Raw genomic sequence first — 57,671 nt, forward strand, 5'->3', positions numbered from 1 at the left:
CAATCAGCAAGTGCAGCAGAAAGCCGTGGAAACCCTTGGCACCCAGTATTCGCTGAACACCCGACTGGGCGAACTGGCGATGCGTCACCCGGTGACCTGCAGCCCCGACACGCCATTGCGTGAAGCGGTGAAGCTGATGCATGAGCAACAGGTCGGCAGCATCGTGGCGGTAGATGAACACAAAGCCCCGCTGGGGATTTTCACCCTGCGCGATCTACGCCATGTAGTAGCCGCCGGTGTCGGTGATTTCAACGAAGCGATCGAGCGCCACATGACACCCGCGCCCTTCTACTTGTCGCCGGATCACAGTGCGTTCGATGCGGCAATTGCCATGACCGAACGGCATATCGCCCACGTCTGTCTGGTCAAGGATCAGCGTTTGTGTGGCGTGGTCTCCGAGCGCGATCTGTTTTCCCTGCAACGGGTCGACCTGGTACACCTGGCCCGGACGATTCGCAGCGCCCAGCGCGTCGAACAACTGGTCGGCCTGCGCGGTGAGATCGGCCAACTGGTCGAGCGCATGCTCGCTCATGGCGCGTCGTCGACGCAGATCACCCACATCATCACCTTGCTCAACGATCACACTGTGTGCCGGGTGATCGAGCTGACCCTCGCGGAAAAAGGCGATCCCGGCGTGCCGTTCAGTTGGCTGTGCTTCGGCAGCGAAGGCCGCCGCGAGCAAACGCTGCACACCGATCAGGACAACGGCATTCTGTTTGACGCCCGCGATGCTGCGCATGCAGCGGAGATTCGCGGCAAGCTGCTGCCGATTGCGCAGCAAATCAACCAGAGTCTGGCGCTGTGCGGCTTCACTCTGTGCAAGGGCAACATCATGGCCGGCAATCCCGAGCTGTGTCTGTCGCGGGCAGAATGGGCACGGCGCTTTGCAGCTTTTATTCGTGAGGCGACGCCGGAGAATCTGCTCGGGTCGAGCATTTATTTCGACCTGCGCGTGGTCTGGGGTGATGAACAAGGCTGTGAACAACTGCGCCGGGGCATTCTCGATCAGGTCGGCGACAACCGTTTGTTCCAGCGCATGATGGCCGAGAACGCCCTGCGCAATCGTCCACCGGTGGGGCGTTTCCGTGAGTTTGTGCTGGCACGCAAGAATGGCGAGAAAGCCACGCTGGACCTGAAGGTGCAGGGGCTGACGCCGTTCGTGGATGGCGCACGATTGCTCGCGCTGGCTAACGGTATCGACGCCAACAATACCCTCGAGCGCTTCCGTCAGTTGGTCGAGAAAGAAGTCATCGAGCGACTGGATGGCGCGGCGTATGAAGAGGCCTATCACTTCATACAGCAGACGCGCATGCAGCAGCATCAATTGCAGACGCGGGAGAACCTGCCCTATTCCAACCGCGTCGACCCGGACAGCCTCAATCATCTCGACCGGCGCATCCTGCGTGAATCCCTGCGCCAGGCCCAGCGCCTGCAGAGCAGCCTGACCTTGCGGTATCAGCTATGAGCCTGTTCTCGTGGCTGCGCCCGGCGAGTGCGGTGGTGCCGGTGGATTTTCAGCAGCGTCTGGCGCAGCTGCCGACGATTACCGAGCTGAGCGAATGCACACTGCGCGAACAACGTTGGGTAGTGCTGGATCTGGAAACCACCGGGCTGAATCTGAACAAGGACCGTGTGTTGTCGATTGGCGCGGTGGTGATCGAGGACGGCGCGATCGATTTCAGTCAGCAGTTCGAACGCACGCTGCAATGTCGCGAGCTGAAGCTCAGCCCCAGCGTGTTGATTCACGGATTGGGGCCGAGTGCGATTGCGGCGGGCAGTGAACCGGCCGAGGCGCTGCTGGAGTTCATGGAGTTTGTCGGTGACAGCCCGGTACTGGCGTTTCATGCGCCGTTTGATCAGCACATGCTCGGGCGTGCGCTGAAGGAGCATCTGGGGCACAAGTTGCAGCAGGTCTTTCTTGATGTCGCCGACATTGCACCGCTGGTGTGTCCGCAAGCGAATATTCGTGAGGCCGGGCTGGATGAGTGGATCGACTGGTTCAAGCTTGAGGTGTTCGAGCGGCATAACGCCAGTGCCGATGCGCTGGCCACTGCGGAGTTGGCGTTGATTCTGTTCAGCCGGGCGCGGGGGCAGCAGATTCATAGTCCGTTGAATTTGCAGCAGCGGCTGAGTCAGTGGAAGCGTAGGCAGCAGGCGCCTTCGTTCTGAAGTTGAGTCGAGTCCAAGATCCATCGCCCTCACCCCAGCCCTCTCCCAAAGGGAGAGGGAGCCTACCGAGGTGTCTCGGGCTCTTCATCGACCTGAGAAATCGGGTCGATTATGGATTCCCTGAAGTTCGCTCAGGTCGGTGTACCTCCAGAATATCCCCCGATCGATCCCCTCTCCCTCTGGGAGAGGGCTAGGGTGAGGGTCTGCCTTTAAACGCTTACCTGACCAGTGGCCAATTGCTAACCATTCCCACCTCTGCCACAATCGCGAACAATTCGCGTTAGTTAATATTTCCCAATCGGTGATGTCCGGTGTCGTCAGTCCCAAGCCCTAACAGTGAGCTCGTCGGTGCGATGTATCGTGACCATCGCGGTTGGCTGCTGGCGTGGCTGCGGCGCAATGTGGCCTGCCCGCAGCGCGCCGAAGACCTGAGCCAGGACACCTTCGTCCGCCTGCTCGGTCGCGACGACATGCTGACACCCCGTGAGCCCCGCGCCTTTCTGGTGGCGATCGCCAAAGGCTTGCTGTTCGACTACTTCCGCCGTGCGGCGCTGGAACAGGCCTACCTCACCGAACTGATGCTGATCCCCGAAGGCGAACAACCGTCGGTGGAAGAACAGCAAATGATTCTCGAAGACCTCAAAGCCATCGACCGCTTGCTCGGCAAACTGTCGACCAAGGCCCGCGCCGCTTTCCTTTATAACCGCCTCGATGGCCTCAGCCATGCCGAGATCGCCGACAAGCTTGGCGTCTCGGTGCCGCGCGTTCGGCAATATCTGGCGCAAGGCATTCGGCAGTGCTACATCGCCCTGTACGGGGAACCGACATGAGCCCGGCCAGTTCCAGACCGGTGCCGGCGCATGTGCTGGACGCGGCGATTGCCTGGCAACTGACCCTCGATTCGAGCAGCCCGCTGGAGCGCGAGGAATTCGCCAAATGGCATGCGGCCCATGAAGAACATGCCCGCGCGTGGCGACAACTGGGCATGCTCGATCAGCGGTTCAGCGTGGCCAAAGGTCCGGCCCGCACTGCCTTGCTGCAGTCACGCGAAGGCATTCGCCGCCGGGTGCGCAGACTGGGCAGTGGGCTGGCCAGCGTTGTGGTGCTGGTCGGTGTGGGGCTGTTCGCCAGCGAACGCTTTCTGCCGCTGGATTACTGGCTCGCCGATCAACGCACCGCGACCGGTGAGCAGCGCACCGTGCGTCTGGCGGACGGCACTGTGTTGAATCTGAACACCCACAGTGCGGTGGATGTGCGGTTCGATGAGAAGCGCCGGTTGATCGTGTTGCAGGAAGGCGAAATTCTTGTCGAAACCGGGCATGGCGATGCGCGCCCTTTTATCGTCGAAACCCGCGAAGGCAGCATGCGCGCGCTGGGTACGCGGTTCCTGGTCAAGCGTGAAGAAGAAGGCACGCGCCTGAGTGTGTTGCAGTCGGCGGTCGCGGCGTACCCGCAATCCAACCCTGCAGAGCAAATCCTCCATGAAGGCCAGCAAGTGCTGCTGCGCAGTGATGGATTGGGTTCGATCGTCGCGCTCAACCCCGGCGCCGATGCCTGGACGCGCGGCATGTTGGTGGTCGATAACGCGCGGTTGGGCGATCTGGTGCACGAGCTCGGGCGTTATCGTCGCGGGCATCTGGGCGTGGCACCGGACGTGGCTGACCTGCGGATTACCGGTAGCTTCCCGCTGCATGACACCGATAAAGCCCTGAGCGCCCTGCTGCCGACCCTGCCGGTGCAGATCGAGCGGCATACGCCATATTGGGTCACAGTCGCTAAGGCCGAGCCCTCCTCCCCTTGACCTGATCGTTCCCACGCTCTGCGTGGGAATGCAGCTCGGGACGCTCTGCGTCCCTGCCGAAGCGGACGCAGAGCGTCCATTGAGGCATTCCCACGCGGAGCGTGGGAACGATCAAGCCCGCAGAAATGTGGCTGTTTCCAGTTAATCGAAATTATTTTCATCCTGCCCTATCACTTTCTGCTTTTCATCCGGCACACAGGCAATTGAGAAATATTTCCATTCAGGAGCCGCCGTATGTCCCGTTCGCTAGACACCTTGTTGCGCCCCGGTCTGCTGGCCGTCGCCATCGCGCTCAGCGCGCCGCTGATCAGCAGTCCGTTGCTCGCCGCTGAACAAGCGTCCAGCGTGCGCGCCTACAACCTGCCGGCGGCGCCTCTGTCGACCACCCTGAACCAGATCGCCAGCCAAGGCAGCATTGCGCTGTCGCTGAGTCCGTCGCTGGCGGCAGGCAAAACCTCGGCACCGGTCAACGGCCAGTACGACGCGGCCGGTGCCTTGCGCGCGGCCCTGCGTGGCACCGGTCTGCAACTGGAACAAAGCAGCACCGGCACCTACACCCTTGTGGCGGTGCCTGAAGGGACGTTGGCCCTGCCGGAAACTTCCGTCATCGGTGTGGAAAACTTCGAAAGCGCCTGGGGACCGGTCGACGGCTACACCGCCACCCGCACCGCCGCTGGCAGCAAGACCGACACCGCACTGGTCGAAGCGCCGCGTTCGATCTCCGTCGCGACTCGCCAGCAAATGGACGACCGCAGCGTGCACAGCCTCGATGACGCCGTACGCTACATGCCGGGTATCACCGCCAGCAGCTACGGCAGCGACACCCGTGCCGACTGGTTGCGTGTGCGCGGTTTCGAACCGACCCAGTTCCTCGACGGCCTGCCGCTGCCAAAAGGCGTGTACGCCAACCCGAAACAGGAAACCTGGAACCTCGACCGCCTCGCCCTGCTGCGCGGCCCGGCCTCCTCGGTTTACGGCCAGACGCCACCGGGCGGCCTGCTGGATATGGTCAGCCGTCGCCCAAGTGCTGAAGCCAGCAGCGAAATCCAGTTGCAATACGGCAGTGACAACCACCGTCAGATCAACTTCGCCAGCACCGGCAAAATTGACGACGCTGGCCAGTTTCTCTATGGCCTCAGCGGTGTGGTGCGCGACAGCGGCACGCAGGTCGATCACGTCGACAACAAGCGCTACAACATCGCGCCGAGTCTGACCTGGAACATCGACGACGACACCAAGCTCACCCTGCTGAGCCAGTTCACCCGCGACGATACCGGCATCACCAGCCAGTTCCTGCCGGTGCAGGGCACCAAGATCAAATCGCCGTTCGGTGATATTTCCCACCACAAGAATCTGGGTGATCCGGACTGGGAATATTACGATCGCACCTACTACGCGCTGGGCTATGCCTTCGAACATCGTCTGAACGATGTCTGGCAGTTCAAGCAGAACCTGCGCTACACCAAGTCGGACCTGTCGTTCCAGTCGCTGACGCCGGGTTCCTACCCGTTCACCGAAGTGGATGATCAAGGCAACGTCGGGCGCACCAGCACCAGCGTCGAAGAAGACATCAGCCAGTTCGCCGTGGACAACAACTTCCAGGCCGACTTCGCCACTGGCGATATCCGCCACACTCTGTTGTTGGGTCTGGACCATCAGCGCAGCAACACCAACTACACCTCGATCTTCGGTGACGGCCTGACCACCAACGTGATCACGCCGATCTATGGTCAGCCGATCGTGCGTCCAGCGCGCTCCACCGCGTTTTACGATTACGACCAGAAGACCTACCAGACCGGCCTGTACATTCAGGATCAAATGGCCCTCGACCAGTGGCGCCTGACCCTCGGTGGCCGTGAAGACTGGGTGCACACCAGCACCCAGTTCATCAACAAGGGCGATGCCACCAACACCCAGCGTGACAAGGCGTTCAGCGGCAACGCTGCGCTCAGCTACGTCTTCGACAACGGTTTCGTGCCGTACCTGTCGTACGCCGAATCCTTCCAGCCGACCACGGGCGCCGACGCCACCTCGACCGGTTCGCTCAAGCCGACCGAAGGCAAGCAGTGGGAACTGGGCATCAAGTACCAGCCACCGGGCAGCAAAACCCTGCTGACCGCCGCCGTGTACGACCTCACCCAGAAGAACGTTTCGGTCAACACCTTCGTCAACAACGTGTCGATCACCAGCCAGACCGGCGAAGTGAAAGTCAAAGGCCTGGAGCTGGAAGCGGTTTCCGACGTCACCGACAACCTCAAAGTCATCGCTGCCTACACCCTGGCCAAATCGGAAGTACAAAATGGCGTCGACAAGGGCAATCGCCTGCAACTGATGCCGAACCAGCAAGCGTCGCTGTGGACTGACTACACCTGGCACGCCGGCGTGCTCGACGGCTTCGGCATTGGCGGTGGCGTGCGTTACACCGGCAACACCTACGGCGACAAGGCCAATACCTGGCTGGGCAAGGCGGACGCCTACACCGTGTTCGACGCTTCGGTGCATTACGACCTCGGCCGCCTGGACAACAGCCTCAAAGGCGCGTCGCTGGCACTCAACGCGACCAACCTGTTCGACAAGGAATACATTTCCACCTGCGACAGCTTCTACTGCTACTACGGCGACACGCGCAGTGTCGTCGCCAGCGCCACTTACAAGTGGTAAGCGCTTGAGCTGAAACAGGCCCTGTGACCAGGCCGTCCCTCGGGGACGGCTTTGGTGTTTTTGAAGGTCATGAAATGAAAAGTAAAACAATTCGTCGCTGGTCGTTCATCCACACCTGGACCAGCCTGGTCTGTACCGTGTTTTTGCTGATGCTGGCCTTGACCGGTCTGCCGCTGATTTTCCATCACGAGATCGAACATCTGCTCGGCGATGCACCCGAAGTACGCGAGTTGCCAGCCGATACGCCTCGATTGAATCTGGCGCAACTGGTCGTGGCCGCCGAAAAGCATCGCCCCGATGACGTCGTGCAGTACTTCGGCTTCGATGACGATGAGCCGAACGCCGTGCTGACGATCATGGCGAAAACCGCTGGCACCGAACCGAATTCCTCGCACACGTTCATGCTCGATGCGCGAACCGGGGAAGCGCTGGAAACGCCTTCGGCCAATGGCGGCTTGATGCTGTTCATCCTGCGCCTGCATGTCGACATGTTCGCCGGGCTGCCGGGCAAATTGCTGCTGGCGTTCATGGGGCTGCTGTTTGTCGTGGCCATCGTATCCGGGACAGTGTTGTACCTGCCGTTCATGCGCCGCTTGAAGTTCGGCACCGTGCGTCAGGACAAATCCACCCGCCTGCGCTGGCTCGACCTGCACAACCTGATCGGTGTCGTCACCCTGACCTGGGCGCTGGTGGTGGGCGTGACCGGCGTGATCAGCGCGTGCGCCGACTTGTTGATCGCGGCCTGGCGCAACGATGCACTGAACACCTTGATCGCACCTTATCGCGATGCCCCGCCACTGACACATCTGGCACCGGCCACGCGTTTGCTCGATATCGCTGGCGAAGTCGCGCCGGACATGCAGCCGGACTTCATTGCCTTTCCCGGCACACGCTTTTCCAGCGAACACCATTACTCGGTGTTCATGAAGGGCGGTACGCACCTGACCTCGCATCTGCTGACGCCGGTGCTGATCGATGCGACCACGCTGCAGGTCACCGCCGTGGCCGAACGGCCGTGGTACATGGACGCCATGGGCATGTCGCAGCCGCTGCACTTTGGTGACTATGGCGGCATGCCGATGAAAATCCTCTGGGCCACTCTGGATGTGCTGACGATCATTGTGCTCGGCAGTGGCGTGTATTTGTGGGTGGTTCGGCGCAGAGCGGCCAGGCCTGTGCTGGAAACGGCGGAGGCCTCCGCATGAAGCCGCGTCAGTCGAGTTTCTGGAAGGTGTTCAGCACGCCGATCGTGATTGCGTTGCTCAGTGCGGCGGGGTTGTTTGCGGCGCTGCTTGGGGATGGGATTTGGGATGCGTTGAGCTGGGTCGGGCTGGGTGTGCCGGCGTTTCTGGCGATACGAGGTTTTCTGCCGCGAAGCTGAAAAACCTTTGTAGGAGTGAGCCTGCTCGCGATGGCTGCGGGTCAGTCAACATAGTTATTGAATGTTATTACGCTATCGCGAGCAGGCTCACTCCTACATTTGGTTCGGCGCAAGGCTTGAGCTCGTGCACTGACAGGCTATGCTGCTCCCTCATCGTTCTGATCGAGACCCTGCCAATGTCCGCCCCCAGCATGACCCTGTACCACAACACGCTCTCCCCGTTCGTGCGCAAAGTGATGGTGTTGCTGCACGAAACCGGCCAGCAGGATCGCGTCTCTTTGCAAGATTGCGTGCTCAGCCCGGTCAGCCCGAGCGCTGAGCTCAATGTCGACAACCCGCTGGGCAAGATCCCCGCCCTGCGCCTGGCCGATGGCAACGTCATCCATGACAGCCGTGTGATCCTCGAATACCTCGATCAACAACACGTCGGCAATCCGCTGATCCCGCGCGAAGGCGCGGCCCGCTGGCGGCGTCTGACCCTGGCCTCGATGGCCGACGGGATCATGGATGCGTCGGTGATGGTGCGTTATGAAATGGTCCTGCGCGCGCCGGAAAAGCATTGGGACGAATGGCTCGAGGCTCAGCGTGACAAGATCCGCCGCGCCCTCGCTGTGTTGGAGCGCGACGCGATTGCCGAGCTGACCAGCCATTTCGATGTGGCAGCGATCAGCGTGGCGTGTGCGCTGGGTTACCTCGACCTGCGCTTCCCGGACCTGGGCTGGCGTGATGCCAACCCGCAATTGGCCAACTGGTTCTTTGAAGTGAGTCAGCGACCTTCCATGATCGCCACGATGCCCAAGCCTTAAATCGGCGGCGCTTGTTCCGGCCTCTTCGCGAGAAGGCTCGCTCCCACAGTTGTATTGTGTTGTTCATGCCATGGATGCAACGACATAAATCCAATGTGGGAGCGAGCTTGCTCGCGAATGAACCACCTCGGTTCCGATGGTAGCGCTGCAAAAATCAGCGTCACCAAAACCTCCGCCTCTCGCTGATCTTCACGTAATCCCACCCGGCTCATTGCATCGCCCCCACATCAAACTCCAACGGCTTGCCCGGCTTCTGCCCAATCCCGTACCAATCCAGTTTGCGCGTTAGCACCATGAACACACCGAGCAGACCGAACAGCAACAACGAGCCCATCAACAACGCGTAATCCTCGGCACTCAGCAAGCCATAAAGCAGGCCATACAACGCCGCCAACCCCGCCGAAAAACTCAAACCGTGACGCACACTGCGCAGCACGTGGCAGACATAAAACCCGATCAACAACACACAACCGCTGGCCGACAACAGATAGGCCAAAGCAAAACCAATGTGCTCCGACAACGACAGCAACAACAGATAAAAGAACGCCAGCGCCACACCGACCAACGCGTATTGCACCGGGTGCACGGCCAGACTCTTGAGCACTTCGAACAGGAAGAAACCAGCGAACGTCAGGACAATGAACAGCAGCGCATATTTGATCGCCCGGTCACTCTTCAGATATTGATCCACCGGATCGATAAAGCTCACACCGAAGCTGCGACCGTTGAACGCCTCGCAATCATTGCTGCTCACGCAACGGCTCATGGCGTCTTGCAGGTTGGTGGAGAAAAACGTGGTCTGCCAATCGGCGCTGAAACCTTGATCATTGATTTCACGTTTGCCCGGCAGGAAGTTGCCGACAAAGCTTGGATGCGGCCAGTTGGCGGTGAGGCTGACGCTGCTGCTCTTGCCCACCGGCAGCACCTGCAATGAACCGGTGCCTTGCAGACGCAGGTCGAAGCCGAAGCTCAGTTCCGTGGTTTTACTGGTGTCGAGCAACGGCAGCGTGACCCGCACACCTTCACCGAGCCAACCGACTTGCGTACCTGGAACGAAATTGAGGCGCTGTCCATCGAGCTCGAGTTTCAGCGCATTTTCGATACCGCGAATATCGCTGATACCGACCGCGAGAAACGGTACATCGAACTGGTAGTCGCTGAAGTCTTCCTTGATGCCCAATTGCGCCGGCAATGAGAAATGGCCGTTGATACGATTATCGGCGTGGAACAACCGCGCTTCATAAATGCCTCGTGCACGCAGTTCGGTTTGCACCTGGCCGTCGAGTTCGAAACGTTCCGGCAGGAAGTACAAACGGCCGCGCTCTTCGCTTGGCTCGTCGTAACGCTGGTTGGTTTTATCGTTGGTTTTCCAGTTGTGAATCACTTTGCGATACGGCACCACCATCACCGGGCCGCTCAGTTGCTGGCTGTAGCTGGAGCTGCGGGCAATGTCTTCGAGCACACCGTCACGCAGCTGTTGGCGCTCGTCGATGACGCCGTCGATCATCAGCAGCGGGATCAGCAACAGCAGGATCAGCAGGGCGATGGCGCCGAGCTTGATGGTCAGATTCTTGTTCATGGGACTCTCCCTGTTTGGATGGGGAGAGTCTGCTGAGTGGGTGTGGGGGTTTTGTGGGGGGAATGTGGAGATTGTGTGGAGACTTCACTGGCCCCTTCGCGAGCAGGCTCGCTCCCACATTGGTTCTGTGTCGTTCACAAATCCCCTGTGGGAGCGAGCCTGCTCGCGAAGGCAACGACTCGGTATCAAGGCAAGCGCAATGTCACCTCAACACCGCTCTCGACATTGCGAATCTGCATCGCCCCACCATGCAACTTGATCACTTCTTCAACGAAGTTAAGCCCCAACCCGGTGCTTTTGCGCCCACTGTCCGGGCGCGGCAATGAGTAAAAACGCTCGGTCAACCGCGGCAAAGCGTAATCGGGAATCGGCGCCGTCTCATTGAACAATCGACATTCGATTTGCTCGCCAACCCGCTCGGCACTGAACCGCAGCAGCCCCTCAAGCGGAGTGAAATCCAGCGCATTCTCCAGCAAGTTACCCAACGCCTGACGCAGCAAAAACGGCTCGCCAATCAACAGCAGATCCGCGGCAATCGTCTGTTCGATGCGCAATTGTTTGCCTTCTATTCGCGCTGCCTGCCCCTGCAACAACTGATCAACCAGCGCCGCCAACGGCACAGCGACCCGCTCTTCAAGGCCCTGACGTTGTTCCACTTGTGCCAGATTCAACAACCGCTCGATCAACTGCTGCATCCGCGCACTTTCACTGTCGATGTTGCCGACAAAGCGCAATCGCTGAACCGGCGGCATGTCCCCTTGCAACAACTCCGCAGCGCCACGAATCGCCGCCAGCGGACTTTTCAGTTCATGGGTCAGCGTGTGCACATAACGCTCGACGTAGGCCTTGCCTTCCAGTTGCGTGCGCATCTGTTCCACGGCGGTAGCCAGTTGTTCCAGTTCACCACCACGGTAATGCGGCACTTCCACCCGCCGGCCTTCGCTCACCGCCTGGGCATAACCGGTCAGACGGTGCAGCGCACGGCTCAGCCACCACGACAACAAAGCACCAAACAGCAGACCGAGGCCGATCAACCCGGCGCCGTAAAACAGCAAGCGCCGCTCGGTGCGATCGACATAGGGCTGCAATGAGCTGTTGGGCTTGGCCACGGTGACTACGCCGATGATCTTGCCGTTATCGCGAATTGGCGCGCCGACGTGCATCACCGACGAGCTGGCGTCATCCGGATCACTGCGGCTCGAACGTGCGCCGTACTCACCGCGCAGGGTCAGGTAGACATCGTTCCAGCGCGAGTAATTCTGACCGACCGCGACACCACTGGAATCGAGCACGACGATGCCTTTCGCGTCGGTGACGTAGATACGGTGGTTGACCTGATTTTTCGGCAAGCCCCAGATGGTCGCTTGCGGCTGGCGCTCGCCATAGGCGCGCAGCAACTCGGGCCAGCGGTTCTCGCTAAGGGTGCCGGCCTTGAAATCATCACGGAGGATTTCCGCCATCAGGTTGGCGGTATCGACCAGGGTTTCTTCGGTGGACTGGCGCACGCCGGGGCGGATTTCTTCCATCACCGTGTTGAGCACAAAGTACCCGGTGAGGCCGACAAACAGCACATACACCAGAAAGATCCGCAGCCCCAGCGACATCAGCTGTGCCCCGGGCTGTAGCTGTAACCGAGGCCGCGATGGGTCTGGATCGGCTCGGCGTCGGCCCGCACCAGACGCAGTTTGGCGCGCACGCTTTTGATATGACTGTCGATGCTGCGCTCGTAGCCGGCGTCGGCAGCGACGCCCAGCGCATCAAGCAATTGCTCACGGCTGAACACCCGCTCGGGTTGTTCGAGCAGGCATTGCAGCAGGCGGAATTCGTGGCGGGTCAGGCTTAACGTCTGGCCGCGATAAATGATCTGAATCCGTTCCAGATCGATACGAAACAGTGTCGACGAGGCTTCAATGACTGCACGCGGCGCCATGCGTTTAAGGATGGCCTTCACTCGCGCCGCGACTTCACGCGGGCTGAACGGCTTGACCACGTAGTCGTCGGCGCCGATCTCCAGCCCGACCACGCGATCAATCTCGGCATCGCGGGCGCTGAGGAACAGCACCGGCACGTCGCTGAAGCGCCGCAACTGCTTGCAGGTCTCGAAACCGCTGATGTCCGGCAGGCCGATGTCGAGGATGATCAGATCGGCAGGCGTCTGCCGCTGATGCTCCAGCGCCGCCGCGCCGAGGCTCAGCCACGTGGTGGTGAAGCCCTCGCCCTGCAAGGCAAAAATCAGCGTGTCGGCAATCGCCGCTTCGTCTTCGACAATCAGGATATGAGGCATGGCGTCCGAGCCCGTGGGTTAGGTGCGCGAACGGTGCCCCAAGCCTGACGTTACGTCAATGAGACCACTTGGTTCAGCAGTCCGGCTTGTCGGCGGTGAAGCGCCGCGCCGGGTTCACCGCCGCGCCGAACTCGCGCAAGGCCTTGGCACCGATCAGCAGCGGATAATTGAAGTTGCTGCGATCGGTCAGGTTGACCTCGACGGTACGCTTGACGTTGCCCAGGCACAGTTCCAGATCGACCACCGGGCGTTTGGCGACTTCGGTGCTATCGCCCTCGTCTTCTTCATCCGAACGGCTTTTGATCTTGCTGATGCGCGCGACCTTGTGTTCGTAAACCTTGTTACTGGCGTCCTTGGTGGCGAGGCGGAAGCGCACCCATTCATCGCCATCGCGGGTAAAGGTTTCGATGTCCTTGGCCGACAGCGAAGCGGTCAGCGCGCCAGTGTCCATCTTGGCCTTGAGCACTTCACCGCCGATTTCCGGCAGCGCGATGTATTCATAGCGCCCGTACAGGGTCGGCTCGGCGGCCATGACCGGCAGGGCGACGAGGGCAAACAGTGCAAGGAGGGATTTCACGTAAGGGGCTTCCTTGAGAGGTTGGGCAACGGGATTTTAGACCGTTGCGCGCTTGATCGTTCCCACGCTCTGCGTGGGCATGCATCCAGTGACGCTCTGCGTCACAGGGACGCGGAGCGTCCCGGGCGGCGTGACCACGCAGAGCGTGGGAACGATCAGGTTAACGCGACTAAAGTGAAACATTCGTCACCACCGATTTGGCCTGTCGCGCGAAGCTGCTTATCATGGCGCGCCCATCCGTTTGCAAAGAGTTGCTTATGCGCCGCCTGCTCACCGGCTGTTTCGTCACCCTGCTGCTGTTGCTCAACACCCTGATCCTGATCGGGCCGTTGCTGGTATTTGCTCTGCTCAAACTGGTCGCCCCCGGCCGCTGGCGCGATTATGCCTCGTGGGCGGTGATGTGGATCGCCGAGACCTGGGCCGAGATCGACAAGCTGATTTTCCGCCTGTGCATCCCCACTCAGTGGGACATTCGCGGTGGCGAAGACTTGCGCAGTGACACTTCGTATCTGGTGGTCAGTAACCACCAGTCGTGGGTCGACATTCCGGCGCTGATCCAAACCCTCAACCGGCGCACGCCGTTCTTCAAATTCTTCCTTAAGAAAGAACTGATCTGGGTGCCGTTTCTGGGGCTGGCGTGGTGGGCGCTGGATTACCCGTTCATGAAGCGCTACACCAAGGCGTTTCTGGCGAAGCACCCGGAGCTGGCCGGCAAGGATCTGGAAATCACCAAACAGGCCTGCGAGCTGTTCAAGCGTCAGCCAGTGACCGTGGTGAATTATCTGGAAGGCACCCGCTACACCGCGGCAAAAAGCGCCCAGCAGCAATCACCGTTCAAGCACTTGCTCAAGCCCAAGGCGGGCGGCGTGGCATTTGTGTTGGCGGCGATGGGTGAACAACTGGATGCGATTCTCGACGTCACCGTGGTTTATCCACAGGCGAACATCCCGGGCTTCTGGGATTTGATCAGCGGCAACGTGCCGCGCGTGATCGTCGATATCAAGACCCGCGAACTCGACCCGGCGCTGTGGCAGGGTGATTACGAGAATGATCCGGCGTTTCGTCAAACGGTCCAGAGCTGGGTCAACCAGCTCTGGAACGAGAAGGATCAGCGCATCGCCGAACTGCGCGGCGAACGCGGCTGAATCAGCTACCGGTGCCGGCGCCCCAGATGCTGCCGAGGCTTTGCAGCAGCGGGCCGCCGACGCCCTGATCACCCAAGTACTTGAGCAGCACCGGGGCAAACTGGCCAACCATGCCACTGTCCATGCCCAGCGCGCCGAAGGCATTGTTCAGGTCATTGGTGTCCTTGACGTTGCCCAGCGCGTTTTCGAGTCCGGCTGACTTGCCCGACGAGCCCAACAAGCCGCTCAGCGCCGCCAGGTTGCCGCCACCGCCCGACAGTTTGTCGATGCCCGGTACTTCTTTGGCCAACTGTGAATAATCGGTGCTGCTCAACTGGTTCTTGGCCAGGCCAAGCATGGCGCTGGTGCCGCCGACGGCTTGCTGCGGGGTAACCCCCAGACCAGTGACGGCTTGCAGCAGACCGGCGGTTTCCGAGGTCGGCGCCGCGGCGGTGGCAGCGTTGCCGCCCTGCATGCTCGAAGCCGCCTTGGTCACGTCGTCCAGACTGAAACCGGCGAACACCGGGCTGGCCGCAAGGGTCATCAGTGAAGCTAAGGCAATACCGCGTGAAATCTTCATTCAGACATCCTCTTGCGCTGTGAAAACCACCCGTTGCACGGGCAGTGAAACTGCCGGTTTGACCGGGTATCCGCCGGCATGTTCCGGCGCGGCGCATCCATTTTCGTCCGGCCTGCGTATATAAAACGTGAAATCCCGGACACCTTCGCGATGAATGGCACAACCGCTATCACTGAACTAGCCTGTGAACAGTCCGAGCCCAGCCCTCGTCGCTCTACCTTTGCCTGGAGAGTCGTCATTTCCATCGCCGACACCGATCAGTTGCGCCAGCTGTTGGCCCAGTGTGCACTGGGCGATCGTCGCGCCTTCGAAACGCTGTACCGCAGCGTCGGCCCGCGTCTGCATGGTGTCGCCCTGCGGTTTATGCGCCGCACCGATCTGGCCGAGGAAGTGCTGCAGGAAAGCTTCGTGCGCATCTGGAACAACGCCTCGCGCTACGAAGCGCATCTGTCGGCGCCGCTGACCTGGATGATCAACATCACCCGTAATCAGGCCATCGATCAGTTGCGCAAACATCGCGAAAGGCCACTGACTGATCTGGAACAGGACACACTGCCGGACGAAAGCCCCTCGGCTCACGAGCAACTGAACAGCGCCCGCGAGGCCAACGCGCTGAACCGATGCCTCGAAACCCTCGAAAGCATGCAGCGCCAGTCAATCACCGAGGCCTACTTTCAAGGACTGTCGTGCACGGAACTCGCCGAACATCTCGCCACGCCACTGGGGACAGTCAAATCGTGGATTCGCCGTGGCATGGAACGCCTGCGCCGGTGCCTTGAATCATGAACTACCAGACCCCTGCCCTGCGCCGCGCCCTCGCTGCCGATTACGCCATCGGCCTGATGTCTGCACCTGCGCGGCGGCGCTTTGAACAGTTGCTACTGGATGACGCGGCATTAAGGGCTGAACTGGCGCAATGGCAGGAAAGCCTCACCACTCTCACCGAAGCGCTGCCGGAACATCCGGTGCCCGACCGCGTGTGGCACGGCATCACCGCGCGCATCGAACCACAGGTTCTGCATGTGCCTGAAAAACGGCCATTCTGGAACTGGCTGCGACTCACCGCTGCGATCTGCTCCATTGCCGTGCTGGTGTTCCTCGGCTCGCTGTACAACCGCGACGACGCCCGCTACCGCGCCACCCTGCTGACCGCCGATGCGCAACCGGCGCTGAAGGTCGAAGCGCATGCGGATTATCTGCAAGTTGAGCCGCTGACGCTGGCGGCGGTTGATGCGGATCGTAGTCTGGAACTGTGGGCGATTCCGGCGGATGGCAAACCGATTTCCCTCGGCGTTATTCCGGCGGGTGGCAAAGGCAAGGTTGAGCTGAGCGAAGCGCAGAAAGCCTTGATCGGTAAACCGATTGCGCTGGCGGTAAGTCTTGAGCCGAAAGGTGGTTCGCCGACCGGGCAACCGACTGGGCCGGTGCTGTATCAAGGGACGTTGGCGGGCCTTTGAAGCAAAGCCCCTCACCCTAGCCCTCTCCCAGAGGGAGAGGGGACTGACCGTGGTGTTCTCTCGAGTTTCATCGACCTGAATTACCGAGCCGAACTCGGGCCCGATAACAACGCAAATCTGCTCCCTTTCCCCCTCTCCCTTAGGGAGAGGGCTGGGCGGGCGGCGTTCCGATGAGGGTAGCTTTTTACCTTGGATTTCAACAAAAAACGACGAACCTGAGGCCGCCGTTTTGTATTGCGCTCAAGCATTACGCCGCACTAAACAACTTATGCGGATCAAATCACAAACTTCTTCGGCACACCCGTATCGAACTCGCCATACCTTCCAACGCCTGATCGAGGCTGACCTCCCCGCAAGACTTCAAATCCGCGAAACAACCCGAGGGCTGAGATCTTTTTAGGTCGTTAATTGCTTGTCGTGAAAATCAATATTTCAAAAAGAACTAGACACCTGTCAGATCTGACAGGTGTCTAGCGATCCGGGCTGGAATAGGCTGCTGGTGTGTCAATTGTTCGAAGAAAGCGAGGTGCAATTAACGGTCATTCAACGGGAGATACGGTGATGGAGAAGCAACTCAGTCCGCGCGATCAACTGCTCGAATCAGATGTCCCGCCGATCATCTTTTGCATCAGCCCGGACGATCCGATCATCAAATACATCAAAGCGGGGCAGAAGGTTACTTATGACCTTGTGCGTGGTGATAACGGTCAATATTACGCAGTCGATATAAAACTGGCTCAGGACGAGGACTTTCTCAAACATCCTCATTCTTCTGTAGTTTTGTAAATATTTTAACCAATCAATCGAAGCAGGAAGCAAAGACATGGCAGGTAGAGAGAGTGGCACGGTCAAGTGGTTCAACGATGAAAAGGGGTTTGGTTTCATAACGCCGAAGAATGGCGGCGATGACCTCTTCGTTCATTTCAAAGCAATCAAGGCTGACGGGTTCAAGACTTTGAAGGAAGGACAGTTCGTTAGTTACATTGCTGCTAAAGGGCAGAAAGGACTGCAAGCGGAAGAAGTAGAAATTGAGTAAAAGCGGAAGGAAATTCCCGCCCCCCATGAAACACGGCGCCTCAATGGCGCCGTTTTCTATTGTGTAAAACCTTACGCCGCACTAAACAACTTATGCGGATCAATCACAAACTTCTTCGGCACGCCCGCATCGAACTCGCCATACCCTTCCGGCGCCTGATCGAGGCTGATCACCTGCACGCCTACCACTTCAGCAATGTTGATGCGATCCCACATGATCGCCTGCATCAGTTGGCGGTTGTACTTCATCACTGGGGTCTGGCCGGTGTGGAAGCTGTGCGACTTGGCCCAGCCCAGGCCAAAGCGAATGCTCAGGCTGCCCATTTTTGCGGCGGCGTCCACGGCACCCGGATCTTCGGTCACGTACAGACCCGGGATACCGATCTTGCCGGCCACGCGCACCACACCCATCAGCGAGTTGAGCACGGTGGCCGGCGCTTCGGCTTTTACGCCGTCGTGGCCATGGCCGCGAGCTTCGAAACCAACGCAGTCCACTGCACAATCCACTTCCGGTTCGCCCAGCAGTGCGGCGATCTGTTCGTGCAGCGGCGTGTCCTTGGACAGGTCGACGATTTCAAAACCCTGCGCCTTGGCGTGGGCCAGGCGGATGGTGTTGACGTCGCCGACGATCACCACCGCCGCACCGAGCAGACGCGCGGAAGCGGCTGCGGCCAGACCGACCGGGCCGGCGCCGGCAATGTAAACGGTGCTGCCCGGGCCAACGCCGGCAGTGACGGCACCGTGGTAACCGGTAGGGAGGATGTCGGAGAGGCAGGTCAGGTCGCGGATTTTCTCCATGGCCTTGTCGCGATCCGGCAATTTCAGCAGGTTGAAGTCGGCGTATGGCACCAGCACGTATTCGGCCTGGCCACCGGTCCAGTCGCCCATGTCGACATAACCGTAAGCACCGCCAGCACGAGCGGGGTTGACGGTCAGGCACACGCCTGTGTGTTGCTCTTTGCAGGAACGGCAGCGCCCGCAAGCGACGTTGAACGGTACGGAGACCAAGTCACCGATTTTCAGGTTTTCGACGTCGGAGCCTTTTTCGATCACCTCGCCGGTGATCTCGTGACCCAGCACCAGACCGGTCTGCGCCGTGGTACGGCCGCGCACCATGTGTTGGTCGGAGCCACAGATATTGGTGGAAACCACTTTGAGAATGACCCCGTGCTCGATCTTGCGACCGCGCGGGTCCTGCATTTTCGGATAGTCGATTTTCTGTACTTCGACCTTGCCAGCGCCGAGATACACCACACCACGATTGCCAGACATGCTTTCACCTCGCTGTTGTTTTTATGGAACCGCGTTGCCCAGGCAGGCAGCGCGTTAAGTGCTCGGGTACAGATGCTGTTTATGTGTTGCCTGTTATGGCCTCTTCGCGAGCAAGCTCGCTCTCACAGGGGTATGCGTTCCAATGTGGGAGCGAGCTTGCTCGCGAAAGCGATCTAAAGAACGACCGTGCGATTGGCGTTGAGGAAAACCCTTCTTTCGATGTGATATCCAACAGCACGGGCCAGTGTCAGGCCTTCAATATCGCGCCCCTTGGCAATCAGATCCTCAGGGTAATGACTGTGATCCACCGCCTCGACGCCTTGGGCAATGATCGGCCCTTCGTCGAGATCGTTATTGATGTAATGCGCCGTCGCGCCAACCAGTTTCACGCCTTTGTTGTAGGCCTGGTGATACGGCTTGGCGCCTTTGAAACCCGGCAGCAGCGAGTGATGAATGTTGATCGCCTTGCCATCGAGCTTGCGGCACAACTCCGGCGACAGCACCTGCATGTAGCGGGCGAGGATCACCAATTCGGCGCCGGACTCTTCGATCACCTGCCACACCTGACGTTCCTGCGACGGTTTGTCGTTGGGGTCGAGGGGGAAATGGTAGTAGGGAATCTGGTGCCAGTCGGCCAATGGCTTGAGATCCGGATGGTTGGACACCACCGCCGCCACATCCATCGACAACTGGCCGATGCGCTGGCGGTAGAGCAAGTCGTTGAGGCAGTGATCGGCCTTGGAGACCATGATCACCACTTTTGGCCGGTAGTTCGGCGCGGTCAATTCGAAGACCATGCCGAAGGCCTGACCACGTTCGGCTAAACCGGCGCGGAAGGATTGCTCGTCGAAACCGTCGGGCTGACGGAATTCCACGCGAATGAAGAAACGCCCGGAGAGGCGGTCATCGAACGAGTGGTGCTCGGTGACGTAGCAGCCCTGCTCGAACAGAAAACGCGTGACCGCGTCCACCGTGCCGAGGACGCTGGGGCAGTCGGCGGTCAGAATCCATGTGTCTGGGGCGCGGCTCATGGTGCGGTGACTCCTGTTCTTGTGCGGGGTGTCAGGTTTTTCCCTCACCCTAGCCCTCTCCCAGAGGGAGAGGGGACTGACCGAGGTGTTCTTTCGAGCTACGCCGACCTGAAAATCTGAAGGTGAATGCAGATCGCAAAAACACCCGAGATCGGCTCCCTTCCCCCCTCTCCCCCCTGGGGGAGAGGGCTGGGGTGAGGGGGTAGCTTTTGATCTTTCAGGCCTGAACGCTCAACCCGTACTCAGCCGAAGCATCCTGCAACCACAACCACCAATAATCCGAAAAACTGCGACGAATCAGCAATTCCCAGGTGTCTTCGGCCGTGTGGCGAATCATCAACTGCGACTTGGCAAACACCGTGCCGACCGCTTTACCCACCGGGAAATTGTTCGGGTGCACGTCGTAGCTGGTGGACTTCATCAGCACCTGACGCACGTTCGGCCCGCTCAGTTCGAGCACTTGCTGGCCGCCGCTGACATTGACGATCGCGATGTGCAGATCGCCCAGGGCTTCACGCAGTTTCTGTTCGGCGGCGAATTCCTCACCGCTTGGCACGATCAGCAGCCACTCGTCCGGGCCCATCCATTGCAGGCTGGTTTCACCTTTGACGATCACGCTCAGAGCGCCGGGCAGTTCGATACCCAGGGCCTTGTGCACACCGGCGGCGAACGCGGCATCGTGACCATCGCCACGAATGGTCAGGTGACCGAGGAGTTTCTTTTCCCGCACGATCACGCCGGCGTTCTTGCGGCCCTTGCCGACCAGGCTGGCGAGGTCGGCATGGTGCAGCGACGACTCGGCCTTGGCGCCGGTGGTTGGGCGTTGTTGGTAAACATTGGCTGTGGTCATAAAGCACCTTTATCAATTCTGTTGGTTCCGGCCCTTGTGGTGGCTGTGACTCCGCCTTCGCGAGCAAGCTCGCTCCCACACTGGACTGATGCCTGACACAAATCCCATTAACAACCCAGAACCTGTGGGAGCGAGCTTGCTCGCGAAGGCGATATCCGCCACCCCACAGAGCTCGAAGCTGTCAGATGTTCTGGCGATCACCCTTCGGATCGAAGAACACCGAAGAAACAATCTCCGCCTCGATCACGCTGCCGTCGGCCAGCGGTGCAAACACCCGCTCACCCATGCGCTTCAGACCGCCCTTGACCACACCCATGGCAAACGAATAACCGAGGGAGTTGTGCGCGTAGCTGGACGTCACGTGGCCGACCATGGTCATCGGGATCGCCTGCTTGGTGTTGAACACCAGTTGCGCACCTTCCGGCAGCCACACGTTCGGATCGATCGGTTTCAAGCCGACCAACTGCTTACGCTGATCCTTCACGCAATCTTCACGGTTCATCCCACGCTGGCCGATCCACGAGAACGGTTTGGTGCGACCCACACACCAGCCCATATTCAAGTCGTCCGGGGTCATCGAGCCGTCCGTGTCCTGACCGACAATGATGAAGCCCTTCTCGGCACGCAGGACGTGCATGGTTTCAGTGCCGTACGGGGTCAGGTTGTACTGCTTGCCGGCCTCGACGATTTTCTCCAGCACGCCCATCGCATAGTCGGCCTGGACGTTGACTTCGTACGACAGCTCACCGGTGAACGAGATGCGGAACACCCGCGCCGGCACGCCGCCGACCAGACCTTCTTTCCAGGTCATGAACGGGAACGCTTCGTTGCTCAGATCAATGTCGGTCACGGCGCTGAGCAGCTTGCGGCTGTTCGGCCCGGACAGGGTCATGGTCGCCCAGTGGTCGGTGACGGAGGTGAAGTAAACCTTCATGTCCGGCCATTCGGTCTGGTGGTACAGCTCCAGCCACTGCAGCACGCGCGCCGCGCCGCCGGTGGTGGTGGTCATGACGAAATGGTTGTCCGCCAGGCACGCCGTCACACCGTCGTCGAAGACCATGCCGTCTTCTTTGCACATCAAACCGTAGCGCGCCTTGCCCACGTCGAGTTTGGTCCAGGCGTTGGTGTACACGCGGTTGAGGAACTCGCGGGCATCCGGGCCTTGAATGTCGATCTTGCCGAGGGTCGAGGCGTCGAGCAGGCCGACGCTGTCGCGCACGGCTTTGCATTCGCGCTTCACGGCGGCATGCAGGTCTTCACCGTTTTTCGGGAAGTACCAAGGACGTTTCCACTGCCCGACGTCTTCAAACTCGGCACCGTTCTTCACATGCCAGGCATGCAGCGCGGTGTAGCGCACCGGTTCGAAGATGTGCCCGCAATGACGACCGGCCACGGCGCCGAAAGTCACCGGCGTGTAGTTCGGACGGAACATGGTGGTGCCCATCTGCGGGATGGTCACGTTCAGCGAGCGGGCCGCGATGGCCAGACCGTTGACGTTGCCGAGCTTGCCCTGATCGGTGCCGAAGCCCAGTGCGGTGTAGCGTTTAACGTGCTCGACCGACTCGAAACCTTCGCGGGTTGCCAGTTCGATGGCGGCGGCGGTCACGTCGTTTTGCAGGTCGACGAATTGCTTCGGCGCCCGTGCGGTGTTCTTTTCATGCGGCACCTGGAACAGCGCCAGCGTCGGCTCTTCGAGACGACTCAGGGCTTTTGGCAGCACGCCTTCGACGGTCTGGAAACCCGCTTCAGCGGCAGCGCGCACGCCACCTTCAAAACCGTCAGCCAGCGAATCACCGAGACCGTAAACGCCGTTGATGCCACCGACGCACACGCGTTTCTGCGGTGCTTCGCCCGGTACGAAACCGAGGATGTCTTCACGCCAGGTCGGCTTGCCACCGAGGTGCGAGGCCAAGTGAACGACCGGGCTGTAACCGCCGGAACTGGCGATCACATCGCAGTCGAGCCATTCGCCCGGGCTGGTCACGGCGTGCGCTTTGACATCGATCGCGGCAATACGAGCAGCGGTGACGCGCTTGCTGCCACGGGCTTCGATCACGGCGCTGCCGGTGAGGATGCGGATGCCTTTGGCGCGGGCTTCTTCCACCAGCGCACCACGCGGATTGCTGCGCGCATCGGCGATGGCCACCACTTGCAGACTGGCGTCGAGCCAATCCAGTGCCACGCGGTAGGCGTGATCGTTGTTGGTGCTGAGGACAAGCTTCTTGCCCGGTGCTACGCCGTAACGACGCACGTAAGTCGACACCGCACCGGCAAGCATGTTGCCCGGCACATCGTTGTTGCCGTAAACCAGCGGACGCTCGCAAGCACCGGTCGCCAGCACCACACGCTTGGCGCGAACACGGTGAATACGCTGACGCACCTGACCGATTGGCGCACGGTCGCCGAGGTGATCGGTGAGGCGTTCGTGAATGGTCAGGAAGTTGTGGTCGTGGTAACCGTTGACCGTGGCGCGCGGCAACAGCAGCACATCCGGGGTGTTCTTCAGTTCCGTGATGACGCTGGCGACCCAGTCCATCGCCAGTTTGCCGTCGAGGCTTTCGCGGGAATCGAGCAGGCTGCCACCGAACTCTTCCTGCTCATCGGCAAGAATCACTCGGGCACCGCTGCGCGCAGCGGCCAGGGCAGCGGCGAGACCGGCCGGGCCAGCACCGACGATCAGCACGTCGCAGTGCTGGTTCATGTAGTCGTAGGTGTCCGGATCATTCTCGGTCGGCGAACGGCCCAGACCGGCAGCCTTGCGAATGTACTTCTCGTAGGTCATCCAGAACGACTGCGGGTACATGAAGGTTTTGTAGTAGAAACCCGGCGGCATCAGCTTGCCGCCGACCTTGCCGAGAATACCCATCATGTCGTTGTTGACGCTCGGCCAGCCGTTGGTGCTGGTCGCAACCAGGCCTTGATACAACGCCTGTTGCGTGGCGCGCACGTTGGGAATCTGCGTGGCTTCGGTAGCACCGATCTGCAGCACCGCGTTCGGCTCTTCGGCACCAGCAGCGAAAATCCCGCGCGGACGCGAATACTTGAAGCTGCGGCCGATGATATCGACGCCGTTGGCGATCAGTGCGGCGGCCAGCGAGTCACCCTCGAAGCCTTTGTAGCTCTGACCGTTGAAGGTGAAGCTCAGCACTTTGTTGCGGTCGATCCGTCCACCGTTGGACAGGCGATTGGTCTGGCTCATACCTTCTCTCCCAGCGCCGTCGTGGCTGTTTTCGCCGAATCAGCCTTGTCGGTGAATTGCGGCTTGGTGCCGATCTTGTAGGTTTCGAGAATCTCGTAGGTCACGGTGTCGCGGGTGACGTTGAAGTACTGGCGGCAACCGGCAACGTGATCCCACAGTTCGTGGTGCAGACCGCGCGGGTTATCGCGGAAGAACATGTAGTCGCCCCACTCCTCGTCGGTGCAGGCGCCTGGATCCAGCGGGCGCGGAATGTGCGCCTGGCCGGATGCGTGGAATTCCTCTTCGGAGCGCAACTCGCCGCAGTGAGGACAGAAGATATGCAACATGGGGATTTCTCCTGTTAGTGGGCAACCGCAGCAGCGCCGTGTTCATCGATCAACGCACCGTTGTGGAAACGGTCGATGGAGAAAGGTGCGGCCAACGGGTGCATTTCACCCTTGGCCAGACTCGCGGCAAACACGTTGCCCGAGCCAGGTGTGGCCTTGAAGCCACCGGTGCCCCAACCGCAGTTGAAGAACATGTTCGGTACCGGGGTTTTCGAAATGATCGGGCAAGCGTCCGGGGTGGTGTCGACGATGCCGCCCCACTGGCGGTTCATGCGTACGCGGGACAACACCGGGAACATCTCGACGATGGCCTGAATGGTGTGTTCGATCACCGGGTACGAACCACGCTGGCCGTAGCCGTTGTAGCCGTCGATACCGGCGCCGATCACCAGGTCGCCCTTGTCGGACTGGCTGATGTAACCGTGCACCGCGTTGGACATGATCACGCTGTCGATAATCGGTTTGATCGGCTCGGACACCAGCGCTTGCAGCGGGTGGGATTCGATCGGCAGGCGGAAACCGGCGAGTTTGGCCATGTGCCCGGAGTTACCGGCCGTGACCACGCCGACGCGCTTGGCGCCGATGAAGCCCTTGTTGGTTTCGACACCGATGCACACGCCGTTTTCCTTGCGGAAGCCGATCACTTCGGTCTGCTGGATCAAGTCGACACCGAGGGCGTCAGCGGCACGGGCAAAGCCCCAGGCCACGGCATCGTGACGGGCAACGCCGCCGCGACGCTGAACAGTCGCGCCCAACACTGGGTAGCGAGTGTTTTTCGAGCAGTCGAGGTACGGAATCTCGTCAGCGACTTGCTTGGCGTTGAGCAGTTCGCCATCGACGCCATTGAGGCGGTTGGCGCTGACCCGACGCTCGGAATCACGGATGTCCTGCAGGGTGTGGCACAGGTTGTAGACGCCACGCTGGGAGAACATCACGTTGTAGTTGAGATCCTGCGACAGGCCTTCCCACAATTTCATCGCGTGTTCGTAGAGGTGCGCCGACTCGTCCCACAGGTAGTTGGACCGCACGATGGTGGTGTTGCGCGCGGTGTTACCGCCGCCCAGCCAGCCCTTCTCGACCACGGCGACGTTGGTGATGCCGTGTTCTTTGGCCAAGTAGTAAGCCGTCGCCAGACCGTGCCCGCCGCCGCCGACGATGACCACGTCGTAGACCTTCTTCGGCGTTGGCGTGCGCCACATGCGCTGCCAGTTTTCGTGGTGGCTGAGGGAGTGTTTGAAGAGGCCGAAGCCCGAATAGCGTTGCATAGTCATTTACTCCAGAACGCTCAGCGATAAACCGGGAAGTCTGCGCACAGGGCCGACACTTGCTGGGCAACATTGGCCTCGACATCGGCATCGCCGAGGTTGTCGAGGATGTCGCAAATCCAGCCGGCCAACACTTCGCACTGGGTCACCTTGAAGCCGCGAGTTGTGACGGCCGGGGTGCCGATGCGCAGGCCCGAGGTCACGAATGGCGACTGCGGATCGTTCGGCACGGCGTTCTTGTTGACGGTGATGTGCGCGCGGCCGAGGGCGGCGTCGGCGTCTTTGCCGGTCAGGCCCTGACGGATCAGGCTGACCAGGAACAAGTGATTGTCGGTGCCGCCGGACACTACATCGTAGCCACGTTTGATAAACACGCTGGCCATCGCCTGAGCGTTGTCGATCACCTGTTGCTGATACGCCTTGAAGCCTGGCTCCAGCGCTTCCTTGAAGCACACGGCTTTACCGGCGATGACGTGCATCAGCGGGCCGCCCTGGGCGCCGGGGAACACGGCAGCATTGAGCTTCTTCTCGATCTCTTCGTTGGACTTGGCCAGGATCAAGCCGCCACGTGGACCGCGCAGGGTTTTGTGCGTGGTGGTGGTGACCACGTCGGCGTACGGCAGCGGGTTCGGGTACAGACCGGCGGCGACCAGACCGGCAACGTGGGCCATGTCGACAAACAGCAGCGCACCGACCTTGTCAGCGATCTGACGGAAGCGCGGGAAGTCGAGGGTCTTGGAGTACGCGGAGAACCCGGCGACGATCATTTTCGGCTTGCACTCGACGGCCAGACGCTCGACTTCGTCGTAATCGATCAGCCCGGTGTCGGTGTTGATACCGTACTGCACGGCGTTGTAGAGCTTGCCCGAAGACGACACCTTAGCGCCGTGGGTCAGGTGCCCGCCGTGGGCCAGGCTCATGCCGAGGATGGTGTCGCCCGGCTGGATCAGCGCCAGGTACACGGCGCTGTTGGCCGAAGAACCGGAGTGCGGCTGGACGTTGGCGTAATCGGCGCCGAACAGTTGCTTGGCGCGTTCGATGGCCAGCGCTTCGACTTTATCCACATGCTCGCAGCCACCGTAGTAGCGCTTGCCCGGATAACCTTCGGCGTATTTGTTGGTCAGGCCGCTGCCTTGCGCTTGCATGACGCGTTTGCTGGTGTAGTTCTCCGACGCGATCAGCTCGATGTGATCTTCCTGACGTTGCTCCTCGGCATTCATCGCCGCCAGCAGTGCATCATCGTAACCCTGGATCTGGTCTTGCTTGCTGAACATCGCGTCTCTCCCAGCGGCATCTGTGCGCCATTCGTCTCGGTAAGGCACTGGCATTGAAGGCAGTGCCCTTTGATGCCGATGGTATGACCGGCGCAGACAGCTCAAATGCCTGCGCGCGCCACGCAAAGGTGCGTTTACGACATGGCTGGAAATGCTCTCTTCGAAACGCCGCAGATCCCCTGTGGGAGCGAGCCTGCTCGCGAAAGCGGTCGGTCAGCCAACTTCTATGTTGGATGTGCCGGCCTCTTCGCGAGCAGGCTCGCTCCCACAGGGGTCAGGTGTATGCCGTGCGGATGGCGAGTAGCAGGAGGAAATGCGCGGGATACAGGGCGTAAGCCCAGCGCCGCATCGGCGGTGGCTGGAGATGTCGCACATGTCGCAACAGGAACAGCCCGAGCACTGGCGCAAACAGACAAATGGCAATCCCGAGGATGGCGACGCTACTGCCGAACCTCGCCGAGTCGTACAGGACTTGCCATTGGTTGGCCGCCAAACACACCAACCCCGGCAGCAGGTTGAAATACCACGGCCGGCGAAACACCAGCAGCATCGCCAACGGCAGCAGGACGCCGAACAAGCCGAACATCAGTCGTTCCGGAAACATGGCGGCCAACACCAGCGCAGCAACACCCAGCAATCGCGACATGCTCGAGGGATCCTGCCACCCCCGCGCCACCAGCAAGCCCAACGCCAGCGTCGGCATCACGTTCAACGTATCGGGCTCAGGAATGTACAGCCGATAGGGAATCTCACTGACTGCACTGAACAGCATCAACCAGCCCAGATAGCGCCATTCCATCCTCCGCGACCCGTCGCGCGCCAGATTCGCCGCCATCGCCAGGCAAAACCACGGAAACGCCAGCCGCCCAGGCACATACAGCCAATCGGCGGAGAACCCGGCATATCGCAGGTGATCGAGCAACATGCTCAGCAGCGCCAGCCACTTGAGCAGATCCAGCGCGCCGTCGCGTTTGCTCAGGTGCATAATCGTCCTACAAACTGGTAATTTCCTGAACGTGACATCCCGTGTGCTCCCCGGAAGATCTTCGGTAAAGTGCGCACCCTCATTGACCACGAGCCTTCACAAGAGTCTCGACCACGGAAGCCGGCCATGACCGACAAGAGCCAACAATTCGCCAGCGACAACTATTCCGGAATCTGCCCTGAAGCCTGGGCTGCGATGGAACAGGCCAACCACGGCCACCAGCGCGCGTATGGCGACGATGAATGGACCGCACGCGCGGCCGACCATTTCCGCCAATTGTTTGAAACCGACTGCGAAGTGTTCTTCGCCTTCAACGGCACCGCCGCCAACTCGCTGGCCCTGTCGTCGCTGTGCCAGAGTTACCACAGCGTGATCTGCTCGGAAACCGCCCACGTCGAAACCGACGAATGCGGCGCCCCGGAATTCTTCTCCAACGGCTCGAAACTGCTGATCGCTGGCACCGAAAACGGCAAGATCACCCCGCAATCGATCCGCGAAGTCGCGCTCAAGCGCCAGGACATTCACTACCCGAAACCGCGTGTGGTCACCCTGACCCAAGCCACCGAAGTCGGCAGCGTCTACACCCCGGAAGAAGTCCGCGCCATCAGCGCCACCTGCAAAGAGCTGGGTCTGCACCTGCACATGGACGGCGCGCGTTTCTCCAACGCCTGCGCGTTCCTCGGCTGCTCGCCGGCGGATCTGACCTGGAAGGCCGGTGTCGATGTGCTGTGCTTCGGCGGCACCAAGAACGGCATGGCCGTGGGTGAAGCAATCCTGTTCTTTAACCACAAACTCGCCGAAGATTTCGATTACCGCTGCAAACAGGCCGGGCAACTGGCGTCGAAAATGCGTTTCCTCTCGGCACCCTGGGTCGGCATTCTCGAAAACGGCGCCTGGCTGAAATACGCCCGCCACGCCAACCACTGCGCGCAATTGCTGGCCGAGCTGGTCAGCGACATTCCAGGCGTGGAACTGATGTTCCCGGTGCAGGCCAACGGCGTGTTCCTGCAACTGTCGGAACCGGCGATTGCCGCGCTGACCGCAAAAAACTGGCGCTTCTACACCTTCATCGGCAAGGGCGGCGCGCGCTTCATGTGCTCCTGGGACACGGAAGAAGAACGCGTCCGCGAACTGGCTCGGGACATCCGCGAAGTCATGTCCGCCTGATAGACCCCCTCCCCTGTGGGAGCGAGCCTGCTCGCGAAGAGGCCGTGTCAAACAACACAGATGTTGAATGACACACCGCTTTCGCGAGCAGGCTCGCTCCCACAAAAACTCGCCCACTCAGCCCTCCTCGTTCGCACCTGAAGACTTGGTCTACATTGTCTGTCGAACCCTCCGCTCACATAACAATAAGCAGGAGCATCGGCATGTCGTTACAAGGCAAAACCCTGTTCATCACCGGCGCCAGCCGTGGCATTGGCCGCGAGATTGCGCTACGGGCCGCGAGGGACGGGGCCAATATCGTGATTGCGGCGAAGAGCGCCGAACCCCACGCCAAACTGCCCGGCACCATCCACAGCGTCGCCGCCGAAGTCGAAGCGGCGGGTGGCAAGGCTTTAGCCCTGCAAGTCGATGTGCGTGATGAAGACGCCGTACGCCAGGCACTGGCTCAGGCCAACGATCATTTCGGCGGCATCGATGCACTGGTGAACAACGCCGGGGCGATCAAACTCACCGGTGTGCAACACATCGAGCTCAAACGCTTCGACCTGATGCATCAGATCAACACCCGCGCGGTGTTGCTGTGCAGTCAGGCCGCCCTGCCCTATTTGAAGAAATCCGCCGGACACATTCTCAACCTGTCGCCGCCGCTGAATCTGGCGAGCAAATGGTTTGCCCAGTTCAGCCCTTACACCGTGACCAAATACGGCATGAGCATGCTGACGATCGGGATGAGCGAGGAATTTGCCAATTACGGGATCAGTGTCAATTCGTTGTGGCCGCAGACGATGATTGCGACGGCGGCGATTGAATTTCAGTTGGGTAATCGGGAGTCGTTCAAGCAGGCGCGAACGCCAGCGATCATGGCGGATGCGGCGCATGTGATTCTGGATAGCAGCGGGCGGCAGATTACCGGGCGGTTGTTGATTGATGAGGAGATTTTGCGGGAGAGCGGCGTTGGCGAATTTGAGCATTACCGGTTTGAACCGGGGAGTAATGCGGCGTTGATGACGGATTTGTTTATCGACTGAAAAGCCCCTCACCCTAGCCCTCTCCCAGAGGGAGAGGGGACTGACCGTGGTGTTTATCAGAGTTACGCCGACGTGAAATACCGAGCCGAACTCACATTTTGAAAAGCCCAAAAATCGGCTCCCTCTCCCTCGGGAGAGGGCTGGGGTGAGGGGCAAGCCGTGCGCAAAAATTCGAACCACTCAAAAATCGATTCGCACATCCCCTTTAGGCACACTGCAGCACGACAAGATAAACCCTTCAGCCTCGTCATCCTCGGTAATCCCGCCGTTGTGTTCCATCTCCACCTCGCCGCCCAGCTTCATCACCTTGCACGTGCCGCAAATCCCCATCCCGCACGCCTTCGGAATCATCAAGCCAAGCTTGGCCGCCGCCGCATGCACCGTCTCACCCGGTGCCACACGAATGCTCTTGCCAGACGAAGTGAATTCGACCTGATGCAGATCCGCTGCATCGATTTCCGGTGCATCCGCTGCCTGCTCCGCCTGCTCCACCGCATCGGCACGAGCTTCCGGTGGCGTAGCGCCGAAGGATTCCTCGTGATAACGCGACATGTCGTAACCTGCCACTTCCAGCAGGCGCTTGACCGCGTTCATGTACGGCGTCGGGCCGCAGCAGAACACTTCGCGCTCAAGGAAGTCGGGAACCATCAGCTCGAGCATCTTGTGATTCAGATAGCCGCGATAGCCGGCCCACGGCTCGCCCAGCCCGTGCTTCTCGCAAATCAGGTGCAGGCTGAAGTTGTCGATCCGCGACGCCATGTGTTCCAGCTCGCGGTGATAGATGATGTCTTTCGGCGAGCGCGCGCTGTGGATAAAGGTCATGTCGACGTTGGCGTTGGTGTCGTAGAACCAGCGCGCCATCGACATGCACGGCGTGATCCCGACGCCGCCGCTGAGGTACAGCACTTTCGGGCTCGGGAAATCGATGGCATTGAACAGCCCAACCGGCCCGTGCACCGCCAGCTCTTGCCCCTCATGCAGCGTGTCGTGCAACCAGTTGGAGACCTTGCCGCCCGGCACACGTTTGATCGTTACCGAAAAGCTGTACGGCACCGACGGCGAACTGGAGATCGTGTACGAACGCATGATCGGCTGGCCTTCGATTTCCAGCTCCAGGGTCACGAACTGCCCGGGTTTGAAGAAGAACAGGATCGGCTGGTCGGCCATAAAGCAGAAGGTGCGCACGTCCCAGGTTTCCTGGATGACTTTGACGCAACGGACGATGTGTCGGCCATTGGCCCAGGTCTGGGTGGTGACCGGATTCAGGAAGCTGTTGGACATGCTGTTCTCCACGGCCGACTGTCGGCCTCATGTCGGCGATTCTGCGTATAGCGTGAACCGTCCGTTTACCTATCCGCGACATCGGCATACTTATCGCGACCAGCCCCCAACCACCGGGGGTTGCGCGTCGGGAACAGATTGCACCATGTCGCCCATGGATAAGGTTCGCGGCAGCGCCGGCCCCACACTCGCCCCAACACCAATACAGATTCTTTACACCTTGCGTAGCAACCGTTAGCAGCACACCTGATCAGCCACTTTTCGCCGGCCACGCAGATGGCCATGAGGATCACATCGATGGACGTCACCGCAAAAATCAGCCTGGGCGATCCGCTGGAACCCGCACGCAAGGCCACCGCACAAATGCTCCAGGAGCGCGAGCGGACGTTCTCGCTACCACAACCGTTCTATAGCGACGAGCGGCTGTTCGATATCGACATGCAGGAGATCTTCCAGAAAGAGTGGTTGATCGCCGGCATGACCTGCGAGATCCCGGCCAAGGGCAACTACCTGACCCTGCAGGTCGGCAAAAACCCGATCATCGTCATCCGTGGCGCCGAAGGCGTGGTGCACGCGTTCCATAACGTCTGCCGCCACCGTGGCTCGCGCCTGTGCACCAGCGAAAAAGGCAAGGTTGCCAAACTGGTCTGCCACTACCACCAGTGGACGTACGAGCTGGACGGTCGCCTGCTGTTCGCCGGCACCGAGATGGGCGCCGACTTCGACATGAAGCAGTACGGCCTCAAACCGGTGAACGTGAAGACTGCCGGCGGCTACATCTTCATCAGCCTGGCCGAGAACCCGCCGGCCATTGATGACTTCCTGTCGACGCTGAACCATTACATGGAACCGTACGACATGGAGAACACCAAGGTGGCGATCACCACCACCTTGATGGAAAAGGCCAACTGGAAACTGGTGCTGGAAAACAACCGCGAGTGCTACCACTGCAACGCGTCGCACCCGGAACTGCTGAAAACCTTGCTGGAATGGGACGACGTCACCGACCCGCGCGCCGATCAGGCGTTCAAGGATCACGTCGCCGCCTCCGCCGCTGCCTGGGAAGCCGAGAAGATCCCTTACGCCCACGCCAGCTTCGGCCTGCGCAACCGCATCGTGCGCATGCCGCTGCTCAAGGGCACCGTGTCGATGACTCTCGACGGCAAACAGGGCTGCGCGAAATTGATGGGCCGGATCAAGAACCCGGATTTGGGTTCGATGCGCATCCTGCACCTGCCGCACTCGTGGAACCACTGCATGGGCGATCACATCATCGTCTTCACCGTGTGGCCGATCAGCGCGCAGGAAACCATGGTCACCACCAAGTGGATCGTGCACAAAGATGCAGTGGAAGGCGTCGATTACGACGTCGACCGTATGCGCCAGGTGTGGGACGCGACCAACGATCAGGATCGTCGTCTGGCCGAAGAGAACCAGCGCGGGATCAACTCCACCGCCTACCAGCCCGGGCCTTACTCCAAGACTTATGAGTTTGGCGTGGTCAACTTCGTTGATTGGTACAGCGAGCGCTTGCTGAGCAACCTCGGCGCCGAGCCGGCGCCATACCTCAAAGGCGTGCCTGTCCAAGGCTAAAAGCAAAAGCTTCGCGAGCAGGCTCACTCCTACAGGGGAACGCATTCCAATTGTAGGAGTGAGCCTGCTCGCGATGGCGTCATTACAATCGCTGCATCACTTCGATGACCACCTCACCGATCCATCCTCACCAATAAACTCCTCAAATATCTCCTCCCCCACCAACCTGATTTTTGCGTACCCGTTCAACACCCGCAGCGGATATGCCGGGTCCTTGGCATCCTGCGTCTCCGACCACAACACCCGCGAATGCCCGTCCAGTTCACTGGCATTGCCATAGGGAATGGCCCCGTGCCCGGCACAACGCGCATGCAAACCGCCCTGCTGCGCGTACACGATGCCGTTGTGCAGATGCCCCCAATACCAGTAATCCGGCTCACGCCCCAGCGCATCGCACACCGGTTGATACAGCGCGGTCTTGTTGTGCCCGGAAATATCGAAGCCCTGATGATGGCTGAGCACCATGAGCTTTTTGCGTTTTGGCAGGCCTTTCATCCACGCGATCTGCGGCTCGTTCAAAGTGCCGTCCATGTACAAATTCATCGCATCAGACGCGTACGCAGAATCCAGCCCTACCACCAGCCAGTCATCGTTGATCAAGGCGAAGTAACTGGTGCCCTGCTGCCCCGGAAAACGCTTGGCCAGTTCCTTGAAGTAGCCGTGGGCGCCGCTGTACATCTCGTGGTTGGAATTGAGGGTAAACGAGCCATGCGTACCCATCGGCCAACCGGCCATGTCGACGTCTTCCTGGGAATGACTGCCGGCGTAATACACATCGCCCAAATGAATGGTGAAATCGGCCTGGGCCAGTTGCATCTGATTGGCCACCGACACCGCCGGCGCATGACTGTCGAACGGCCCGGTGCCCCAGTCGCCGGCAATCGCCAGGGTCACGTCGCGATCCATTTGCACCACCGCCGGGTCAGTACCGAAGGTCGCGTGATGGCGCAGGTTTTCGATCCACTTCAGCAGCGCCTCGCTCCACAGCAGATCCAGCAGTTCCCACTTGCGACAGCCGAGCAGGCTGCCGTCCTTGAGCACCCGGGTCGCCAGTTGATCAGTGGACTGCGGCAACGGCGTGGCATTGCCGATGCGCAGGATCGACAGACCGTGGGACAGCTCCCAGGGTACGCTCGGTTCGTCGTCCGGCAACTCGCCGTTCTTCAGCACGTACTGCGCCTGATCATGTCCGCGTTGCAGCAGCTTGATGATCGCCTGAAACTCCTGCGGCTCCAGCTCGCTGATGAGTTTCATCCAGGCCATTTCCATGCGCGTGAACAAGCCGTGAATGCGCACTTTGACCTTGTCGTACTCGTGTTCCCAATGACTGACCAGTGACATGGCGTAATCCTCTTTCCGTAAGGTTCACAGGGTTTTCATGAATTCGATCAGCGCGCGTTTGTCGTCGTCCGACAGCGTCGTGCCGTACAGGTGGCCGCTGTTGTGATTGCCCTCCAGGCGCGTGTCGTATTTGAAGTCCGCCGAGGCTTTGGCCTGAGCGCCGCTGGTGACGAAACCGACGTTGACCGGGTCGTAAATATCCGAGCCGGTGATGAACACCTGCGGACGTTTTTCCGGCGGTTGCAGTAAGTCCCACAGGGTCGGCACCGAGCCGTTGTGCAGGTACGGTGCGCGCAACCAGACGCCGTCGGTGGGCGTATTGCTGTAGCTCTGGGTCTTGCGGTAGGCGCCGAAATCGAACGGCGGTTTTTTGAAGGTGTGGAACGCGGCGACCAGCCCCGTGGTGAACGAGTCGAGCCGGTGCGGATCAGTGCCGAGCTGATCGATGTTGGTCGTGACCTGCCCGGTATCGGCGCGCCCGAAGTCATGACAAGCCGCGCAGTTGGCCTCCCAGATCGGTTTGCCCTGGGCGACCTTGGCCTGATCCAGCGCCCACGGCCACGCCGGCGCCTTGTGCCCGAGCAGCCAGTTGGTCACGCGGTTGAAGCTCGGCGGCAACACCGATTCCGGCGTCGCGCCCACCGCCATCGCGGCGGCGTAGTTGCGTTCGTGGATCTTGTTGTTATTGCCGTCCCAGTGCAGGTACATCGATTCGCGGGGTTTCTGGTTCCATACTTGCGGCAGGTCGACGGTGCCGATCGTCGAGTCATCCGGGAAGCCGAACACGACCATTTTCGTCGGGTTGAAGGTGTCGGTGCGCCCCGGGCCTTGTTGCGGACGCAGCTTCTGCCAGGCGTAGGCCTGCTTCTGCTTGAGCAGTGCGCTTTTGGCCATCGGCATGATCAGGTAGCGGTTGTAGAGCTTCTCGAAGAAGCCCAACTGAAACTTGCTGTTGATCGCCGCCATCACCGCGTCGGTGGTGAATTTCGGATCGCTGGCGCAATCGTAAGCGAACCACTGGAAGGCTTGCAGTTGCAGGGTGTTGGCCGGCGCGCTGGGCACATTGACGGCGACGTCGCTGGCATTGGCGCGGTAGGAGCCGGTGTGGCACAGCGCGCAGTTCGGCTCTACCGTCGGGTAACCGATCTGCCGCTTGGCCATGCCGATCGGCAGGTCCTTGCCGTTTTCAAAGAGGAAGCCGAAAACCTCCCAGCCACCGGGTTTGGGCATTTTCTCCGGGCACATCTGCGGCAGCACGGCGAACAGGTAATACGGGATGCGCGCTTCGATGCCGAGGCCGATGGCAGCGTACTTGTAGTGGTCTTCGTCGGAGGCGTATTCCTGCTCCGGCACCACTCGCAGCATCTGATACCAAGTCTCGTAACCGATGAAACCGAGCACCGCGACGACAAACAGCGTGCCTACCTTGAAGGCGTGACTCTGCCATTGCCGCTGCCACGCCGTGCGCCACTCGCGCCAGCCATCGCAAAGCAATGCCCAAGGGCGATTCTCCGGCGCGGTGCCGAGGTAGAGCAGAATGCCGAGGATCAGAAAGAAGCTCAGATCGCCCATCAACATCGGCACGAATACCGAGCCTTGAGAGCTGGTGTTGATCAGGTAAATCCAGAAAATCACCGCGATCAATCGCGTCAGCACACACAACCAGGAATGCACCACGTAACGCGGCGCGTTGAAACCCGACGGCATGTAAAACACGCTGATGCCGACCAGCAGCATCCCGGCGTTCTCCAGCCATGGGTCAGAGAGTTGCGGCGGCAGCCCGACCACCGATGTCAGCAACCCCGGCGCGAACAGCGCAGGGAGGGCGAACACCATGTTCATCGCAATGCCGATCCAGATGAAGCGTTGAAACCAGCGGATGTAGCTGTCCATGTCATCCATTTCCTTGTGCAGACCCAAGAGGTGTAGCGCCTGACCTACCGCTTTCGCGAGCAAGCTCGCTCCCACATTGGAATGCGTGCCCCTGTGGGAGCGAGCTTGCTCGCGAAGCATTCGACTCGGTCAATAGTCAACCGAGGGCCGTTTTCTCCAGGTGTTCAAGGATGATCGGATAGACATCGACCACTGCGTTCTTGCCGAACATGCAGTCGATGTGGCCATAGCCCGGCACCACTTGCCGGCTATAGCGCTCCGGCCCATGCATTTCGCACAAGCGCTGATAGGTCTTGAGGGTGCTTTCCGGCAGGTAACACTGGTTGTCGGCACCGCTGATGAAGCAGATCGGCATGGTCAGGCGATCGAAGTGCGGCATGTACACATCGTTGCCTTTGAAATCCACCAGGTGCCCTTTGCGCACGATCAGCGCCAGGTGCTCGAAGGTCTCGATATTCGACTCGCCGAACAACTCGTGCAGGTTGTCGTGCAGGGTTTCGTTGAGGGTGTCGTGGCGATACAGCGACGCGTACATGAAGGTGATGCGGTGGCACACCGGGTTGGTGCAATAACCCTGCGCCTCGATCCGCGCGTAGCCGTTGAGGGCCTTGTCGTAGAGTTTGTTGAACCAGTTTTCCTTGCTGTCGGCGTAAGCGGTCATCGACTTGATGCCGATCGCATCGAGCATCCCCGGCAGGTGCAATCCGGCCTTCAGCCCTGTGGCAGTGGCAACTACGGTGTCAGCGGCAATCTGCGAGCAGACCACCGAACGCACACCCTGCAAACCGGCGAGCAACGACATGAAGAAGGTCGTTGCGCCGTAGCAATGCACCACGCACTGCACGTCCTTGGCCTGGGTCTGCTGCTGAATCTGCGCGATGGCAGCCTTGAAATCGTATTGGGCAATCTGGTCGCCGTTCCATTCCTTCTTGCTCGCCGGCAGCAAAATGCTCACGCGGAAATCAAGCAACCACACGTCGTAATCGTGTTTGCACAGATATTCCAGCAGGTTGGTCTGGATGGTGTCGGTGGAAAAGATATTCGAGCCGACGCCCAAACCATGCACCAGCATCACCGGGCCTTTGCTCCCGGCCTGATACCGGGTCAGGCGCAACTCGACACCGTCCTCGGTGGGGAAGAAATGCACCGCTGGCGTCGGCGCATCCAGCGGTCGTTTCAGGCGTGGCGGTGCATCCGGGTTGAAGTAAATATCCCCGGCAAACACCCCGCCGTAACTTTCCCAGAGGATCCCGGCGAAGAACTTGCCGAACCGCGCCAGGCCTTCAATGCGCTCACGTTCGTTACGCGCATTGAGCACTTTCATGGTGGTCATCTGTTTGGCGAAATCGGTCGGATGGATGTGCATCACCCCGGAACCGATCACCTCACCGGTCTTGTCCGGCCCGCGATACAGCGTCACGTACAGCGTGCTGGTGTCGTGCCAGATATTCAGCACGCCGTTGTCTTCCGGTACGGTTTTGAAGGCGCTGAAGAAATAGTCGTTGCCGTCTTCGGCGGTCAGTTTCATGTCGTACTTCATGTGGCGCGTATCGACCTGTTGCTCGAATTGCTCGAACAGGTTGAACACGCCATTGCTGGCGGTCAGCGGTTGTGGCGACAGTGCCGGAGCAATCACCGTGCCGACAATGGTTGCCGCGTGCTCGGGCTCCTTGATCATGCGGTTGAGGTCGTTGGCGGTGATGGTCAGGGTGAAGTCGATCGGCGAATTGTCCGCCTCACCGCGTTTGGCCGCCGCTTCGTAGACTTTCAGATCAGTGCTTTGCGCCGCGGTGAAGGCGCGAGAGAAATAGCCTTTCATGGTTTCGGTGAACTGCACGCCGAGGGTTGGCGGCGCCACCTGTTTGCGCGGTGCCGAAGGCAGCGTGTAGTCGATCTGCCAGCCACGGTCGGCGGCGAGCAAGCCCATGTTGCGCTCACTCACCGCGGAGATGGTCAGCAGCGGATTGACCGCCAGCGACGTCGGAATCACCGCGCCGTCAGTCACGTACAAATTAGCGTAAACATCCGTGCCGCTGGCACCGCTGAACACCTGCCCCTTGTGATTGACCACGCCTTGCGCCGCGTCTTCGCCCATTACGCAACCGCCCAACGGGTGCACCGAGACGATGCTGTGCTTGAGCAGTTTGGTCCAGATCGGATTCTCCACCCACACGCCACCCAGTGCCTTGGTGCTCTGCTGCAGACGTTCGTTGCCGAGCTTGAAGTTCTCCTGCTCGCCAACGCCCGGCCAGTCGATACGCAGTTGATCCTTGTTGTCGAGGACCATCCGTCCCTGGCCGCTGTCGTGGCTCATGATCAGGTAAGTCTGCATGTTGTGCAGTGCACCGTAATACGGGCCGCGCAGAAAGCTTTCCGCTTCACGCGCCTTGTATTTCACCTTGCCGCTGAAGCTGTCATCCGTGGCCACGCCGATCATCTCGGCAAACCCGGCCATGGCCGGCACCATCGGCCGGCCGAGCGCGCCGGGGATCGAGCCCTCCTCGATGACCATGCGGCTGCGCCAGTCGCCTTCCGTGCGCATGTCGATCACCGAGGTGATGCACGGGCCGACCGGGTGCAGTTCCTTGGCCGGGTGCGCACCGAAACCGATGCCGTTGATGGTCTGCTCGCAGTTGTGGCCGAAGCCGAGGATGTCGCCGTTGCCGCTCATGTTCTCGCCGAGCTGGGCGGACATCACCACGCCTTTGTCGCGCGTGCGCAGAAGAATTTCCGTGGAGCCGAGGGTGCCGGCGGAGACCACGACGATGTCGGCCTTCACGAACAACGTCGGCGCGCTGAACATCTCCCGCCCGCTGTCGAGGTACTGGAAGTGCACGATCCAGCCTTCACCATCACGCTCCAGGTGCCGCACTTCGGCCTGACAGAAAATCTCCGCGCCGTGATTCCAGGCGTCCGGCAGATAGTTCATCAGCGTGGTGTTCTTGGCCTTGTTGTTACAGCCCGAAACGCAGTCGCCGCACTGGTTGCACGGCAGTTGCTCGACGCCGACATGGTTGAGGTTGTTCGGCAGCTTGTCGAAGGTCACGTTGATCGGCGGCTTGTAGAAATGCGCGCCTTGCTTGAGGTAATCCGCGGATTTCTTGTTGGCGTCGAGTTTGGGCAGGTTCGGCGCAGTGTTCGGGTAAGGATTGGGTTTGAGCATTTCCCGGGCGCGGGCATAACCGTCCTTGAGCAGCGTATCGCGGTGTTCACGCACTGCTTGCGGCCAGCGCGGATCATCGAATACGCCCGGCTCCGGTTCGAGGGCCACGTTGGCATTGATCAGCGACGTGCCGCCGAGGCCGCAACCGACCACGACGTTCTGCTGGGCATTCACATGCAAGTCGAACAGCCCGGTGCGCGAGCCGATATGGCCATCCGGGTCATGCACCTGCAGTTCCTCGGTGGCGGCGATCATGGTGTTGGGGTATTCGCCGGGCTGGATTTCCCGACCGCGTTCGAGCAGGCACACACGTTTGCCGGCACGGGACAGGCGCGAGGCAGCAATGCCGCCGCCGTAGCCTGAACCAATGACAATCACATCGTAGTGTTCCTTGATCTCGCTGATGGGCGTTGCGATCCGTGTCATGAGGTGGTTCCTCTAATCAGGCAGATGGGGGCAACTCTGCGGTTGCCTGCAATCGATGGGCGAACGGGCACCTGGCCACCGGATCAAGTCCGGCGACAGCACAGCGGTCTGGCAGGTGGGCCGCGCTACAGGCGAGCGTGCTGATTGGCGGCGCGTCGTAGCGTGCGCTTGCGTGGCGAGGGCGGGGGGCGGTGCGGCTGACTATCCATCATGCGTTCTCCCAGAACCTGATGTGGATAAGTGACGGCTGTCCTTGTGCCATTGCAGTGAAGACAGCGCAGGAATCGAAGTCAAGGCAACGTCTTAGAACTGTATGAAATGTGATCAATTGCCGTTTGGACTATGCCGGACGGGGCTTGCAAGGTTTGGCAAACAAGTTATCCACATAGCCACCCACAGCAAATGGGGGTAACTGTGGATGAACGGGAAAATAACTCACTGATTTGTGAAGAAAAATCGTGACTTATCCAGAAGCACGGTTTGCGAGACGCATTGGTTGTTTTTTGATCACAAGCTTTAAAGCCACGCCTTTCATGGCTTTCAGAGGATGGCAAACACGTTATCCACAGAAGCACCAACAGAGATCGGGGGTAACTTTGCCTGTGCTGTGGAAAAACGTTGGTGATTGTGTGAAATCGGGGTTTACGTGGGAATTTTGCGTAGAAACAGATGATTTGATTGTTTTTCGATCAATCCTTCGCAGGCCACGTTTTGTATGGGTCGCAGCGGATAGCGAACATCTTATCCACAGAAGCGCCAACAGAGATTGGGGGCAACTTGCTGAGTTATCCTGCCGAAAAAGCCCTGAAAATCCGTGACTTAGGCTGGTCGTTTTTTGATCGGAGGGCTGTAGGGCTTGATTGGCGCGGGGTGCAGGGATGGGCGAACACGTTATCCACAGATCCGCCAACAGGGATTGTGGGTAAACCGCCTACCCTCATCGGAACGCCGCCCGCCCAGCCCTCTCCCGGAGGGGGAGGGAGCCGACCGAATCGCCTATTTGAACTCCATCGACCTGAACGAACATTGCGATCTCAGGCTTGGCCAAGCCAAGGTCACCGCGCAATCGCAGGTCGATGTAATTAGCCAATACCACTCGGTCGGTCCCCTCTCCCTCTGGGAGAGGGCTAGGGTGAGGGGCTTTTCAGCGGACAACGCCTTCTTCAATCAGCAACTTGAGGATCGCTTCAGCACCGGCCTGAGGGGTAACACCCTTGAGCACTTGCCCCCCGCCCCCACTGGCCTTGGCCGTCGCGGCTTTCATCCGGTCCGCCCCGCTCTTGGCCTTGATCACCTTCAAGCGTTTCGGCCGTGGCTTGGCGGGTTGCAAAGTGCCGACCGCGAGCAACTCATCGTCCACCACCTCAACGTCTTCAGCCTGCAAAACCCCGCGTCGCGCCGGTCCATAAGCACTCTGCCGAGGCTTCGGCGCAGCGTTATCCACAGTCGCCAGAAACGGCAGTTTCACTTTCAACCGGCGCCGCTGCCCGCGCGGCAACGCTTGCAGCACCAGCGCCGAGCCGTCGTTGATCGACTCGACCTGCGCTAGGCCCACCACCAGCGGCCAGCCCAGACCTTCCGCCAGCAAGAACGGCAACATCCCCGAACCTTCGCCGGTTTCCGCCTGGCTGCCGGTCAGCACCACCTGCGCACCGGCATCACGCAGATACGCGGTCAGCGCCGGCAGCGCATCGGCACCAGCCGGTTGCTCCAGCACATGCATCTGCTCAAGACCCATGCCCAGATAGGCGCGCAACGCCGGCTCCGCAACGTCGCCGGCATGCAGCACTTGCAAGTTATCCCCAGCCAGTTGCAAACCCAGTTCCACGGCGCGCGCGTCCTGATCAGCGCGGCGTGGCCGCCCGGAAGTAGGGTGAGCGCCGATTGAAACCAGACTGATTACTTTCGTGTTCATAGCGTTTCCTTAAGCCGCATCGCGCTTGGCTTCGTTGCGGTAAGCCGCCACCGCCTCGATCAACGCCTGAAGAATCTCTGCGCTCTCGCCGATCACAGAGAGGTCGGCACGCTTGATCATGTCGCAACCCGGATCGAGGTTGATCGCCACCACCTTGTCACAGGCACCAATGCCTTGCAGGTGCTGGATCGCCCCGGAAATCCCCACCGCGACATACACCCGCGCGGTAACCCAGGTGCCGGACGCGCCGACCTGGCGATCACGGGCCATGAAGCCATCGTCCACCGCCACCCGCGACGCGCCTTCGGTAGCGCCGAGTGCCGCCGCCGTTTCGTGGAACAGCGCCCAGTCCTTGACGCCGTTGCCGCCGGAGAAAATGAACTCCGCTTCGGCCATAGGAATTGCTGCCGGGTCGACCGCCACGGCGCCGAGATCTTCAATCCGCGACAGGCTACGAGCGACACTTGTGGATAACTCCACCGGCAACGCTTCATGACGGGTTTCGCTGACCGGTTCGGCGCATTCAGCGGCGGCCAGAATCAACCGTGCGAACGGACGGGCGAGGTCTTGCAGACCCGCACCGGCACGACCGATGCACTCCTGATCCTTGACCTGCCAGACCCGCGTGGCCGGGCGCTCGCCCAGTGCAGCGGCAAAACGCCGGCCGAGTTCGCCGCCACCGCTGCGACTGTCGGGGAGCAGCCAGTGACGCGGGTTGAACTGGTTATCCACAGCGCGCAAACCTTGCACGCGTTGCTCCGGTGCATAACCACTAAAGGCTTCGCCTTCGAGCACCAGCAAGCGATCGACGCCTGCTGTGGCGAAGGCGTTTTCCTTGTGCTCGCCAAAGACCACCGCCAGCACCGCGCCGTCATTGCCGGCGAGTTGATGGGCGAGGCCGAGCAAGTCGCGATCGTGGCTGCTCAGGCGGCCGCCGACCATGTCCGGCACCACACTGATATAGAACGCCGGGGCCGGCACCTGATGCAGCGGCAATTGCACTTCAACCGTGGCCGAACGTTTGACCGCCCCGCCCTGTTGCGCGCCGCTGCGATCGATCCGCTTGATGCCGTTGGGGCCGATAAAACCAATACCGTGCAGGTTCTTGCGGATGATGCCGTTGGGCCCCATCCAGCTGTGTTGCGCCGGTTGCATCGCCGCGTGCAGCGGATGCAGGCGGTTACGCGCAATCCATTCGGCGCGTGGGTCGCGGCGGATAATGTCGCTCATCAATGGGCCTCCGCAGGTTCACGTTTGGCCGGGGTGGCAGGCTTGTTGGGCGCGGCGTCTTCGAGCAACGCGTCGGCCACCAGTTCGGCGATGTCCTTGATCAGCGGACGCGGTTCGACCACGCCTTCGAGCATCGCCGTGCACTGTGGACAACCCACGGCCACCAGTTCGGCGCCGGTCTCGCGGATGTCTTCCATGCGCATATCAGGAATCCGTTGCTTACCCGGAATGTCGGTGATCGGCGCCCCGCCACCGCCGCCGCAGCAACGCGAGCGGAAGCCGGAACGTTGCATCTCTTTGACCTCGATGCCGAGGGCACGCAGCACTTCGCGCGGCGCTTCGTACTCGCCGTTGTAACGACCGAGGTAACACGGATCGTGATAGGTCACGCTGTTGCCTTTGTGCTGACCGAGGTTCAGCGCACCGGCCTGAATGATTTCCGCCATGTAGGTGCTGTGGTGCTGCACCAGGTAGTTGCCGTCGAAGGCGCCATATTCGTTTTTCAGCACATGGAAACTGTGCGGATCGCAGGTGACGATGCGGTTGAAGCTGTATTTGGCCAGGGTCTGGATATTGCGTTTGGCGAGCAACTGGAAGGTCGCTTCATCGCCCAGACGACGGGCCACGTCACCGCTGTCACGTTCTTCCAGCCCCAACACGGCGAAGTCGATTTTCGCCGCTTTCAGCACTTTGACGAACGCGCGCAAAGTGCGCTGGTTGCGCATGTCGAAGGCACCGTCGCCGACCCAGAACAGCACGTCAGTGGATTTCTTCTCGCTGAGCAGATTGAGGTTCAAGTCCGCTGCCCAGTTCATCCGTCCGCCCGGGGCAAAACCGCCGGGGTTGTCGGTGGCGATCAGATTTTCGAGGACCTCGGCGCCCTTATTCGGGGTCGCGCCTTTTTCCAGGGTCAGGTGCCGGCGCATGTCGACGATGGCGTCGACGTGCTCGATCATCATCGGGCACTCCTCGACGCAGGCACGGCAGGTGGTGCACGACCAAAGGGTTTCGGCATCGACCAGACCGTTGACGATGGGTTGATGTGGATTGCCGCCGTGCTCGCCAATTGGTTTGCCGGGATACGGACTGCCGGCGAACTTGGCATCGGTGCCGCCAGCGAGGCCGACGACCATGTCCTGAATCAGTTTTTTCGGGTTCAACGGCTGGCCGGCGGCGAAGGCCGGGCACGCCGCTTCGCACTTGCCGCACTGCACGCAGGCGTCAAAGCCGAGCAACTGGTTCCAGGTGAAATCCTTGGGTCTCTCAACACCCAACGGCGCTGACGGATCATTGAGATCCAACGGCTTCAAACCCGTGGAACGGCCGCCGCCAAAACGTTCGGCGCGACGGTGCCAGGCCAAGTGCAAGGCACCGGCAAAGGCGTGTTTCATCGGCCCGCCCCAGGTCATGCCGAAGAACAGTTCCGACACGCCCCACAACACGCCGATCCCGAGGATGACCGCGAGTATCCAGCCGCCAAAGTTCACCGGAAGAATTCCGGCCACTGGCAAGGTCAGCAGAAAGAACGACGCCGAGAACGCCAGCAGGCTTTTCGGCAGGCGCATCCACGGGCCTTTCGACAGCCGCGCCGGCGGGTTGCGCCGACGCAGATAAACGAAGATCGCACCGACGAACATCACCGCCGTCATCAGCAGCAAGGCATAACCGAGGATGCGATTGTGCAGGCCAAAACCATGCACCAGCAGCGCCAGCACAATCGACGCCACCGCACCGCCGGCCGTGGCCACGTGGGTGTTGGCGATGTATTTGTCCCGCGCCACGACATGGTGCAAGTCGACCATGTAGCGCTTGGGCATGGCGAACAGGCCGCCGATCAGATCGACCTTCGAGGCCCGGCCCCGGCGCCACATCGCTACCCGTCGCAACGCGCCAAGGACACCAAGGCCCAGGGCGGCGAACAACAGGATTGGAAGAAGGGTGTTCAACATAGGTGAAGCTCCCAAAGACCGCAGGGTCTTGCAGGTCGAGTTGCCTTACTCGGTCACTGTGGGAGCGAGCTTGCTCGCGAAGGCGGACTGACATTCAACATCGATGTCGACTGATCCACCGCTTTCGCGAGCAAGCTCGCTCCCACAGGGTTGTGTGCAAGCCTTTAGAAGTCTTTACACAGTCTGAGCGCGTCATAGATCGCGGCGTGGGTGTTGCGCTGCGCCACGCAGTCGCCGATGCGGAACAGCAAGTAGCCGTCGCCGGTGGTGCTCAGCGAAGGTTGCGGCTGGATCGCGAACAACGCTTCAACGTCGATCTGGCCCTTGTTGCGCGAACCCTCTTTGAGCGCGTAGTAGATTTCTTCATCCGGACGCACGCCGTTCTCCACCACCACCTGATCGACCACCCGCTCCTCTTTGGCGCCGGTGTATTCGTTTTCCAGCACCGCGACCAGTTTGTCGCCTTCGCGGTAGACCTTCTCCAGCATCATGTCGCCGGTCATGATCACTTCTTTCGGGTACATGCTGCGGTAGTAGGTCGGGAACGACGTACCGCCGATGGCCACGCCCGGTTTGATGTCGTCGGTGACGATCTCGACCTGGCTGCCCTTGTCGGCGAGGAAGTCGGCAACCGACATCCCGGTGAACTCGCAAATGGTGTCGTAGACCAGCACGTTCTTGCCCGGCGCGACCTTGCCGTCGAGCACGTCCCAACTGCTGACCACCAGCCCTTCGGCGGCGCCCCAGTGTTCGTTCTGTTCCAGGTACGGATGCCCGCCGACCGCCAGCACCACCACGTCCGGACGCAAGTCCATGATGGTCTCGGCATCAGCCGCCGTGCCCAGACGCAGATCGACTTTCAGCCGCGCCAGTTCCAGCTGGAACCAGCGGGTAATACCGGCGATCTGGTCACGCTGCGGCGCTTTCGATGCGGTAGTGATCTGCCCGCCGATGAATTCCTTCTTCTCGAACAGGGTCACGTCGTGGCCACGTTCGGCAGCAACGCGTGCCGCTTCCATCCCGGCCGGGCCGGCACCGACAATCACAACCTTGCGTTTCGGCCCGGTGGATTTCTCGATGATGTGCGGCACGCCCATGTATTCGCGGGAGGTCGCGGCATTCTGGATGCACAACACGTCGAGGCCTTGATACTGACGGTCGATGCAGTAGTTGGCGCCGACGCACTGTTTGATCTGATCGATCTGGCCCATCTTGATCTTGGCGATCAGGTGCGGATCAGCGATGTGCGCACGGGTCATGCCGACCATGTCGACGTAACCGCCCTCAAGAATCCGTGTGGCCTGGTTCGGGTCCTTGATGTTCTGTGCGTGCAGCACCGGCACCTTGACCACTTCCTTGATTCCGGCGGCCAGATGCAGGAACGGCTCCGGTGGATAACTCATGTTCGGAATCACGTTGGCCAGGGTGTTGTGGGTGTCACAACCCGAGCCGACGACGCCGATGAAATCGAGCATGCCGGTGTCGTCGTAATACTTGGCGATCTGCTTCATGTCCTCGTGGGACAAGCCGTCCGGGTGGAACTCGTCACCGCACAGACGCATGCCCACGCAGAAGTCGTCACCGACCTCGGCGCGCACAGCCTTCAGCACTTCCAGACCGAACTTCATCCGGCCTTCGAAGGTGCCGCCCCATTCGTCGGTACGCTTGTTGACGCGCGGGCTCCAGAACTGGTCGATCATGTGCTGGTGCACCGCCGACAGTTCAACGCCGTCGAGACCACCGGCCTTGGCCCGGCGCGCCGCCTGGGCATAGTTGCCAATCACTCGCCAGATTTCTTCCGGCTCGATGGTTTTGCAGGTGGCGCGGTGTACCGGTTCACGGATGCCCGAGGGCGACATCAGCGTCGGCCAGTTGAAGCCGTCCCAGCGCGAGCGCCGGCCCATGTGGGTAATCTGAATCATGATCTTGGCGCCATGCTTGTGCATGGCGTCGGCCAGGTTCTGGAAATGCGGAATGATGCGGTCGGTGGACAAATTCACCGAGCTCCACCATTCCTGCGGGCTGTCGATGGCGACCACAGAGGAGCCGCCGCAAATCGCCAGGCCGATGCCGCCCTTGGCTTTCTCTTCGTAGTATTTGACGTAGCGGTCGGTGGTCATGCCGCCGTCCGTTGCGTAGACCTCAGCGTGCGCGGTGCTGAGCACGCGGTTGCGGATGGTCAGTTTGCCGATCTGGATCGGCTGGAACATTGCTTCGAAAGCCATGGCGGGTTCCTCGACTTACAACGGCTTGACGGTGAACAGGCCGTCGTCGTGGCCTTCTTCGGAGCCACCGTAGACTTGCTCGGCGACGGTGCGAATCTTGCTGCCGCGAGCCTCAAGAATCTGATCCATGGCCCCGGCAAACCAACCGGTGAACATGTAATCGACTTTGCGCCCGACCTTGCCGTACACATAGACGAATGCCGAGTGTTCGAGCTTGACGCTGGCGGTGCCTTTGTCGAGGTCGATGTCTTGGATCTTGAACAGACCCCAGCCGCGTTGCGACAAGCGCTTCATGTAGTGCTCGAACACCGCGACGCCTTCCAGGCCGTGGCATTCAGCTTCTTTCTCGCACCAGTGCCAGGCGGATTTGTAGCCGGCCTTATAGAGGATTTCGGCGTAGGCGTCGGCGCCCAAAACTTCTTCGATGCCCATGTGGTTATTCACGAAGAAGTGACGCGGTACGTAGAGCATCGGCAGGGCGTCGGAGGTCCAGACACCGGTTTCGCTGTCGACTTCGATTGGCAATTGCGGGGCGATCTTGGCCATGGAAACTTAACTCCAGAAAAATAGTGGATTCAGTGGTGACCGCTGCCCTCACCCCAGCCCTCTCCCACAGGAGAGGGGGCAGATCGGCGGCGGTCTTGAGTCAGCGTTACTCGCCCCAGACGTCTTTCAGGACGTTGACCCAGTTTTCGCCCATGATCTTGCGCACGACGCGCTCGGAATGGCCGCGCTTGAGCAGGGTTTCGGTCAGGTTCGGGAACTCGCCGACGGTGCGGATGCCCAGCGGGTTGATGATCTTGCCGAAGCTGGTCAGGCGGCGGGCGTAGCCCTTGTCGTGGGTCAGATATTCGAAGAAGTCCTGACCGTGACCCTGAGTGAAGTCGGTGCCGATGCCGATGGCGTCTTCGCCGACGATGTTCATGGTGTATTCGATCGCTTCGGCGTAGTCGTCGATGGTCGAATCAATGCCCTTGGCGAGAAACGGCGCGAACATGGTCACGCCGACAAAACCGCCGTGGTCAGCGATGAACTTCAATTCTGCATCAGACTTGTTGCGCGGGTGCTCTTTGAGACCCGACGGCAGGCAGTGGGAATAGCAGACCGGTTTTTTCGATTCGAGGATGACTTCTTCGGAAGTCTTCGAGCCGACGTGGGACAGGTCGCACATGACGCCGACGCGGTTCATCTCGGCGACGATCTCGCGACCGAAACCCGACAGGCCGCCGTCACGCTCATAGCAACCGGTGCCGACCAGGTTCTGGGTGTTGTAGCACATCTGCACGATGCCGACGCCGAGCTGCTTGAACACTTCGACATAGCCGATCTGGTCTTCAAACGCGTGAGCATTCTGGAAGCCGAAGAGGATGCCGGTCTTGCCTTGCTCCTTGGCGCGACGGATGTCGGCGGTGGTGCGCACCGGCATCACCAGGTCGCCGTTTTCGCGGATCAGCTTCTGGCTGGCGGCAATATTGTTCACGGTCGCCTGAAAGCCTTCCCACACCGACACAGTGCAGTTGGCTGCCGTCAGACCGCCCTTGCGCATGTCTTCGAACAGCTCGCGGTTCCATTTGGCAATGATCAGACCGTCGATAACGATGCTGTCGGCGTGTAATTCGGCTGGGCTCATCAGGCGTCCCCTTATTGGCGATTCATGCGCCGAATCGTCTGCCGGCGCTTTGGGGCCAGCATATGCCTCGGTGCCGGGGCGACCGGGTGCAAAAACGACAGGGGAATTGCCGAAAGCGTCAATCCGCGACAAAGGGTCGCCAGACGCTCCGATCAGCTACCTGTTCAAGCCCGCCAGCTTGAGCCAGAATCTGGCCCATCTTGGAAACACCACTGGATTAGAGCGGCGACAACAATGAAATCGATCTTCCTGGCTTTGGCTTTGCTTGCGACCGGCGTGCACGCCGCTGAAGAGTCCGACAACAACCCGTGCGACGCCGTCGAAAACGACGTCCAGACCCTGGAATGCTCGACCTACAGCCGCAGCACCGCCGAAGACCTGCTCAAGGACAACTACGCCAGCCTCAACGAACGCATGCAGACGGCGTATGGCAAGAACCCGACGCAATTGGCGGACATTACCGCCAAGATCAAGACGGCTCAGCAGCAGTGGTTGAAGACGCGGGACGCGGATTGTGCGGTGGAAGCGTTTCCGGCTACGGCGGGGAGTAAGGCGTTCACGATTGCGCAGAATGATTGCGTGGCGCGGATGAGTGATGAACGGTCGGAGTTTTTGGAGTCGATTGGGCAGGAGTGATCCTGACTTCTCGCAACATGCCGTCAAACTTGCGGATTGGTATTTGGGAGAAATATAAGAAAAGATTCTGAAATCTTATAAAAGACTTATATTTCTTCGTATATGAAGTTATCCACAGATATCCAAATCATCAACGATGCCGAGGGCAAGCCAGCCTTCGTCGTCATCCCTTACGCCCAGTACGTCGCGCAGAAAATGCAGCCCGATCTGATTCCTCATGAGGTCGTCAGTCGGATGGTCGATGGGGCAACACCGATCCGTGCCTGGCGCGAACACCTCAACCTGACTCAAGAAGAAGTCGCCAAACGCATGGGTATTTCGCAACCGGCGTTTGCCCAGCAGGAAACAGTCGCCAAGCCTCGCAAGGTTACGCGTGAGAAAATTGCGTCGGCGTTCGGCATCACCGCCAATCAGCTAGAGCTGTAAGCTGCCCTCTTCACTTCAAGGAATTCCCCATGAACATCTGCGGCATCGAAATCAAAGGCAGCGAAGCGATCATCGCCGTGGCCGCTCTCGACGGTTCGAACCTGAGCCACGTTCCCCTCGCCACCAAGAAGATTGCCCTCGAAGACGATGACGACGCGGCCAACGTGAAGCTGTTCGCGGCGCAGGTGGCGTCGTTTGTGCGGGAGAATTCGGTTGACCGGATTGCGATCAAGAAGCGCAGCAAGAAGGGCGAGTTTGCCGGTGGCCCGACGACGTTCAAGATTGAGGGGATTTTGCAGTTGCTGGATGGTTGCGAGGTGACGTTGTTGTCGCCGCAGACGATCAATGCGCAGGCGAAGAAGCATAATTTCGAGCTGCCGGGGACGTTGAACAAGTATCAGCATGAGGCTTATAAAGCGGCGTGTTCGGCGTTAATGAAGAAGTAACCCGATTTCCGAAATCACAGTAAATCCATGTGGGAGCGAGCTTGCTCGCGAAGAGGGAGTGTCAGTCGACAGTTTTTTTGAATGCTCTACCGCATTCGCGAGCAAGCTCGCTCCCACAGGTTTACTTGCTGGTCTCAAGATCAGGCCTGGGCGGTACGGCGGTCTTCACGCGGGCAGCGGGCGAAGCGTGCCCGGTAGCTGCGGGTGAAGTACGACGGCGACTCGAAGCCGCAGGCGATGCTGACTTCGAGCACGCTCATGTCGGTCTGGCGCAGCAGCTGTCGGGCCTTTTCCAGCCTTAACCGCAGATAGAAATTGCTCGGCGTGTCGTTCAGATGCAGCCGAAACAAGCGCTCCAATTGCCGCCGCGTGACCTTGATCGATTCTGCCAATTGCAAAGTAGTCAGCGGCGGTTCGCTGTGCTGCTCCATCTCGCCGATCACCTGAACCAGCTTCTTGTTATTGATGCCATAACGCGTGGCGACTTCCATGCGCTGGTGATCTTTGCGCGGACGGATGCGCCCCAGCACAAACTGCTCGCTGACCTGAATCGCCAGTTGCGGCCCATGAGCCTGGGCGATCAGATCGAGCATTAAATCGATGGAAGCCGTGCCACCCGCCGAGGTGATGCGCCGGCGGTCGATCTCGAACAGTTCCTGGGTCACGCTGAGCGTTGGATAAGATTCCTTGAACGCGTCGATGGCTTCCCAGTGCAGGGTCAGGCGATGACCGTCGAGCAGACCTGCTTCAGCGAGGACAAAGCTGCCGGTGTCGATAGCACCGAGGGTCACGCCTTCGTTATCCAGTCGCCGCAACCAGTGTTCAAGGGTTGGCGTGGCGAACTTCAGCGGTTCAAACCCGGCCACCACCAGCAGCGTCGCGCCTTTCTTCAGCGGCTCCAGCGCCGCATCGGCGTTGACCGACATGCCATTGCTTGCCAGCACCGCCCCGCCGTCGGCGCTGAGCACATGCCAGCGGTACAGCTCGCCACGAAAGCGGTTGGCCACGCGCAGCGGTTCGATCGCCGAAATAAAGCCGATGGCGGAGAACCCCGGCATCAGCAGAAAGTAGAAATCCTGGGACATGGGCGCACTCGATTCGCGGGTAACGAGAGGGAGGGGAGCGTGGCTCGTTGATACGCCGATTGTCGTCAGCGTTCAAGCGCACAGGTCGCTACAGTGCAAATGCCAGTCGCCGCAGTGCGCTTTCATGGGCGTATAGCTGCGTAACTTGGCATCACCGGCGCATCAGACGCCGGAAACCACAATAAACCACCTGCCGAGGAACCCGACATGAAACGACTGATCAGCAGCTGTGTTCTTGCACTCAGCGGTACCGCTTTCTTGAGCGCCAGCGTCATGGCGGCCGAACCTGCGTCATGCCAGAACGTACGCATGGGCGTGGTCAACTGGACCGACGTGATCGCCACCAGTGCCATGACCCAGGTCCTGCTCGACGGCCTCGGCTACAACACCAAACAAACCAGCGCGTCCCAGCAAATCATCTTCGCTGGGATCCGCGATCAGCGCCTGGACCTGTTCCTCGGTTACTGGAACCCGCTGATGACCCAGACCATCACCCCGTTCGTCGATGCCAATCAGGTCAAAGTTCTTGAAGCACCAAGCCTGAAAGACGCTCGCGCGACCCTCGCCGTACCGACCTATCTGGCCGACAAGGGCCTGAAAACCTTCGCCGACATCGCCAAGTTTGAAAAAGAACTGGGCGGCAAGATCTACGGCATCGAGCCAGGCTCGGGCGCCAACACGCAGATCAAGGCGATGATCGCCAAGAACCAGTTCGGCCTCGGCAAGTTCCAGTTGGTCGAGTCGAGCGAGGCCGGCATGCTCGCCGCCGTCGACCGTGCTGTGCGCCGCAAAGAGGCCGTGGTCTTCTTTGGCTGGGCGCCGCACCCGATGAACGTCAACGTCAAGATGACTTATCTGACCGGCAGCGACGACGCCCTCGGCCCTAACGAAGGTATGGCCACGGTTTGGACCGTCACCGCGCCGAAATACGCCGAGCAGTGCCCGAACGTTGGTCGCCTGCTAACCAATCTGACGTTCACCGCCGAGGACGAGAGCCGGATGATGCAGCCGCTGCTCGACCACAAGGACGCTTTCGAATCGGCCAAGCAATGGCTCAAGGATCACCCCGAAGACAAGCAGCGCTGGCTGGAAGGTGTGACGACGTTCGATGGCAAACCGGCGGCTGAAAACCTGCAACTGACCAGCAAATAACCCTCTCATTTAAAAGCCCCTCACCCTAGCCCTCTCCCAAGGGGAGAGGGAACCGGACGAAGCTCGCAGCCCCGAAAAGGGCTGCGGACAACCCATCACGCCTGAAGGAAACCGCACCATGAATCACGACGTCATCATCACCTGCGCACTCACCGGTGCTGGCGACACGACCGCCAAGAGCCCGCACGTGCCGGTCACCCCGAAACAAATTGCTGCTGCTGCGGTGGAAGCGGCCAAGGCCGGCGCCACGGTTGTGCACTGCCATGTGCGCGATCCGCAGACCGGCAAGTTCAGCCGTGACGTGGCTCTGTACCGCGAAGTGATGGAGCGCATCCGCGAGGCCGACGTCGACATCATCGTCAACCTCACCGCCGGCATGGGCGGCGACCTGGAAATCGGCGCTGGCGAGAACCCGATGGAGTTTGGCCCGAATACCGATCTGGTCGGCCCATTGACTCGTCTGGCTCACGTTGAAGCGCTGTTACCGGAAATCTGCACCCTCGATTGCGGCACGCTGAACTTCGGCGATGGCGACACCATTTACGTCTCCACACCGGCGCAACTGCGTGCCGGCGCCAAGCGCATTACCGAGCTGGGCGTGAAGGCCGAGCTGGAGATTTTCGACACCGGTCACCTGTGGTTCGCCAAGCAGATGATCAAGGAAGGTCTGCTCGATAACCCGTTGTTCCAGCTGTGCCTGGGCATCCCGTGGGGCGCGCCGGCGGATACCACCACGATGAAAGCCATGGTCGACAACCTGCCCGCCGATGCGGTGTGGGCCGGGTTTGGCATTGGCCGCATGCAGATGCCAATGGCCGCGCAAGCAGTGCTGCTCGGCGGCAACGTGCGGGTCGGGCTGGAGGACAACCTGTGGCTGGACAAAGGCGTGCTGGCGACCAACGGCCAACTGGTCGAACGCGCCACCGAAATCCTCAGCCGCCTCGGCGCCCGGGTGCTGACCCCGGCCGAAGGCCGCAAAAAAATGGGCCTGACCCAGCGCGGTTAATTGCCCCACCTCGAACCCTGTGGGAGCGAGCTTGCTCGCGAATGCGATGGCTCTGCTGATGAAGATACTGCGGATGTACCGCCCCCTTCGCGAGCAAGCTCGCTCCCACAGTTGATCGCCGAACTATTCAGGAAATCACCATGAGCTTTATCACCGAAATCAAAACCTTCGCCGCGCTGGGCAGCGGTGTCATCGGCAGTGGCTGGGTATCCCGCGCCCTCGCCCATGGCCTGGATGTGATCGCCTGGGACCCGGCGCCCGGCGCCGAAGCGGCGCTGCGTAAACGCGTAGCCAACGCCTGGGGCGCACTGGAGAAAAGCGGTCTGGCGCCGGGCGCTTCGCAGGATCGTCTGCGCTTTGTCGCGACCATCGAGGAGTGCGTGCGCGATGCCGATTTCATTCAGGAAAGCGCTCCGGAACGCCTGGAACTGAAACTCGATCTGCACAGCAAAATCAGCGCCGCGGCCAAGCCCAATGCGTTGATCGGTTCGAGTACCTCGGGCCTGCTGCCAAGTGAGTTCTACGAGAGCTCAACGCACCCTGAACGCTGCGTGGTCGGCCACCCGTTCAACCCGGTTTATCTGCTGCCGTTGGTCGAAGTCGTGGGTGGCATGAACACCGCGCCCGAGGCCGTTCAGGCAGCGATGAAAGTCTACGAATCCCTCGGCATGCGTCCGCTGCACGTGCGCAAAGAAGTGCCGGGGTTTATCGCCGACCGCTTGCTCGAAGCGCTGTGGCGTGAGGCGCTGCACCTGGTCAACGATGGTGTCGCGACCACTGGCGAGATCGATGATGCGATCCGCTTTGGCGCCGGCCTGCGCTGGTCGTTCATGGGTACGTTCCTGACTTATACCTTGGCCGGGGGTGATGCGGGGATGCGCCACTTCATGTCGCAATTCGGCCCGGCGTTGCAGTTGCCGTGGACCTATCTGCCGGCGCCGGAACTGACTGACAAGTTGATTGATGATGTGGTTGATGGCACCAGTGATCAGCTTGGTCGTCACAGCATTTCGGCACTGGAGCGCTATCGTGATGATTGCTTGCTGGCGGTGCTTGAGGCGGTGAAGACCACAAAGGAAAAGCATGGGATGGCGTTCAGCGAGTAATGCGTTCGCGTCAGACCGCTGCCCTCACCCTAGCCCTCTCCCAGGGGTAGAGGGGACTGACCGAGTTGAATGTTCGAGCTACGCCGACCTGCACCGCCGAGCCGAACTCAGGACTTGAAACGCTTGAAGATCAGCACCCTTTCTCCTCTCCTCCATTGGGGAAAGGGGACTGACCGCGGTGTTTTTTTCGAGCTACGCCGACTTGATCTATCGAGCCGAACTCAAGTTTTGAAAGGCCCCCGATCTACTCCCTTCCCCCTCTCCCCCTGGGGGAGAGGGCTGGGGTGAGGGGGTAGCTTTTGATCTTGAAGACCACCTAACTGCCGGAACCCAAACCATGCCCCAGCTCACCACGTACCAAACCCGAATCATCCCCGACTGGGTCGACTACAACGGCCACCTGCGCGACGCCTTCTACCTGCTGATTTTCAGCTACGCCACCGACGCCCTGATGGATCGCCTCGGCATGGACAGCAACAACCGCGAAGCCAGCGGCCACTCGCTGTTCACCCTTGAACTGCACCTCAACTATCTGCACGAAGTGAAGCTCGACAGCGAAGTCGAAGTGCGTACGCAAATCATCGGTCACGACAGCAAACGCCTGCACCTCTATCACAGCCTGTACAAGGTCGGTGAGGAACAGGAACTGGCCGGCAACGAACAGATGCTGTTGCACGTCGATCTCGCCGGCCCGCGTTCGGCACCGTTCAGCGCGGACACCCTGAGCCGCCTGCAAAGCATCGTCGCCGATCAGCAAGACTTGCCCGCTCCCGCTTACATCGGCCGCGTTATCGCACTGCCACCCGCCAGGTAATCCATCGATCTCAAGGAGCCGCCATGCACACCGCTGCCGCTGTTGCCGATTTCCGTACTTATCCGTTGATCAGCGCGCTCGGTGGCGTGCAGACCCTGGCGGATCGCGTTGCCATTGAATGGGCTGACGGTCGCGTCAGCCCGTTCCACCATGTCTGGTTGCGGGACAACTGCCCGTGTCCACAGTGCGTCTACAACGTCACCCGCGAGCAGGTGTTCGAGATTGTCGATGCCGCTGAAGACCTCAGGCCTGCCGCCGCCGATATCGATACCGGCGGCTGCCTGCGCATCGACTGGCGGGACGGTCACCTCAGCCGTTTTGATCCCGGCTGGCTGCGCGCTCATGCCTATGACGATGAATCCCGCGCCGAACGCTTGGCCGGCAAACCTAAGTCTCATCTGTGGCGCAGCGATCTGCAGTTGCCAGTGTTCGAATACGCGGCATTGATGAACGACAACGCCGCCCTGCTGCAATGGCTGCTCGCCGTACGCGACATCGGCCTGACGCAAGTACGCGGCGTGCCCACCGAGTCCGGTTCACTGAAGCTCATCGCGCAACGCATTTCCTTCATTCGCGAGAGCAACTTCGGTGTGCTGTTCAACGTGCAATCCAAAGCCGATGCTGACAGCAATGCGTACACCGCTTTCAACCTGCCGTTGCACACCGATCTACCGACACGCGAGCTGCAACCGGGGCTGCAATTTCTGCATTGCCTGGTGAATGACGCCGAGGGTGGCGAAAGTATTTTTGTCGACGGTTTTGCGATTGCCGATGCGTTGCGCAGTGAAGACCCTGCATCGTTTCAGGCACTGTGTGAAATACCGGTGGAGTTTCGCAACAAGGATCGCCATAGCGACTATCGCTGCCTGGCGCCGATCATCGCTTTGGACGCCTTGGGACGCGTGGCGGAAATCCGCATGGCAAACTTTCTGCGCGGAGCGTTCGATACCTCGGTAGAGCAGATGCCACGGTTGTATCGGGCTTATCGGCGGTTTATTGCGATGACCCGTGAGCCACGGTTTCGGCTGATGCAGCGGCTTAATTCCGGTGAGCTGTGGTGCTTCGATAATCGCCGTACGTTGCACGCGCGTAATGCCTTCGATCCGGCGACCGGGGCGCGGCATTTTCAGGGCTGCTACGTCGACCGGGATGAGTTGTTGTCGCGGATTCTGGTGTTGCAGCGGTAGACCGCGTCATCGTTCTTCGCGAGCAAGCTCGCTCCCACATTTAATCGCATTCCCCTGAATGAACGCGGTCACCTGTGGGAGCGAGCTTGCTCGCGAAAGCGTCAGTCCAGACAACGCGTCACTAACTGAATCACAGACAAAAAAAACCCCGATACCAGCCGTGACTGGATCGGGGCTCAAGCTACTGTTGAGGAGCTGCCAAGCGAGGGTGACCAAACCTTCGTGTTGCAAGCTGAGTTCAGTGTGCCCACTCCCTTGAGCGGCGAGTTAGCCGAAAACGACCTGTTCATAGCCGTCGCAGCCACTGCGACAAATCGCCCTTGCCGTGCTCCCGCATGGCTACCAGAATCGAGCCACGACCTCCGTTACCGAAGAAGGATGCGCGTCATGATGTATGCCGATTTGATCGATCAGGAAGATTTGCTGGGCCAGCTCAAGGCGTTGGGTTTCCAGGTGCCGAGCGGTTCAACGGCCGAGCAGGCTTGCGAATGCGCGGTGCGTGGCTTGGATAAGGCTCGGGCAAATGAACTGCGCAGAATGGTCAAGGAGATGTACACCAGCAGCGCGACGATTCTGCCGTGCGTACGTCAGGCGATCGACAAGCAGTTGTTGCCGGCATTGGCGGACTATCAGCAAAGCCATAGCGCCTGATAAATCCATTCGCGAGCAGGCTCGCTCCCACATTGGAATGCATTCCTACTGTGGGAGCGAGCCTGCTCGCGAAGAACGATGACTCGGTCTACAGCCTTACGCTGGCAAACGTCGATTCATTGCGCGCCTGACTCAACGCCGACATCGGCCCCGACAGCGGCGACATCACGATGGCCTGCGGCAGCGGCAACATCGCCACTTGTTGAGTGGTGTTGGACCCTACGCGCTCGTCACGCGGCGGAATGCCGAAGTATTCGCGATAGCACTTGGAGAAGTGCGGCGTCGAGACGAAACCACACACGGACGCCACTTCGATGATCGACATCGGCGTTTGCTTGAGCAACTGCCGGGCGCGGATCAGGCGCAGCTTCAAGTAGTAACGGGACGGCGAGCAGTGCAGGTATTTCTGAAACAGGCGCTCCAGCTGTCGACGCGACACGGCGACGTACACCGCCAGTTCATCGAGGTCGATCGGCTCTTCGAGGTTGGCTTCCATCAGCGCGACGATTTCCTGCAGCTTCGGCTGGTTGGTGCCGAGCATGTGCTTGAGCGGCACACGCTGGTGATCCTGTTCGTTGCGGATACGTTCGTAGACGAACATCTCCGAAATCGCGGCGGACAGTTCACGGCCGTGATCGCGGCTGATCAGGTGCAGCATCATGTCC

General features: G+C 60.3%; 50 protein-coding genes and 1 pseudogene (2 of these 51 cut by a window edge). 25 read left to right on the forward strand and 26 right to left on the reverse strand.

From position 1 onward, the window contains the following. From AB4N74_RS21330 to AB4N74_RS21365, 8 genes are all read left to right on the forward strand, one after another. A protein-coding gene (locus AB4N74_RS21330; protein ID WP_460097157.1) for a putative nucleotidyltransferase substrate binding domain-containing protein crosses the window boundary here: on the forward strand, positions 1 to 1,465 show its 3' portion. Its footprint begins 470 nt before the window's first position; 1,465 of the gene's 1,935 nt are visible here — the last part of the coding sequence; its start codon lies beyond the left edge, outside the window; the stop codon is at positions 1,463 to 1,465. Beyond that, complete coding sequence (locus AB4N74_RS21335; RefSeq protein WP_220557085.1) at positions 1,462 to 2,169, forward strand: 3'-5' exonuclease; 708 nt, start codon at positions 1,462 to 1,464, stop codon at positions 2,167 to 2,169. The genes AB4N74_RS21330 and AB4N74_RS21335 overlap by 4 nt, the downstream gene beginning before the upstream one ends. Positions 2,170 to 2,522: 353 nt before the next feature. After that, positions 2,523 to 2,999, forward strand: a complete 477-nt coding sequence (locus tag AB4N74_RS21340; RefSeq protein WP_189661312.1) for an RNA polymerase sigma factor — start codon at positions 2,523 to 2,525, stop codon at positions 2,997 to 2,999. Further along, on the forward strand, positions 2,996 to 3,970 hold the full coding sequence (locus AB4N74_RS21345; protein WP_460097160.1) for a FecR domain-containing protein: 975 nt from the start codon (positions 2,996 to 2,998) through the stop codon (positions 3,968 to 3,970). Before AB4N74_RS21340 ends, AB4N74_RS21345 begins: the two co-directional genes overlap by 4 nt. A gap of 234 nt (positions 3,971 to 4,204) precedes the next feature. Continuing rightward, positions 4,205 to 6,631 (forward strand): TonB-dependent siderophore receptor, encoded by a 2,427-nt coding sequence (locus tag AB4N74_RS21350; protein ID WP_460097161.1) that lies wholly within the window; start codon positions 4,205 to 4,207, stop codon positions 6,629 to 6,631. Between the two features lie 74 nt (positions 6,632 to 6,705). After that, positions 6,706 to 7,836 (forward strand): PepSY-associated TM helix domain-containing protein, encoded by a 1,131-nt coding sequence (locus AB4N74_RS21355; RefSeq protein ID WP_460097162.1) that lies wholly within the window; start codon positions 6,706 to 6,708, stop codon positions 7,834 to 7,836. Next, entirely contained in the window at positions 7,833 to 8,012 is a 180-nt protein-coding gene (locus AB4N74_RS21360; protein ID WP_016772844.1) for a hypothetical protein, read from the forward strand. Before AB4N74_RS21355 ends, AB4N74_RS21360 begins: the two co-directional genes overlap by 4 nt. Positions 8,013 to 8,188: 176 nt before the next feature. Continuing rightward, positions 8,189 to 8,818, forward strand: coding sequence for a glutathione S-transferase (locus AB4N74_RS21365; RefSeq protein ID WP_093429925.1), 630 nt, complete (start codon positions 8,189 to 8,191; stop codon positions 8,816 to 8,818). 208 nt (positions 8,819 to 9,026) lie between these two features. Here the strand turns inward: AB4N74_RS21365 and creD are convergent, their stop codons facing one another. From creD to rloA2, 4 genes are all read right to left on the reverse strand, one after another. Further along, positions 9,027 to 10,397, reverse strand: a complete 1,371-nt coding sequence (gene creD, locus AB4N74_RS21370) for a cell envelope integrity protein CreD (RefSeq protein ID WP_460097164.1) — start codon at positions 10,395 to 10,397, stop codon at positions 9,027 to 9,029. Between the two features lie 185 nt (positions 10,398 to 10,582). Further along, complete coding sequence (gene creC / locus AB4N74_RS21375) at positions 10,583 to 12,001, reverse strand: two-component system sensor histidine kinase CreC (protein WP_460097166.1); 1,419 nt, start codon at positions 11,999 to 12,001, stop codon at positions 10,583 to 10,585. Next, entirely contained in the window at positions 12,001 to 12,681 is a 681-nt protein-coding gene (gene creB / locus AB4N74_RS21380) for a two-component system response regulator CreB (protein WP_099757362.1), read from the reverse strand. Before creB ends, creC begins: the two co-directional genes overlap by 1 nt. Positions 12,682 to 12,754: 73 nt before the next feature. Next, complete coding sequence (rloA2, locus tag AB4N74_RS21385) at positions 12,755 to 13,258, reverse strand: retropepsin-like aspartic peptidase RloA2 (RefSeq protein WP_257356436.1); 504 nt, start codon at positions 13,256 to 13,258, stop codon at positions 12,755 to 12,757. Positions 13,259 to 13,515: 257 nt separating this feature from the next. On the opposite strand from rloA2, the gene AB4N74_RS21390 reads away from it, so the two are divergent. Beyond that, entirely contained in the window at positions 13,516 to 14,403 is an 888-nt protein-coding gene (locus tag AB4N74_RS21390) for an acyltransferase (protein ID WP_460097168.1), read from the forward strand. Position 14,404: 1 nt separating this feature from the next. On the opposite strand, the gene AB4N74_RS21395 is transcribed toward AB4N74_RS21390, so the two are convergent. Continuing rightward, positions 14,405 to 14,962, reverse strand: coding sequence for a DUF2780 domain-containing protein (locus AB4N74_RS21395; RefSeq protein ID WP_099757364.1), 558 nt, complete (start codon positions 14,960 to 14,962; stop codon positions 14,405 to 14,407). A 150-nt stretch (positions 14,963 to 15,112) separates the two neighbouring features. Here AB4N74_RS21395 and AB4N74_RS21400 point away from each other — a divergent pair, with 150 nt between their 5' ends. Further along, positions 15,113 to 15,748: a sigma-70 family RNA polymerase sigma factor gene (locus tag AB4N74_RS21400; protein ID WP_460097169.1), complete on the forward strand. Its 636-nt coding sequence runs from the start codon at positions 15,113 to 15,115 to the stop codon at positions 15,746 to 15,748. After that, entirely contained in the window at positions 15,745 to 16,419 is a 675-nt protein-coding gene (locus AB4N74_RS21405) for an anti-sigma factor (RefSeq protein WP_460097170.1), read from the forward strand. Before AB4N74_RS21400 ends, AB4N74_RS21405 begins: the two co-directional genes overlap by 4 nt. Before the next feature lie 247 nt (positions 16,420 to 16,666). Here the strand turns inward: AB4N74_RS21405 and AB4N74_RS21410 are convergent. After that, positions 16,667 to 16,739, reverse strand: a pseudogene (locus AB4N74_RS21410) (hypothetical protein); the annotation flags it as partial. Positions 16,740 to 16,980: 241 nt separating this feature from the next. Between AB4N74_RS21410 and AB4N74_RS21415 the strand changes: the two are divergent. Next, positions 16,981 to 17,205: a hypothetical protein gene (locus AB4N74_RS21415; RefSeq protein WP_007909992.1), complete on the forward strand. Its 225-nt coding sequence runs from the start codon at positions 16,981 to 16,983 to the stop codon at positions 17,203 to 17,205. 37 nt (positions 17,206 to 17,242) lie between these two features. Further along, a complete protein-coding gene (locus AB4N74_RS21420) occupies positions 17,243 to 17,455 on the forward strand; it encodes a cold-shock protein (protein ID WP_093429916.1) in 213 nt (70 codons plus the stop codon). Positions 17,456 to 17,526: 71 nt separating this feature from the next. On the opposite strand, the gene fdhA is transcribed toward AB4N74_RS21420, so the two are convergent. The 8 genes from fdhA to AB4N74_RS21460 all read right to left on the reverse strand — a co-directional run bounded on the left by fdhA (position 17,527) and on the right by AB4N74_RS21460 (position 27,656). Beyond that, on the reverse strand, positions 17,527 to 18,726 hold the full coding sequence (gene fdhA, locus AB4N74_RS21425; RefSeq protein WP_093429915.1) for a formaldehyde dehydrogenase, glutathione-independent: 1,200 nt from the start codon (positions 18,724 to 18,726) through the stop codon (positions 17,527 to 17,529). Positions 18,727 to 18,899: 173 nt separating this feature from the next. Then, on the reverse strand, positions 18,900 to 19,757 hold the full coding sequence (purU, locus tag AB4N74_RS21430) for a formyltetrahydrofolate deformylase (protein WP_064589552.1): 858 nt from the start codon (positions 19,755 to 19,757) through the stop codon (positions 18,900 to 18,902). Positions 19,758 to 19,974: 217 nt separating this feature from the next. Continuing rightward, positions 19,975 to 20,607 (reverse strand): sarcosine oxidase subunit gamma, encoded by a 633-nt coding sequence (locus AB4N74_RS21435; protein ID WP_008086919.1) that lies wholly within the window; start codon positions 20,605 to 20,607, stop codon positions 19,975 to 19,977. 181 nt (positions 20,608 to 20,788) lie between these two features. Then, a complete protein-coding gene (locus AB4N74_RS21440) occupies positions 20,789 to 23,806 on the reverse strand; it encodes a sarcosine oxidase subunit alpha (protein ID WP_460097173.1) in 3,018 nt (1,005 codons plus the stop codon). Next, complete coding sequence (locus AB4N74_RS21445; protein WP_007913119.1) at positions 23,803 to 24,132, reverse strand: sarcosine oxidase subunit delta; 330 nt, start codon at positions 24,130 to 24,132, stop codon at positions 23,803 to 23,805. Before AB4N74_RS21445 ends, AB4N74_RS21440 begins: the two co-directional genes overlap by 4 nt. 14 nt (positions 24,133 to 24,146) lie before the next feature. Further along, positions 24,147 to 25,397, reverse strand: a complete 1,251-nt coding sequence (locus AB4N74_RS21450; protein ID WP_034155011.1) for a sarcosine oxidase subunit beta — start codon at positions 25,395 to 25,397, stop codon at positions 24,147 to 24,149. A gap of 20 nt (positions 25,398 to 25,417) precedes the next feature. Next, positions 25,418 to 26,671, reverse strand: a complete 1,254-nt coding sequence (glyA, locus tag AB4N74_RS21455) for a serine hydroxymethyltransferase (protein ID WP_108225128.1) — start codon at positions 26,669 to 26,671, stop codon at positions 25,418 to 25,420. A 274-nt stretch (positions 26,672 to 26,945) separates the two neighbouring features. After that, positions 26,946 to 27,656, reverse strand: a complete 711-nt coding sequence (locus AB4N74_RS21460) for a TraX family protein (RefSeq protein ID WP_460097175.1) — start codon at positions 27,654 to 27,656, stop codon at positions 26,946 to 26,948. A 126-nt stretch (positions 27,657 to 27,782) separates the two neighbouring features. Here AB4N74_RS21460 and AB4N74_RS21465 point away from each other — a divergent pair, with 126 nt between their 5' ends. After that, a complete protein-coding gene (locus AB4N74_RS21465) occupies positions 27,783 to 28,823 on the forward strand; it encodes a threonine aldolase family protein (RefSeq protein WP_093429910.1) in 1,041 nt (346 codons plus the stop codon). A 203-nt stretch (positions 28,824 to 29,026) separates the two neighbouring features. Further along, positions 29,027 to 29,851 carry an SDR family oxidoreductase gene (locus AB4N74_RS21470; RefSeq protein WP_116254354.1) on the forward strand — a complete coding sequence of 275 codons (825 nt, stop codon included), beginning with the start codon at positions 29,027 to 29,029 and terminating at the stop codon, positions 29,849 to 29,851. 180 nt (positions 29,852 to 30,031) lie between these two features. Here the strand turns inward: AB4N74_RS21470 and gbcB are convergent, their stop codons facing one another. After that, positions 30,032 to 31,132: a glycine-betaine demethylase subunit GbcB gene (gene gbcB, locus AB4N74_RS21475; protein ID WP_093429907.1), complete on the reverse strand. Its 1,101-nt coding sequence runs from the start codon at positions 31,130 to 31,132 to the stop codon at positions 30,032 to 30,034. A gap of 297 nt (positions 31,133 to 31,429) precedes the next feature. Here gbcB and gbcA point away from each other — a divergent pair, with 297 nt between their 5' ends. Beyond that, complete coding sequence (gbcA, locus tag AB4N74_RS21480; protein WP_093429906.1) at positions 31,430 to 32,725, forward strand: glycine-betaine demethylase subunit GbcA; 1,296 nt, start codon at positions 31,430 to 31,432, stop codon at positions 32,723 to 32,725. A 96-nt stretch (positions 32,726 to 32,821) separates the two neighbouring features. Here gbcA and AB4N74_RS21485 read toward each other — a convergent pair whose 3' ends face one another. The 9 genes from AB4N74_RS21485 to AB4N74_RS21525 all read right to left on the reverse strand — a co-directional run bounded on the left by AB4N74_RS21485 (position 32,822) and on the right by AB4N74_RS21525 (position 48,497). Continuing rightward, positions 32,822 to 34,066, reverse strand: a complete 1,245-nt coding sequence (locus AB4N74_RS21485) for a metallophosphoesterase family protein (RefSeq protein ID WP_414927143.1) — start codon at positions 34,064 to 34,066, stop codon at positions 32,822 to 32,824. Between the two features lie 24 nt (positions 34,067 to 34,090). Next, positions 34,091 to 35,959: a c-type cytochrome gene (locus AB4N74_RS21490; RefSeq protein ID WP_460097179.1), complete on the reverse strand. Its 1,869-nt coding sequence runs from the start codon at positions 35,957 to 35,959 to the stop codon at positions 34,091 to 34,093. A gap of 136 nt (positions 35,960 to 36,095) precedes the next feature. Then, positions 36,096 to 39,548 carry an alpha/beta fold hydrolase gene (locus AB4N74_RS21495; protein ID WP_460089133.1) on the reverse strand — a complete coding sequence of 1,151 codons (3,453 nt, stop codon included), beginning with the start codon at positions 39,546 to 39,548 and terminating at the stop codon, positions 36,096 to 36,098. Positions 39,549 to 40,692: 1,144 nt separating this feature from the next. Further along, the gene (gene etfB / locus AB4N74_RS21500) at positions 40,693 to 41,463 is read right to left on the reverse strand and encodes an electron transfer flavoprotein subunit beta (protein WP_460097180.1); all 771 of its coding nucleotides are present in this window, start codon (positions 41,461 to 41,463) and stop codon (positions 40,693 to 40,695) included. 9 nt (positions 41,464 to 41,472) lie between these two features. Then, on the reverse strand, positions 41,473 to 42,693 hold the full coding sequence (etfA, locus tag AB4N74_RS21505) for an electron transfer flavoprotein subunit alpha (protein ID WP_093429901.1): 1,221 nt from the start codon (positions 42,691 to 42,693) through the stop codon (positions 41,473 to 41,475). Further along, complete coding sequence (gene dgcB, locus AB4N74_RS21510) at positions 42,693 to 44,642, reverse strand: dimethylglycine demethylation protein DgcB (RefSeq protein WP_257356458.1); 1,950 nt, start codon at positions 44,640 to 44,642, stop codon at positions 42,693 to 42,695. Before dgcB ends, etfA begins: the two co-directional genes overlap by 1 nt. 164 nt (positions 44,643 to 44,806) lie before the next feature. Further along, a complete protein-coding gene (dgcA, locus tag AB4N74_RS21515) occupies positions 44,807 to 46,867 on the reverse strand; it encodes a dimethylglycine demethylation protein DgcA (protein ID WP_093429899.1) in 2,061 nt (686 codons plus the stop codon). Positions 46,868 to 46,882: 15 nt separating this feature from the next. Continuing rightward, a complete protein-coding gene (locus AB4N74_RS21520; RefSeq protein ID WP_005792152.1) occupies positions 46,883 to 47,413 on the reverse strand; it encodes a DUF5943 domain-containing protein in 531 nt (176 codons plus the stop codon). A 106-nt stretch (positions 47,414 to 47,519) separates the two neighbouring features. Further along, entirely contained in the window at positions 47,520 to 48,497 is a 978-nt protein-coding gene (locus AB4N74_RS21525) for a dipeptidase (protein ID WP_093429898.1), read from the reverse strand. Between the two features lie 234 nt (positions 48,498 to 48,731). On the opposite strand from AB4N74_RS21525, the gene AB4N74_RS21530 reads away from it, so the two are divergent. The 3 genes from AB4N74_RS21530 to AB4N74_RS21540 all read left to right on the forward strand — a co-directional run bounded on the left by AB4N74_RS21530 (position 48,732) and on the right by AB4N74_RS21540 (position 50,005). Continuing rightward, positions 48,732 to 49,133, forward strand: a complete 402-nt coding sequence (locus AB4N74_RS21530) for a lysozyme inhibitor LprI family protein (RefSeq protein ID WP_095121593.1) — start codon at positions 48,732 to 48,734, stop codon at positions 49,131 to 49,133. Between the two features lie 102 nt (positions 49,134 to 49,235). Continuing rightward, positions 49,236 to 49,559, forward strand: a complete 324-nt coding sequence (locus AB4N74_RS21535; protein ID WP_099757378.1) for a helix-turn-helix domain-containing protein — start codon at positions 49,236 to 49,238, stop codon at positions 49,557 to 49,559. Between the two features lie 29 nt (positions 49,560 to 49,588). Continuing rightward, complete coding sequence (locus AB4N74_RS21540) at positions 49,589 to 50,005, forward strand: DUF3010 family protein (protein ID WP_093429896.1); 417 nt, start codon at positions 49,589 to 49,591, stop codon at positions 50,003 to 50,005. 140 nt (positions 50,006 to 50,145) lie between these two features. Here AB4N74_RS21540 and AB4N74_RS21545 read toward each other — a convergent pair whose 3' ends face one another. Continuing rightward, entirely contained in the window at positions 50,146 to 51,090 is a 945-nt protein-coding gene (locus tag AB4N74_RS21545; protein WP_093429895.1) for a GlxA family transcriptional regulator, read from the reverse strand. Between the two features lie 207 nt (positions 51,091 to 51,297). Here AB4N74_RS21545 and AB4N74_RS21550 point away from each other — a divergent pair, with 207 nt between their 5' ends. The 6 genes from AB4N74_RS21550 to AB4N74_RS21575 all read left to right on the forward strand — a co-directional run bounded on the left by AB4N74_RS21550 (position 51,298) and on the right by AB4N74_RS21575 (position 57,006). After that, a complete protein-coding gene (locus AB4N74_RS21550; RefSeq protein ID WP_093429894.1) occupies positions 51,298 to 52,242 on the forward strand; it encodes a choline ABC transporter substrate-binding protein in 945 nt (314 codons plus the stop codon). Positions 52,243 to 52,360: 118 nt separating this feature from the next. Continuing rightward, a complete protein-coding gene (locus AB4N74_RS21555) occupies positions 52,361 to 53,248 on the forward strand; it encodes a beta-keto acid cleavage family enzyme (protein ID WP_093429893.1) in 888 nt (295 codons plus the stop codon). A gap of 140 nt (positions 53,249 to 53,388) precedes the next feature. Continuing rightward, on the forward strand, positions 53,389 to 54,354 hold the full coding sequence (locus tag AB4N74_RS21560) for an L-carnitine dehydrogenase (RefSeq protein WP_427119094.1): 966 nt from the start codon (positions 53,389 to 53,391) through the stop codon (positions 54,352 to 54,354). 337 nt (positions 54,355 to 54,691) lie between these two features. After that, entirely contained in the window at positions 54,692 to 55,168 is a 477-nt protein-coding gene (locus tag AB4N74_RS21565) for a thioesterase family protein (RefSeq protein WP_186619995.1), read from the forward strand. A 23-nt stretch (positions 55,169 to 55,191) separates the two neighbouring features. Beyond that, positions 55,192 to 56,355, forward strand: a complete 1,164-nt coding sequence (locus AB4N74_RS21570) for a gamma-butyrobetaine dioxygenase (RefSeq protein ID WP_093429890.1) — start codon at positions 55,192 to 55,194, stop codon at positions 56,353 to 56,355. 387 nt (positions 56,356 to 56,742) lie between these two features. Next, positions 56,743 to 57,006 carry a hypothetical protein gene (locus AB4N74_RS21575; protein ID WP_093429889.1) on the forward strand — a complete coding sequence of 88 codons (264 nt, stop codon included), beginning with the start codon at positions 56,743 to 56,745 and terminating at the stop codon, positions 57,004 to 57,006. A gap of 88 nt (positions 57,007 to 57,094) precedes the next feature. On the opposite strand, the gene gbdR is transcribed toward AB4N74_RS21575, so the two are convergent. After that, positions 57,095 to 57,671, reverse strand: the 3' portion of a protein-coding gene (gbdR, locus tag AB4N74_RS21580; RefSeq protein ID WP_007949927.1) for a choline metabolism transcriptional regulator GbdR. 527 nt of this gene lie beyond the right edge of the window; the window shows 577 of its 1,104 coding nt (coding positions 528-1,104); the start codon falls outside the window, past its right edge; the stop codon is at positions 57,095 to 57,097.

The sequence above is a fragment of the Pseudomonas sp. H3_C08 genome (assembly GCF_054669455.1).

Excerpts from the sequence above, each read along its gene's own strand:
- AB4N74_RS21335 (WP_220557085.1), top strand. The coding sequence starts at position 1,462 with ATGAGCCTGTTCTCGTGGCTGCGCCCGGCGAGTGCGGTGGTGCCGGTG.
- AB4N74_RS21340 (WP_189661312.1), top strand. The coding sequence starts at position 2,523 with ATGTATCGTGACCATCGCGGTTGGCTGCTGGCGTGGCTGCGGCGCAAT.
- AB4N74_RS21345 (WP_460097160.1), top strand. The coding sequence starts at position 2,996 with ATGAGCCCGGCCAGTTCCAGACCGGTGCCGGCGCATGTGCTGGACGCG.
- AB4N74_RS21350 (WP_460097161.1), top strand. The coding sequence starts at position 4,205 with ATGTCCCGTTCGCTAGACACCTTGTTGCGCCCCGGTCTGCTGGCCGTC.
- AB4N74_RS21355 (WP_460097162.1), top strand. The coding sequence starts at position 6,706 with ATGAAAAGTAAAACAATTCGTCGCTGGTCGTTCATCCACACCTGGACC.
- AB4N74_RS21360 (WP_016772844.1), top strand. The coding sequence starts at position 7,833 with ATGAAGCCGCGTCAGTCGAGTTTCTGGAAGGTGTTCAGCACGCCGATC.
- AB4N74_RS21365 (WP_093429925.1), top strand. The coding sequence starts at position 8,189 with ATGTCCGCCCCCAGCATGACCCTGTACCACAACACGCTCTCCCCGTTC.
- creD (WP_460097164.1), bottom strand. The coding sequence starts at position 10,397 with ATGAACAAGAATCTGACCATCAAGCTCGGCGCCATCGCCCTGCTGATC.
- creC (WP_460097166.1), bottom strand. The coding sequence starts at position 12,001 with ATGTCGCTGGGGCTGCGGATCTTTCTGGTGTATGTGCTGTTTGTCGGC.
- creB (WP_099757362.1), bottom strand. The coding sequence starts at position 12,681 with ATGCCTCATATCCTGATTGTCGAAGACGAAGCGGCGATTGCCGACACG.
- AB4N74_RS21390 (WP_460097168.1), top strand. The coding sequence starts at position 13,516 with ATGCGCCGCCTGCTCACCGGCTGTTTCGTCACCCTGCTGCTGTTGCTC.
- AB4N74_RS21395 (WP_099757364.1), bottom strand. The coding sequence starts at position 14,962 with ATGAAGATTTCACGCGGTATTGCCTTAGCTTCACTGATGACCCTTGCG.
- AB4N74_RS21400 (WP_460097169.1), top strand. The coding sequence starts at position 15,113 with ATGAATGGCACAACCGCTATCACTGAACTAGCCTGTGAACAGTCCGAG.
- AB4N74_RS21405 (WP_460097170.1), top strand. The coding sequence starts at position 15,745 with ATGAACTACCAGACCCCTGCCCTGCGCCGCGCCCTCGCTGCCGATTAC.
- AB4N74_RS21415 (WP_007909992.1), top strand. The coding sequence starts at position 16,981 with ATGGAGAAGCAACTCAGTCCGCGCGATCAACTGCTCGAATCAGATGTC.
- AB4N74_RS21420 (WP_093429916.1), top strand. The coding sequence starts at position 17,243 with ATGGCAGGTAGAGAGAGTGGCACGGTCAAGTGGTTCAACGATGAAAAG.
- fdhA (WP_093429915.1), bottom strand. The coding sequence starts at position 18,726 with ATGTCTGGCAATCGTGGTGTGGTGTATCTCGGCGCTGGCAAGGTCGAA.
- purU (WP_064589552.1), bottom strand. The coding sequence starts at position 19,757 with ATGAGCCGCGCCCCAGACACATGGATTCTGACCGCCGACTGCCCCAGC.
- AB4N74_RS21435 (WP_008086919.1), bottom strand. The coding sequence starts at position 20,607 with ATGACCACAGCCAATGTTTACCAACAACGCCCAACCACCGGCGCCAAG.
- AB4N74_RS21440 (WP_460097173.1), bottom strand. The coding sequence starts at position 23,806 with ATGAGCCAGACCAATCGCCTGTCCAACGGTGGACGGATCGACCGCAAC.
- AB4N74_RS21445 (WP_007913119.1), bottom strand. The coding sequence starts at position 24,132 with ATGTTGCATATCTTCTGTCCTCACTGCGGCGAGTTGCGCTCCGAAGAG.
- AB4N74_RS21450 (WP_034155011.1), bottom strand. The coding sequence starts at position 25,397 with ATGCAACGCTATTCGGGCTTCGGCCTCTTCAAACACTCCCTCAGCCAC.
- glyA (WP_108225128.1), bottom strand. The coding sequence starts at position 26,671 with ATGTTCAGCAAGCAAGACCAGATCCAGGGTTACGATGATGCACTGCTG.
- AB4N74_RS21460 (WP_460097175.1), bottom strand. The coding sequence starts at position 27,656 with ATGCACCTGAGCAAACGCGACGGCGCGCTGGATCTGCTCAAGTGGCTG.
- AB4N74_RS21465 (WP_093429910.1), top strand. The coding sequence starts at position 27,783 with ATGACCGACAAGAGCCAACAATTCGCCAGCGACAACTATTCCGGAATC.
- AB4N74_RS21470 (WP_116254354.1), top strand. The coding sequence starts at position 29,027 with ATGTCGTTACAAGGCAAAACCCTGTTCATCACCGGCGCCAGCCGTGGC.
- gbcB (WP_093429907.1), bottom strand. The coding sequence starts at position 31,132 with ATGTCCAACAGCTTCCTGAATCCGGTCACCACCCAGACCTGGGCCAAT.
- gbcA (WP_093429906.1), top strand. The coding sequence starts at position 31,430 with ATGGACGTCACCGCAAAAATCAGCCTGGGCGATCCGCTGGAACCCGCA.
- AB4N74_RS21485 (WP_414927143.1), bottom strand. The coding sequence starts at position 34,066 with ATGTCACTGGTCAGTCATTGGGAACACGAGTACGACAAGGTCAAAGTG.
- AB4N74_RS21490 (WP_460097179.1), bottom strand. The coding sequence starts at position 35,959 with ATGGACAGCTACATCCGCTGGTTTCAACGCTTCATCTGGATCGGCATT.
- AB4N74_RS21495 (WP_460089133.1), bottom strand. The coding sequence starts at position 39,548 with ATGACACGGATCGCAACGCCCATCAGCGAGATCAAGGAACACTACGAT.
- etfB (WP_460097180.1), bottom strand. The coding sequence starts at position 41,463 with ATGAACACGAAAGTAATCAGTCTGGTTTCAATCGGCGCTCACCCTACT.
- etfA (WP_093429901.1), bottom strand. The coding sequence starts at position 42,693 with ATGAGCGACATTATCCGCCGCGACCCACGCGCCGAATGGATTGCGCGT.
- dgcB (WP_257356458.1), bottom strand. The coding sequence starts at position 44,642 with ATGTTGAACACCCTTCTTCCAATCCTGTTGTTCGCCGCCCTGGGCCTT.
- dgcA (WP_093429899.1), bottom strand. The coding sequence starts at position 46,867 with ATGGCTTTCGAAGCAATGTTCCAGCCGATCCAGATCGGCAAACTGACC.
- AB4N74_RS21520 (WP_005792152.1), bottom strand. The coding sequence starts at position 47,413 with ATGGCCAAGATCGCCCCGCAATTGCCAATCGAAGTCGACAGCGAAACC.
- AB4N74_RS21525 (WP_093429898.1), bottom strand. The coding sequence starts at position 48,497 with ATGAGCCCAGCCGAATTACACGCCGACAGCATCGTTATCGACGGTCTG.
- AB4N74_RS21530 (WP_095121593.1), top strand. The coding sequence starts at position 48,732 with ATGAAATCGATCTTCCTGGCTTTGGCTTTGCTTGCGACCGGCGTGCAC.
- AB4N74_RS21535 (WP_099757378.1), top strand. The coding sequence starts at position 49,236 with ATGAAGTTATCCACAGATATCCAAATCATCAACGATGCCGAGGGCAAG.
- AB4N74_RS21540 (WP_093429896.1), top strand. The coding sequence starts at position 49,589 with ATGAACATCTGCGGCATCGAAATCAAAGGCAGCGAAGCGATCATCGCC.
- AB4N74_RS21545 (WP_093429895.1), bottom strand. The coding sequence starts at position 51,090 with ATGTCCCAGGATTTCTACTTTCTGCTGATGCCGGGGTTCTCCGCCATC.
- AB4N74_RS21550 (WP_093429894.1), top strand. The coding sequence starts at position 51,298 with ATGAAACGACTGATCAGCAGCTGTGTTCTTGCACTCAGCGGTACCGCT.
- AB4N74_RS21555 (WP_093429893.1), top strand. The coding sequence starts at position 52,361 with ATGAATCACGACGTCATCATCACCTGCGCACTCACCGGTGCTGGCGAC.
- AB4N74_RS21560 (WP_427119094.1), top strand. The coding sequence starts at position 53,389 with ATGAGCTTTATCACCGAAATCAAAACCTTCGCCGCGCTGGGCAGCGGT.
- AB4N74_RS21565 (WP_186619995.1), top strand. The coding sequence starts at position 54,692 with ATGCCCCAGCTCACCACGTACCAAACCCGAATCATCCCCGACTGGGTC.
- AB4N74_RS21570 (WP_093429890.1), top strand. The coding sequence starts at position 55,192 with ATGCACACCGCTGCCGCTGTTGCCGATTTCCGTACTTATCCGTTGATC.
- AB4N74_RS21575 (WP_093429889.1), top strand. The coding sequence starts at position 56,743 with ATGATGTATGCCGATTTGATCGATCAGGAAGATTTGCTGGGCCAGCTC.